Consider the following 55543-nt stretch of genomic DNA (forward strand, 5'->3'; position numbering starts at 1 on the left):
GCACCGCCTACGCTCGGTCGGGCCACCCGTCACAAGGAGCCCGGATGTCCGAACTCGACGCGCTGCTGGAGGAACTCCGCGGCCTGCCGCCGACCCGGCCGTCCGACGCGCGCGACCTCGAAGCGCTGCTGACCAGGGTCAAGAGCGCGGCAGGCCGCTGGGCCGATGTGCTGGACGAGGTGCGGGAGTCCGCACAGAGCATCGCGGGCCCGCGCACCGCCGCCGCGCTGGAGATCGCCTTCCGCAGGGCCGAGGAATCGTACGTCGAGCTGGAATTCGCGCTGAACGACTGCGGCCGAAGCGGCCAAAAGCCCTCCCGTTGACCCTACCGACCGTAATCACCGCTGCGTAGACTCGCGCCGATGTCCGCAGATCAGCCGCTCCCGGATCAGCCGTCCCCGGATCAGCCGCCGCCCCGCCGCGAAACCGTCACCGGCGTTCCCCGCAGCGCCCGGCGTCCCCCCGGACATGCCCCGGCGCGCTCCGAGATCTCCGAGCAGACGACCCTGGGTGCGACGTACGTACGCTCCCTGATGCGCAGCCAGCTGCGAACGGCGCTGATCTCGCTGGGCGCACTCGTGCTGCTCGTCGGCTCGCTGCCGCTGCTGTTCTCGCTCCCGGAAGTCTTCTCCGCCTCCGACCTGCCGTCGCCCGCGCCCTTCGTCTGGGCCGTGCTCGGCGTGGCGGTCTACCCGGTCATGTGGCTGATCGCCCGCTGGTACGTCCGGCGCGCGGAGCGCAACGAGCGCGCGTTCAGCAAGCTCGTCGAAGGGCGCTGACCGCACTGTGAACCAGGCGTACGCCGTAGCCGCCGTCACCGTCGTCGTGCTCGCCACCGTGCTCATCGGCGGGCTCGGCCTGCGCATATCCCGGACCACCTCCGACTTCTACGTCGCCTCCCGCAGCGTCAAGCCGGGCCTGAACGCCGCCGCCATCAGTGGCGAATACCTCTCCGCAGCTTCGTTCCTCGGCGTCGCCGGTCTTGTTCTCCTACAAGGCCCCGAAATGCTCTGGTACCCGGTCGGCTACACCGCCGGGTATCTCGTCCTCCTCGTCCTCGTCGCGGCCCCACTGCGCCGCTCAGGGGCGTACACCCTCTCCGACTTCGCCGAGGCCCGGCTCGAATCGCCGCAGGTCCGCAGGCTCGCCAGCCTCTTCGTCGTCGGCATCGGGTGGCTCTATCTGCTGCCCCAGCTCCAGGGCGCGGGCCTGACTCTGGAGATACTCACCGGCGCTCCCGACTGGGTCGGCGGCCTCGTCGTGGCGCTCGTCGTGACGGGGGCGGTGGCGGCGGGCGGGATGCGCAGCATCACCTTCGTGCAGGCATTCCAGTACTGGCTCAAGCTCACCGCACTGCTCGTTCCCGCCCTGTTCCTCGTCGTCGCGTGGCTGGGGGACGACGCGCCGCGCGCCCGGTTCGCGGAGCCCGCGACCTTCCGCGAGCACACGGTCGTGACGATCGACGACACCGTACGCATCGACCTCGCCCGGCCGCTGCGCGTCACCGTGACCGGGACCGTCGACGACCGCCGCCACGACCGCGAACCGGTCGCCCTCGACGCGGGCCTCCACCGCATCGGCGCGGGAACGGAGCTGGGCTTTCCCGCGCACGCCCAGGTCCCCGAGAAGGCGGGCGCCGAACGGACGGGTGCGTCCAGCTGGTCCCAGCCGCTGGCCAGCAGCCGCGAGGAGCATCCGCTGTACGCGACGTACGGACTGATCCTCGCCACCTTCCTCGGCACCATGGGCCTGCCGCACGTCGCTGTGCGCTTCTACACGAGCCCCAACGGCACCGCCGCCCGCCGCACCACCCTCGTCGTCCTCGGCCTGATCGGTGCCTTCTACCTGCTGCCCCCGGTGTACGGCGCGCTCGGCCGGATCTACGCCCCGGAGTTGTCCCTGACCGGCGAGGCCGACGCCGCCGTTCTCGTTCTCCCCGACCGGATGATCGGCGGCGTCGTCGGCGACCTCCTCGGGGCGCTGCTCGCGGGCGGGGCGTTCGCGGCGTTCCTGTCCACGGCGTCGGGGCTGACCATGTCGGTGGCGGGCGTCCTCACCCAGGACGTCCTCCCGTCCCGGGGCGTACGGCACTTCAGGCTCGCCACCGTCCTCGCGATGGCCGTGCCCCTCGGCTTGAGCATCGTGACGGTCAATGTGCCGGTCGCCGACGCGGTCGGTCTCGCCTTCGCCGTGTCCGCCTCCTCCTTCTGCCCGCTGCTCGTGCTCGGCATCTGGTGGCGGGGGCTCACGCCGCCGGGCGCGGTGGCCGGGCTCGTCATCGGCGGCGGGGCGGCGCTGACCGCGGTGATGGCGACCAGGGCGGGACTGCCGGCGGACGGCTGGGCGCACTCGCTGCTGGCGTGGCCCGCGGTCTGGTCGGTGCCGCTCGGTTTCCTGACGATGGTGCTGGTGTCGCTGGCGACGCGTGAGCGCGTACCTGCCGGGACCGCCGCCACCCTGGCCCGGCTGCACCTGCCGGAGGACCTCATGGGAGTGGAACGATGACCGGGATGGAAATCGCGTCGCTGGCCGCCGCGGGCGCCGTACTCCTTGCCGCCGGCATCGTCCTGGGCCGCGTCACCGCCCGCCACGGCCGCGGCGAGGACCTCGACCTCGGTACGCCCGTCGAGCGCGCCACCTTCCACACCCTGCACACCGCCTCGCTCGCCGCGCCCCCGCTGCGCGCCGGCCTCACCGAGGACACCGCCCGCAAGGCCGCCCGCCGACTGCGCTCCCTGCTCGGCACCGAAGCGCTGTGCCTCACCGACCGCGAGAGCGTGCTCGCGTGGGACGGGCCCGGCGGCGATCACCACAGGGAGCTGGTGATGCGCCGCGTACGCGAAATGCTCGACTCCGGGCGCAGCCAGAGCGTACGCAGCGACTGCGACGACCTTCAGTGCCCCCTGCGGTGGGTCGTGATCGCGCCGCTGACCGGCGAGGAGGGTGTGCTGGGCGCGCTCGTCGCGTACGGATCACGGGAGTCGGCGGTGCTGGTCCGGGCGGCCACCGAGGTGGCCCGCTGGGTGTCCGTACAACTGGAGCTGGCCGAGCTCGACCGCTCGCGCACCCGGATCGTGGAGGCGGAGATCCGCGCCCTGCGCGCCCAGATATCGCCGCACTTCATCTTCAACTCGCTCGCCGCGATCGCGTCGTTCGTCCGTACGGACCCCGAGCGTGCCCGCGAACTGCTCCTGGAATTCGCGGACTTCACCCGCTACTCCTTCCGCCGGCACGGCGACTTCACCAACCTCGCCGACGAGCTGCGCTCCATCGAGCAGTACCTGGCGCTGGCAGGGGCCCGCTTCGGCGACCGCCTCAAGGTAACCCTTCAGGTCGCCCCCGAGGTGCTGCCCGTCGCGCTGCCGTTCCTCTGTCTCCAGCCGCTCGTGGAGAACGCCGTCAAGCACGGCCTCGAGGACTCCAGGGACGAGTTCAAGGTGACCATCGCCGCTCAGGACGCCGGTGCGGAGGCTGTGGTCGTCATCGAGGACAACGGGGTCGGCATGGATCCCGGACGGCTGCGGCAGATCCTGGCGGGAGAGCACACCACATCGTCCGGCATCGGCCTGTCGAACGTCGACGACCGGCTGCGCCAGGTGTACGGGGACGACCACGGCCTCGTGATCGAGACGGGCGTGGGCGCGGGCATGAAGATCACGCTGCGGTTTCCCAAGTACCGCGCGGGAGTGCACCCGTCGGCGCCCGCCGGACGCGACCGGGAACGAGACCGTGATCAGAAGAGGTGGATGGCGAGATGACCGAGCGGCAGGCCCAGCTGCCACGCCGGGGTCCACACCTGCTCGCTCTCGTCCACGCCGAGATCCGCCGCCTGGTGCGAGGGGATCGCGCCGCCGAGGTCGGCGGCGAGGAGTTCCGTCCCGCTGAGCCATCGCCATGAGGCCAGGGCCAGTTCGAGGTCCGGACTGGCTTCTTCCCGGCGGCGGTCGGTGGCGGTGCGGTCGGCGAGCCTTTCCCGTACCCACGTCTCCCACGGGTGACCGTACGTGGTGAGCGAGAGCCACTCGTCGAGGCTGGAGACGACACGGATGCCGGACAGCTCGTCCGAGCTGTCGGACAGATAGATGGTCAGCGCCAGGGTCTCCCGGCCCGCCCGGAACTCGATCGTGCCGGGCGGAATCAGATTGCCCGTGCGGAGCAGCTCGTCGGCGATGTACTCGGCGTACAGCCAAGCCATCGGTACCGCGAGCCTGTCTCCGCTGGTGCCATTCGTACTCTCGGGCAGCACAGCACTCCACCTTCTCCCGGACGGATCTCTTCTGTTTCTTCGGGGCACCGCCGAGCCTTCACTCTCAGAGACGCACAGCGTGCCGTCTTTACTCAACTTGACGCTGAGGTTTCGAAATCGGCCTGCTCTGCACGGGTACGGAGGTGAAGATTTTGTCCTGCGGGGCGGGTGGGACGAGGGTGCCTCAGGCGGCGTCGCGACCGTACCCGGGAAGCACCTTTCGCAGGGCGCGCAGAGCATAGTACGTACGGGACTTGACCGTTCCCGCAGGTATGCCGAGTACCTCGGACGCCTCCGCCACGGACCGGCCGCGGAAGTAGACCTGCGTCAGCACCTCGCGGTGCTCCCCGCGCAGCGCCCTGACGGCCTCCCGTACGTCGAGCGCGGTCACTGAGCGTTCCACGTGGTCGTCGGGGAGCGCGGACTGTTCCAGTACGTCGTCGCCGACCTCGTGCGGCCGGGCGCGGCGGGCACGCGTGGCGTCGATCGCGAGCCTGCGGCCCACCGTGAAGAGCCAGGGGCGCATCGAGTCGTGGTCGCTCGCCAGCGCCTCCGGGTGCTGCCACGCCCGTACCAGAGTCTCCTGGAGGAGATCCTCCGCGCGCTGGCTGTCCCCGTACGTGAGGCCCAGGAGGAAGCCGAACAGTGCCCTGCCGTGCTCGCGCTGGAGGTCGGCGATGGCTCGTTCGTCGGTGTGCTGCTTGAGCGGGGAAGCGGAGGAAGTCACCGTTGACGCCCCTTCGGGAGACCGGGTGGCCGATGGCCGGACGGCGGCGAAGATATCCGCCGCCCGCCCGATGCGCGGCGGTGCGGGAGGCGGCGGCCGAACGGGCGGCAGGGGCCGTGCGGTGAGCGGTCGAACGGTGCGACGAATGGCGCGACGAACGGTCGCGACCGCGCGTCCGTTCCGGTGACGGGAACGGCCGTGTCCCTTGACTTCCCGAAGTCCCCCGTATGGATTCATTTCAGCAAAAGTCATACAAGCTGAAAGTCGGTCTGATGGTGAAACGAAAGCTGCAAGGGGTGTCGGCCATGGCCGCGCTGCTGATCGGGAGCGTCACCGCATGCTCCGGACTGCCGACCGCGACGCCCGTGCCGGACCCGGCGGCTGCGGGCGGCTCGGACGGCGAGCAGCGGGGCTTCACCCTGGTCGCATCGGGCGACGTACTGCCGCACGCGTCGGTCATCCGACAGGCCCAGGCGGACGCCGGCGGCAACGGTTACGACTTCGCGCCGATGCTCGTGGGCGTCAAGTCGGTCGTCTCCGAGGCGGACCTCGCGATCTGTCACATGGAGACGGTGTACGGCGCGGACGGCGGCCCGTACACCGGCTACCCCAACTTCAAGTCACCTCCCGAGGTCGCCAAGGGGCTGAGCAGCACGGGCTACGACTCCTGCTCCACCGCCTCCAACCACAGCCTGGACGCGGGAGTCGACGGGATCGACCGGACGCTCGGCGCGCTCGACAAGGCGGGCGTCAAGCACGTGGGCTCGGCCCGGACGGAGGCCGAGGCGCGGGAACCGGCCTGGCTGAAGGGCGGGACCGCGAAGGTCGCGCAGCTCGCGTACACGTACGGCACGAACGGCTACCCGCTGCCGGAGGGGCGGCCGTGGGCGGTGAACCTCATCGACCAGGAGAAGATCGTCGCCGACGCGCGGGCGGCGCGGAAGGCGGGCGCCGACGTGGTCGTCGTCTCGCTGCACTGGGGCACGGAGTGGCAGGACGCGCCGGACGACCAGCAGTTGCGGCTCGGCAAGGCGCTGACCGCGTCGAAGACGGACGACCGTCCCGACATCGATCTGATCCTCGGTACGCACGCGCACGTCCCGCAGGCGTACGAGAAGGTCAACGGCACCTGGGTCATCTACGGCATGGGCGACCAGATCGCCGGTCCCATGGTCAACCACTCGGGCGCGCACGACCCACGCGGCAACCAGGGCACGATCGGCCGCTTCACCTTCGCTCCGCCGGAGCGGGCGGGGGAGCGGTGGGTGGTGCGCAAGGCGGAGTTCATTCCGCAGTGGTTCGACACGGATGCGGGGCGGGTGGTGAATCTCAACGCGGCGATCGCGGGGGGCGCGGATCACTCGGCCGTACGGGACCGGATCCGGAAGGTGGTGCTGAGCCGCGGCGCGGGCAAGGGGGGCTTGGTCATGGGGCAGTAGCCCCGGCCGACCGTGTCCTGCGGAGCTTTTCCCCTACCCGCCCCTTCCCGAACTGGGGGCAAGCCCCCAGCCCCCAGCCCCCCGGACGCCCTACGGGCTCCTATGGAGCCCCTCCGACGATTGAACAGCCCGCAGGGCAGAGCGCCCGCCTTACTCCTTGCCGCCCGGTTCCACCGCGGGCGGCGGTGACTTCGCCAGCGCCGACTTCCGGTACGAGTAGGCGAAGTAGATGATCAGGCCGAGCGCGAACCACACGGCGAAGCGGAGCCACGTTTCCACCGCCAGGTAGGTGATCAGCCAGATCGAGGACACCACCCCGATCGCCGGTACCACCGGCATCCCGGGGGTGCGGAAGCTGCGCGGCAGGTCCGGCTGCCGGTAGCGCAGCACGATCACGGCGGTGCACACCACGGCGAAGGCCAACAGGATCCCGATGTTGGTCAGTTCGGCCGCCTCGCCGATCGGCAGGAATCCGGCGATCAGCGCCGACGCGACCCCCACGATCCACGTCACCCGGACCGGCACATGCCGGGTCGGGTGGGTCTTGGCGAACCAGTGCGGCAGCAGCCCGTCGCGGCTCATCGAGAACCACACCCGCGTGACACCCAGCATGAAGGTGAACATCACGGTGAGGATGCCGATGATGGCGCCCACCGCGATCACATCCGCGAGCGCGTCGAGCCCCACCGACTGGAAGGCCGTCGAGAAACCGCTCTCCGGGTCGACCTCCTTGTAGTTCTGCATGCCGGTCAGCACCAGGGTGGCCAGCACGTACAGCACCATCGAGATCGCGAGCGAGTACATGATCGCCTTCGGCATGTGCCGCTGCGCGTCCTTGGACTCCTCGGCCGCCGTCGACATGGCGTCGTACCCGAAGACCGCGAAGAACACCGTCGCCGCCCCGGTGAAGGCCCCACCGACCCCGAAGGGGAAGAAGGGGCTGTAGTTGCTGGTGTTGATGTGGAAGAAACCGACCGCGATCACGACGAGCACGACGAGGACCTTCAGCACCACCACGACCGTCTCGAAGCGCGCCGCGCTCTTGATGCCCAGCGTCAGCAGGTACGCGATGAACAGGCACAGCACGGCCGCGAACAGATCGACCTTGTGGCCGCTGCCGGTGCCGGGCGCGCCCAGCATCCAGGTGGGCAGCTCGGCGCCCAGGTCCTCCAGCAGGAAGTTGAAGTAGCCGGAGATGCCGATCGCCACCACCGCGACGATCGCCGTGTACTCCAGCAGCAGGTCCCAGCCGATGAACCAGCCCGCGAGCTCACCGAGGACCACATAGCCGTAGGTGTACGCCGAACCGGCCTTCGGGATCATCCCCGCGAACTCGGCGTACGAGAAGGCGGCGGCCGCGCTCGCCACACCCGCGATGAGGAAGGAGATGAGGACGGCGGGGCCCGCCGTGCCGTTCGCGACCGTACCGGCGAGAGTGAAGATGCCGGCGCCGATGATGCCGCCGACGCCGATCGCGGTGAGCTGCCAGAGGCCGAGAGTTCTGGTCAGTTGCTCGCTCGCGTCGCCCTCTTCAACCTGTTCGATGGGCTTGCGGCGCAGTACGCCCTGTCCCATCCGCAGTCCGGCCATGACTGATACCTCCGCAGACGACTGTCGGCTGATGGCGGCTCATGATGGCTCAGCTGCGGCTGTGACGAAAGGCGCCGTACGCCAAGTGGCGTCTCCGGGCCGGTGGCGATCACCTTCGGGCACGGACCGGCTCGTCCCATCGGGTACTTCGGCCCCCGCCGCCGGTGTGGGTCGGGCTCCGGGGCCTGCGGCCGTGCGAGCTATTAGTCATGAAAAAGGATCAGATGTATCCGGGGCGCCGGGCGATGCTGCGCGTCGCCGCCTGCCTCGGGGCCGCCACCGCCGTACGGTTCCTCGGCCCGGACCCGGCCCAGACGCCGGGACGCTACCCCTCTGGCCCGCCCCCGGCGGCAGGACCGCAGGCCGGGGCGCCGGTCAGGTTCTCGGCGTACCGGCTGCGGCCCATGACGGCGTACACCCCGCCCAGGTTCAGACCCCTCCGGCCGCCCGTGCGCCGCAGGCCCTTCCTGCGCATGGGCGGGATCGGCCGCAGCATGGTGCTGACCTTCGACGACGGGCCCGACCCGCGCTACACCCCGGACATCCTGCGCACGCTGCGGCGCTACGACGTGCGCGCGATGTTCTTCGTCTGCGGGGAGATGGCGGTCGAGAACCGGGACCTGCTGCGCGAGATGGCCGAGGACGGCCATGTCGTCGGCAACCACACCTGGTCCCATCCGCTGATCCCGCGGCTGTCGCCGGCCGGCATCCGCGCCGAGCTGGGGCGTACCAGCGACGTGGTCGAGCGGACCATCGGGCACGCCCCCGACTGGTACCGCGCACCGTACGGAGCCTGGAACCGCCGCTCCTTCGAGATCGGCGCCGAGCTGGGCATGGAGCCGCTCGCCTGGACCCTCGACACCCTGGACTGGCGCGAGCCGGGCACCGGGGCCATCGTCCGCAGGGTGCGCCGCGGCGCGGGCCCCGGGGTGGTGGTGCTCTCGCACGACGCGGGAGGCAACCGGAAGCAGAGCGTCGAGGCCCTGCGGACGTACCTGCCGGAGCTGCTCGACGCGGGGTACCGGATCACGGTGCCGAGCGCCGTGGTGCGGGGGTAAGTGCCGTACCCGAACGCCTCCCTGGGCGCCGCCTGTTCAGCGGGTGGCGACCAGGGAGGCGAAGACGACGACGTTCCCGGTGTAGCCGGCCGTCTTCGAATAGCCGCCGCCACAGGTGATCACGCGCAGCTCCGGCCTCCCGAGGTCGCCGTACACCCTGGGGCCGGGGAATTCCTCCTTCGAGAAGACCTCGACGCCGTAGACCTCGAAGACGGCGGCGCGGCCGTCGTAGCGGGTCACCTGGATGCGGTGGCCCTTCTTGAGCGAACCCAGGTTGTAGAACACGGCCGGCCCGACGGAGTTGTCGACATGGCCGACGATCACCGAGGTGCCGCGCTGGCCGGGCGCGATGCCGTTCTGGTACCAGCCGGCGAGGTTGGGGTCCTCCGGCGGCGGTGCGTCGATCCAGCCCTCCGCGTCGAGTCCCACGTCCACGATGGGCGCGTCGACGTGGATGTCGGGAAGGCGGATCCGGGAGGCCGGGGCGTACGGCAGAGGCCGGAGGGGGGTGCGACGCACCTTCTCGGTGCCGACGACGTCGGAACGGCTGTTCAGGGCGGCGGCCGATGCGGGCTGCGGGGGGCCGAGTGACACGTCGGCGCCGTTTCGCATCAGGGCGAGTCCGGTGAGCATGGCGAGGGCCAGGAGCCCCCAAGGCGAGCGTTTTCTCGGCTCGGAGCCGGTGTACTCCTGGCCCATGGTGCTCCCTTCGACGCGTCTGTACGGACGCTAAGTGCGCGGGGTGGGGGCTGCGAGACGTGAGGAGCGAACGGGTGGCGGGGTGGGGCCCCTGGTACCCCATACGGGTAACTCGTCGTACAAGATATCTGACGGTGTGTGACCTGCGGCTCCGTCAGATCTGGGCGCGCCGCACCGGCGTGTCGCCTCACCGGGGTGGACCAGTCCCGAAATGCGGTAATCACCCCGGTCGGTGAGTGTTCGTCTGGGAGGCGTTCTCGTCGATCTTCCCGGAGCACCGCTCCGGGGCGCCGTCCCGTGGAGGTTTTACGATGCGTGCTTCACGCGGATGCCTGGTGGCCGCTGCGGCCTGCGTGGCGGTCGGTCTCGCCGCCCCGATCGCCGCCGCCACCAACGGTCCCAGCAACGTCAACGTCAACCCGTTCAGGGTCCACCAGGGCGGTGTACTGACGGTCAGCGCCTCCGGGTGCGGCCACGGCGGCACCGTGTCGTCCCACGTCTTCCAGCGGACCGCCCATCTTCCGGCGAGTGACACCACGTCGTACGCCACCGCCAAGATCAGGCACAACGCCACTCCCGGCACCTACCACCTGGCCGTCAAGTGCAACGACAACCCCAAGATCGTCACGCACCAGTTCAGGGTCGTCGCGGGCCGGGGCGCCCAAGGCGGTATCGGCGGATCCGTCGGCCCTTCCGACACGGAGATGCAGGTCGGGGCCGGTCTCGTATCCGTGGCGGCCGTCGGTGGTGGCATCTTCATCGCACGCAGGCGTCGCCTGAACCGCGCCGAGTTCTGAGCGCCTCCTGTTGGTGTGAACGCCCGTCGCCCCGCGTCCTGACCAGGACGCGGGGCGACGGGCGTTCGGGCGGCCGGGGCCGCGATTTCTTGGGGCGTCAGTGCTGGCGGCTGCCGGCGCGCCGGCGGAGAACGAAGATCACGCCGCCGGTGGCCGCGACGACGAGCGCCGCACCGGCGGCGATCTCCCCGGCGTTCATCCCGTCCTGGCTGCCGCCCACGCCACCCCTGGCCGGGCCGGCGGGAGAGCGGGTGGCCGTGGCCGTGGTGGTCACGGTCGGGCGAGGCGTCGGCCGACCGCCGGTGATGGTGAGCTGCGAGGTGGTTTGCCGGCCGTCGTCACAGGTGTACGTCACCGTGTACATGGCCCCACGCTTCGCGTCCCAGTCGACCGTGGCGGTCCCCATGCCGCCCGGAGGGACACGGACGACGTCGAACACGTCCGAAGACGCGTCCCAGCGGCCCTCGCACCCCGAGAGGGACAGCGTGACCTGTCCGCCGGGGGCGATGGTGGACGGCGTGGCGGTACCGACCAACGGGGAGACTTTGCTGCCGACGGCCGAGGCTGCCGGGGCGGTGAGCGAAAGAACGCTGAGGCCGAGCGCGGCGGCCGATGCGAGACGTATCGCGCGCATGGTCAATCCTCCGGGTCCCGAGGGGCAGCGGCGGAATCTTTATCCACACATGGCAGGAAATGCACCTCGATAACCCGAACGCTAGGAGCGGCGACGGCGCCGCGCGATCACAGTCGCGCAAATGGGGTATCGGGGTACGCCGCCCGGCGGCCCAGCCCTGAGCCGTCACACTGGGCCGATGCGCAGTTTCAGCGAAGATCCGGCCCTGCGGCCGCCGCCCTGGCAGCCCCTGGTATTCAAGGGCTACCTGGCCACGGCGACCCTTCACCACGACCGCGTCGAAATCAGGCGGAGCCGCCTGGCCAAGCTGGGCGGGAACACGGACGCCGGCGTCGCCTTCGCCGACGTGGTGCGGATCGTCAGCAAGGAGCCGACGCTCCTCGTGAACGGTTACGTGTTCCTCGCGACGGAATCCGACCCGGGGCCGCTGCGGGGCTTCGCCGCCCGGCCGTCCGGACAGACAGCCGGAAACCCGCACACGATCATGTTCACGCTGGCCCGGGCGAAGGCCTTCGCGGCCTTCCTGGAATCCGCCGACGCGACCTGGCGCGCGAACGGCGCGGGCGCGGTGGGGGCGTAGCCCGTCGCTGGTGCTCGTCTATTTCGATGCGTTCGGGAACATGTCCAGGAACGGGCCGGCGGTGGCTGAGAGGCCGCGGCCGAAGGGGGCGTCGAAGTCCCAGATGAGGAAGAGCAGGAACGCGATCAGGGCGCTGTAGAGCCCGGCCAGGAGCAGCTCGCGTCCGGTGCGGCGGATCTGGAGGGTGAAGATCAGGCCGACCGCGACCAGGGCTCCGGTGATCAGGCCGAACCAGACGACGCCGGGCATGGTGGCCTCCGCGCCCGCGCCGCGCTGCCCGCGGGCGTCGTCCACCGCGGCCACTTGGTCGACCAGCGGCTGGTAGGCCTGGCCTTCGTGGTCGGTCTTCGGTACGTAGTCGGTGACTTCGCGGCGCAGCTGGTCGAGGAGTTCGGTGCCGCGCTCGGTGAGGCTGCCGTGGTCGGCCATGTGGCGCCATTCGGTGTTGACGACGTACGTGACGTACGCGTCGACATCGCTGCGGATACGGGCCCGGACCTCGGCTGGGTAGACCTCCGAGCGGGCGCTGATCTCATGCAGGGCCTGGGCCTCCTGGCGTACGGACTCCTGGGCGGCGCCGCGGCCCTCCCAGACGCCCGCGATGGCGAGGCCGAGGACGATCGCGTAGACCACGCCGATCATCATCGTCATGTACTCGATGACGTCCGGGGTCTCGGACGGGTCGTCGTCCTCGCCGACGCGGCGGTGGTTGATGACCGTGATGGTGAGGACGACCGCGCAGGCGGCCGCCATCGCGATGCTCAGAACGAGCCATTCCGACATTCAAGTCTCCGTCGGCTAGCGGGAACGGGGGCGCAGCACGGCGGCGGCGAATACCGCCGGGGCCGTGATCAGGAGGGTGAGGGAGACCAGGGACGGGCCGTTGTGGGGCTCCTTGCGGGTCGCGTTCCGGTAGACGGGGATGGCGACCGGTGTGGGGGAGGGCGGCTTCGGCCGGGCGGACGGACTGGGCGTGGGCTTGGGGGTGGGAGAGGGCTTGGGGGAGGGAGGCGGCGGCGGTGGCGGTGGTGCGGGCGCCGGCGGCGGAGGGGGCGGAGGGGGCGCCGGTTCAGGTTCGGCGGGCCGTGGCGGCGGCGGTGGTGGCGGAGGAGGAGGGGGCGGGGGCGGCGGTGGTGGTGGCGCCGGGGTGGGCGTTGGCGGGGGCTGCACAGGTTTCGGGTTCGGGCCCGCCGTGCACGTCGCGCTTCCCGCGACGGCGACCGCCGAGCCCGACGACATCTCACCGCTGCGTGAGATGGAGGCGTACGAACAGTCGTCGGCGGCGGCCGGTACGGGGCTCAGCAGCAGCCAGACCAAGGTGGTGGCGGCCAACAGGCGTCCTGGGAACGGAGGGTGCACGTTCGCGATCATCGTCCAGGCGCCCCACCGGCACGCCCCCGTTCGGCCCAATTCCCCTGATAGGTGGGACTTTCGTGACTTTGTGTTTGAGGCAGCCCAGGCCCGCCACGAAGGTCATGGGGAAATTTCTGCGAACGCATTGAACACCGGGACACTCCCCGCCCGTACCTAGGGCCATGAGCGACGCACAACGGCGTCGCAACACACCCTCGGTGCACAGGAGTCCACATGAAGACCTGGCGGAACGTCTCGCTCGCGGTGACGGCGGCGGCTGTGATGGCGCTGACGACGGCGTGCGGTCAGGACACGGCGACCGAGTCCCCCAATGGCCAGGCGGTGGGAAATGCCAACCCCGCGCAGCAGCCCGCCGACACGGGCTACGGCTCCGACAAGGGCGGTTACGGCGACGACGCCGCCGGCGAGGCCGCCGCACCCAAGGCCGCGGGACAACTCGCCGTCTGGGACAGCAAGAAGCTCGGCGAGGTCGTCACCGACAGCGAGGGCTTCACGCTTTACCGGTTCGACAAGGACACCGCCAGCCCGCCGAAGTCGAACTGCGAGGGCGACTGTGCGAAGGCCTGGCCGGTCGTGCCGGCCGGCGACGCCACGGCCGCCCCCGGTACCGATGCCTCGATGCTCGGCGAGGTGGCGAGGGCCGACGGCACCAAGCAGCTCACCATCGGCGGCTGGCCCATGTACCGCTTCGCCAAGGACACCAAGCCCGGCGACGCCAAGGGCCAGGGCGTCGGCGGCACGTGGTTCGCCTCGGCCCCCGACGGCAAGAAGGCCGCACCGGGCGCGGCGGGCGGCGGCGCAGGTGACGCGGGCGAGGCCGGTGAGGCGGGCGAGGCCGAGAACCCCGCCGACCTCGCGGGCATGTCCGTACGCAAGGACGCCAAGCTCGGCGACGTCGTCGTCGACTCCAACGGCATGACCGTCTACCGGTTCAAGAAGGACTCCGCCTGGCCGATGAAGACCGCCTGCACGGGCGCCTGCCTCGACAAGTGGCCGGTCGTCCCGCCGGTCGAGAAGAACGACACCGAGGGCATCCTCAAGAAGGGCTTCGTCACCTTCGACCGCCCCGACGGAATCAAGCAGCAGACGATCGACTGCTGGCCCCTCTACACCTTCTCGGGCGACGCGAAGCCGGGTGACACCAACGGCCAGGGCGTCGGTGGTACTTGGTACGCGGTCTCGCCCGAGGGCAAGCTGGTCGGCGCGCCCAAGTAGCTCCGACAGCGTCCCCACGCTGTGGCGCCCGGCCCGGCCGGCCCGTCTCTCCGCCCCGCCGCGGAAGGGACGGGCCGGTCATTTGTGCCGCACATGCCTGCGGCGTGTGACCGAGAACGGACCGCGAATTTCCGTTTTTGCTCGCTCTGATGCCTGCCGATCAGTAGCCTCGGCTCGAACACCGGTCTTGCTCATGACCGGATGTCCCGTGGCGATGAGTTGGAGACATGATGGAGCGACCCGCCTGGGCACCACAGGGCATCGACCTCACGGTGCCGAGCGTGTCCCGGATTTACGACTTCTACCTGGGCGGTTCGCACAACTTCGAGGTCGACAGGCAAGCAGCCCGCAAGGCAATGGAGTTCATGCCGGGCCTCCCGAAGATCATGCAGGCGAACCGGGCGTTCATGCGCCGCGCGGTGCGCTTCGCGGCCGACGAGGGAATCACCCAGTTCCTCGACATCGGATCGGGCATACCGACCTTCGGCAACGTCCACGAGGTCGCCCAGGCGGCCAACCCCGAGGCCCGGGTGGCGTACATCGACCACGACCCGGTCGCCGTCGCGCACAGCCAGGCCGTGCTCGCGGGCAACGACCGGGCCGGTGTGGCGGCGGCCGACCTGCGCAAGCCGCAGGACATCCTGGGCAGCCCCGTCGTCGGCGAACTCATCGACCTGAACCGGCCGGTGGCGCTGCTGCTCGTCGCCGTACTCCACTTCGTCGAGGACGCCGACGATCCGCAGGCCGCCGTCGACACCCTGCGCGACGCCCTCGCGCCCGGCAGCGTCCTGATCCTCACCCACGCCTCCTACGAAGGGATCCCGCTCTCCGAGGAGCAGGCGGGCGGCACGGTCGGGGTCTACAAGAACATCAAGAACCCGCTGATCATGCGCTCGCGCGAGCAGGTCACGCGGTTCTTCGAGGGATACGAGATGGTCGAGCCGGGACTGGTCGCGATGCCCGAGTGGCGGCCCGAGACCCCGCTCGCGCAGGAGGATCCATTCGCCTTCTCGGGCTTCGCAGGAGTGGGACGCAAGGCGTGAGCGTGCCATCGCCGGCACCGGTGGACGACAGACTCGGGCGGTTCGCCACCATCTGGAGCCGGGCGATCTTCCCCGTCACCGCCACCTCCATGACCCGGCCCGAGGTGGAACGGCACCTGCTGCCGCTCGCACGGCAGTTGAGCGCCGCGCTGCGCCGTCGGCCCTTCGACACGGCGCCCGCGCACGAAGTCGGCGCCGCCCTGGTCGCCGCCCACTGCACCGACCCGGAAGCCCTCGTCCGTACGCTCGGCGTCGTCGACTCCTACCTGGTGCTGTACTGCGCCGAGGAGGAGGACTCGACCGCCGATCCCGCCGCGATGGAAGAGCACCGAGCTCGCTGCGCCCGGCTCCAGCACGCCATCGCCGCCGGCTTCGCGCGGGCCCTGCGTGAGCGGACACTCGCCGAGCAGGAAGCGGTCGCACGGTCGTCCCTGCTGGCGAGCAGCGAGGCGCAGAAGGCGCTGCACGACACCGAGACGCGCTTCCGTGCCGTCTTCGAGGGCGCGGCGGTCGGCATCGGCATCGCGGATCTCGAAGGCAACATCCTGGAGGTCAACGAAGCGCTCATGCGCATGTTCGGCGGCCTCGACCACTACATGCGCGGCCGGAAGGTCAGCGAGTGGGTCCACCCCGAGGACACGCCGCACGTCTGGAAGCTGTACGGCGAGCTGGTGCGCGGCGAGCGCGAGAACTACCGCGTCGAGAAGCCGTACTACCGCACCGACGGCACCGTCCTGTGGACCAACCTCACGGTCTCGCTGCTGCGCGACGCCGACGGCCGGCCGCAGTACCAGCTGGCGCTCATGGAGGACACCACCGAGCGGCGGCTGCTCAACCTGAGGCTCCGCTACGAGGCGACTCACGACGCCCTGACCGGTCTGCCGAACCGCACGCTCTTCTTCGAGCGCCTGGAGAAGGCCCTCTCCGCGGGCGACGGCATGCGCTTCGGCCTGTGCTACCTCGATCTCGACGGCTTCAAGGCGGTCAACGACAGCCTCGGCCACTCGGCCGGCGACCGGCTGCTCGTCGAGGTCGCCGACCGCCTCCAGAGCTGCGCGACAGCGCCCGGCGAGATGGTGGCCAGGCTCGGCGGCGACGAGTTCGTGGCGCTCACCACCGGCCCCGACACCCGCCAGGAGGTCGACGAGCTCGCCGCCCGCATCCTCAACGCACTCTCGTCCCCGATCCGCATCGAGGGCCGGGACCTGACCGTACGCGGCAGCATCGGCATCGTCGAAGGCCCGGCGGGCGAGCGCGGGCCGGCGGAGGTGCTGCGCAGCGCGGACATCACCATGTACCGCGCCAAGTCGGCGGGCGGCAACCGCTTCGAGACCGCCGACGCGGAGGCGGACGCCCGCGCCATCACCCGGCACGGGCTCACCAACGCGTTGCCCGCCGCGCTGGAGCGGAACGAGTTCTTCATCGAGTACCAGCCGCTCGTGCATCTCGGCGACGGCAGCGTGCACGGCGCGGAGGCGCTGGTGCGCTGGTGCCATCCGCAGCACGGCGTTCTCGGCCCCGACCGGTTCATCCCGCTGGCCGAGCACACCGGCCTGATCGTCCCGCTCGGCCGCTGGGTGCTCGAAGAGTCCGTACGCCAGGCCAGATTCTGGCAGGAGCGGCACACCGACGGCGGTCCGCTGCGCATCAACGTGAACCTCTCACCGATGCAGCTCCACCACCCCCGTCTGGTCGCCGACACGGTGGAGGTGCTGGAGCGGGCAGGCCTCGAACCGGGCGCGCTGTGTCTGGAGGTCACCGAGTCGGCGCTGATCGGCGCCGACGACGACCTGCTCAAGCCGCTGCGCCAGCTCGCCGAGATGGGCGTCGACATCGCGCTCGACGACTTCGGCACCGGCTACTCCAACCTCGCCAATCTGCGCAGGCTGCCGGTCAGCGTGCTGAAGCTGGACCGTTCGTTCACCCAGTCCATGCAGCAGCACCCGGCCGACGACGTCGATCTTAAGATCGTCGAGGGCATCGTGTCCCTGGCGCACAGCCTGAAGCTGGCCGTGACGGTGGAGGGTGTGGAGACCGGCGCGCAGGCCGCGCAGCTGCGCGAGCTGGGCTGCGACACCGCGCAGGGCTGGTACTACGCCAGGCCCGGTGCACCGGACCGCATTCACACCTTGCTGCTGGCCGACGCCGTCTGACGGACCCGGGAAGCGAGGAGTACGTATCGGAGCTCGCGCGCCGCGCGCGGCGGAGCCACGTCGCTGCGGTGCGCGAGTGCGATCGTACGGTGCAGGCCCGGCCGCGCGAGCGGCGTGACCCGCAGGTCGCGCCCGGCCCGCGCGGCCACCATGCGTGGTACGACGGCGAGCCCGAGCCCGGCCCGTACGAAGCCGAGCACCGCGTCCATCTCGCCGCCCTCCACCGTGAACGACGGCTCAAAGCCTTCGGCGCGGCAGGCGGCGACGGTCAGCTCGCGGAGGTCGTAGCCGTGCCGGAACATCACCAGCGGTTCACCCTCCAGATCCGCGACGCGTACGGACCTGCCGCCTTTCCCGGGACGGGGCAGTGAGGCGGCGGAAACCACGACCAGGTCCTCGTGCAGCAGCTCGACGGTGGTCAGGGCGGGCGACGGCGTCGGCAGCGGCAGCACGACGAGGGCGAGGTCGAGTGCGCCGCGCGCCAGCTCCCGTACGAGATCGTGCGAGCCGCTTTCCTCGATCAGCAGCTGGATGCCGGGATGCAGATCGTGGAAGGTCCGCAGTACGTCCGGGAGCAGCCCGGTGCACAGGCTCGGCGTCGCACCGAGCCGCACCCGGCCGCGGCGCAGCTGCGCCAGCTCCTGGACCTCGTGCCGGGCGGTGTCGGCGTCCGCGAGGATGCGGCGGGCGAGCGGCAGCAGGGCCTCGCCGGCGTCGGTGAGGGCGATGTTGCCCCGGGCGCGGGTGAACAGGTCGGCGCCCAGCTCCTTCTCCAGCGCGCGGATCTGCTGGGAGAGGGACGGCTGCGAGACGTGCACCTGCTCGGCGGCGTGGGTGAAGTGGAGGGTCTCGGCGACGGTCACGAAGTAGAGGAGCTGCTGGAACTGCATAGGCACAGTCTATGGACATGAGCCGAACCATGTCTTGGACCTCTGAGGTACTCCGGCCCTAGCGTCAGCCCCATGGCACTGGCTACGCGGACGGAAGACCGGCAACCGTCACTCACGCGATCGTTCTGGGGATCGACCGTCGGCAAGAAGACGGTGATGGCCGTGAGCGGCCTGATCATGCTGATGTACCTGGTCGCCCACATGCTCGGCAACCTCAAGATCTTCTTCGGGTCCGGGGAGTTCAACGCGTACGCGCACTGGCTGCGGACCATGGGGGAGCCCCTCCTGCACTACGAGTGGGCGCTGTGGATTGTGCGCGTGGTGCTGCTCGCGGCGGTGGTGATGCACGGCGTCGCGGCGTACCAGCTCAGCAGGCGGGACATCAAGGCGCGGCCGAGCAAGTACGTGCACAAGCGGCGGCGGGCGAGCTACGCGACGCGGACCATGCGGTGGGGCGGGATCATCCTCGCGCTGTTCATCGTGTGGCACCTGCTGGACCTGACGACGCTCACGGTGAACGAGAACGCCCAGCCGGGCCGCCCGTACGAGAACGTCGTCGCGACCTTCAGCACCTGGTACGGGAACGTCATCTACCTCGTGGCCATGCTGGCCGTGGGGCTGCACATCCGGCACGGCTTCTGGAGCGCCGCGCAGACGCTGGGCGTGGGGAACGCGCGGCGCGACCGGACCCTCAAGGCGGCGGCCAACGGCCTCGCGCTGGTGCTGACCGCCGGATTCATCTCCGTACCCGTGGCTGTCATGACTGGAGTGGTGAGCTGACATGAGCGCGTACACCGACTACACCGCGTACGAGACCGGCGCTCCGGTCGTCGACACCAAGGCACCCTCCGGCCCCATCGCCGAGCGCTGGGACACCCGCCGCTTCGAGGCCAAGCTGGTCAACCCGGCCAACCGCCGCAAGCACACCGTCATCGTCGTCGGCACCGGCCTCGCGGGCGGCGCGGCAGGCGCCACGCTCGCCGAACAGGGCTACCACGTCGTCCAGTTCTGCTACCAGGACTCGCCGCGCCGCGCCCACTCCATCGCCGCGCAGGGCGGCATCAACGCCGCCAAGAACTACCGCAACGACGGCGACTCCATCCACCGCCTCTTCTACGACACCGTCAAGGGCGGCGACTTCCGCGCCCGCGAGTCCAACGTCCACCGGCTCGCGCAGATCTCCGTCGAGATCATCGACCAGTGCGTCGCGCAGGGCGTGCCCTTCGCGCGCGAGTACGGCGGCCTGCTCGACACCCGCTCCTTCGGCGGCGTACAGGTCTCGCGCACCTTCTACGCCCGAGGCCAGACGGGACAGCAGCTCCTGCTCGGCGCCTACCAGGCGCTGTCCCGGCAGATCGCGGCGGGGAATGTGGAAATGCATCCGCGCACCGAGATGCTCGACCTGATCGTCGTCGACGGGCGGGCGCGCGGCATCGTCGCCCGCGACCTGATCACCGGCCGCGTCGACACGTACTTCGCCGACGCCGTCGTGCTCGCGAGCGGCGGCTACGGCAACGTCTTCTACCTCTCCACCAACGCCAAGAACTCCAACGCGACAGCGATCTGGCGGGCCCACCGGCGCGGCGCGTACTTCGCCAACCCCTGCTTCACCCAGATCCACCCCACCTGCATCCCGCGCTCCGGCGACCACCAGTCCAAGCTCACCCTGATGAGCGAGTCGCTGCGCAACGACGGCCGCATCTGGGTGCCCAAGGCGCAGGGCGACACCCGCCCGCCGGCCGCCATCCCCGAGGACGAGCGCGACTACTACCTGGAGCGCATCTACCCGTCCTTCGGCAACCTCGTGCCGCGCGACATCGCCTCGCGCGCCGCGAAGAACGTCTGCGACGAGGGGCGCGGCGTCGGCCCCGGCGGGCAGGGCGTCTACCTCGACTTCGCCGACGCGATCCGGCGCCTCGGCCGCAAGGCCGTCGAGGAGAAGTACGGCAACCTCTTCGAGATGTACGAGCGGATCACAGCCGAGAACCCGTACGAGGTGCCCATGCGCATCTACCCGGCGATCCACTACACGATGGGCGGCCTGTGGGTCGACTACGACCTCCAGACCACCGTCCCCGGCCTGTTCGCGATCGGCGAGGCCAACTTCTCCGACCACGGCGCCAACCGCCTCGGCGCCTCCGCCCTCATGCAGGGCCTGGCCGACGGCTACTTCGTCCTGCCGTCCACCATCAACGACTACCTCGCTCGCAACCCCCACCACGCCGACATCGACGCGAGCCACCCGGAGGCGGTCCGCGCGGTGGCGGAGACCAACGACCGCCTGGAGCGGCTGCTCGCCGTCGACGGCGACCGTACGCCCGACTCCTTCCACAAGGAGATCGGCGAACTCCTCTGGGAGTACTGCGGAATGGCGCGTACGGAGGAGGGCCTGCGCAAGGCGCTCGGCCGCATCCCGGAGATCCGCGAGGAGTTCTGGCGACGAATCAAGGTGCCGGGTACGGGCGAGGAGCTCAACCAGTCGCTGGAGAAGGCGAACCGCGTCGTCGACTACCTGGAGCTCGCCGAACTGCTCTGCCTCGACGCACTGCACCGCACCGAGTCCTGCGGCGGCCACTTCCGCGAGGAGAGCCAGAGCGAGGGCGGTGAGGCGGAGCGCAGGGACGAGGAGTTCTCGTACGTCGCTGCCTGGGAATTCCGGGGGTCCGGGGGTCGCCCCCCGGGTGAGCACAGTACGGGAACGGGCGCGGCGCCCGTCCTCCACAAAGAAGCCCTCGAATTCGCCTACGTCCACCCCACCCAGCGGAGTTACGCATGAGGCTCACCCTGCGCGTCTGGCGCCAGCGCAATGCCGACGCCCCCGGCGAGATGGTCACGTACGACATCGACGACATCTCCGAGGACATGTCGTTCCTGGAGATGCTCGACACGCTCAACGAGACCCTGATCCTGCGCGGCGACGAGCCGGTCGCCTTCGACCACGACTGCCGCGAGGGCATCTGCGGCGCGTGCGGTGTCGTCATCAACGGCGACGCGCACGGACCGGAGCGCACCACCACCTGCCAGCTGCACATGCGGCACTTCAACGACGGCGACACGGTGGATGTCGAGCCGTGGCGGGCCGGAGCCTTCCCGGTGGTCAAGGACCTGGTCGTCGACCGGTCGGCCTTCGACCGGATCATCGGCGCCGGCGGCTACATCAGCGTTCCGACGGGCGCCGCCCCCGAGGCGCACGCCACGCCCGTTCCGAAGGCGGACGCCGACTTCGCGTTCGAGCACGCCGAGTGCATCGGCTGCGGCGCGTGCGTCGCGGCCTGCCCGAACGGCTCGGCGATGCTTTTCACCTCCGCGAAGATCAACCACCTCAATGTTCTGCCGCAGGGCGCACCGGAGCGCGAGACGCGCGTCCTGGACATGGTCGCGACCATGGACGAAGAGGGCTTCGGCGGCTGCACCCTGGCGGGCGAGTGCGCCACGGCCTGCCCCAAGGGCATCCCGCTGCCGTCCATCGCGGCGATGAACAAGGAGTGGCTGCGGGCGACGCGGAAGGCGCCGCGCCGCTGACCCACCATCGTGGTTGTGGGCATGTCACCCCCTGCTGCTAATCTTTCGCCCCAAGATCGGGATCGGCTGGCAAGCGGGGGAAGATGGCCGGGCAGGTACAACAGGGTGGCTATCGCGTCCAGAAGAGCGGGATGGCCACCGAGGCGGACAAGCTCGACCGGGCGGGCGACGACGTCGGTGACATCGGCGCGGCTCTCCAGGAGCAGCTCTGCTACACGCCGGACGCCCTGGGCGGCTCGGACTCCGGGCCGGCGTTCAACAACTTCTCCGAAGCGTGGCAGGCCGAGGCCAAAGTCCTGGAGAGCGCGCTGCACGAACTGGCGGACAAGGTCCGTATATCGAAGGCGAATTACCAAGGCGCCGACGTCAGCACCATGAACGACCTCCAGGCGAGCGGGGGCGGCGGCCTGACGACCATGCCGGCCCCCGCGCCCGCCGGATCCGCGCCCGGCATGCGCACCATGCCGGCTGCCGGCCCGCCGCCGCCCGGTTCGCCCCCCGTCGGCCTTGCCGACTTCGGCTGAGCGCTGCCTTCTCCCTCCCCCTATTGACCTCTCCGAACCGAAATGCCGGAGGCCGCGAAGCCATGCCCGACGCAGGCGAATCCACCACAGACCGCCGGGAGAAGCTGGCCGGATACCACCGGTCCATCGCCGATGCCGGTGACAAGAACACCCTCATCGAGGCCATCCAGAATGCCCTGAACGTCTCGGCGCCCGTCGGCTCGCCGAGCACCCTCGACGACATCGCGAAGCGGTACGCCAAGCAGGCCGATGCGGCGAGGGACGTCCAGGGCCGGGTCGAGCAGGTCGCCCGCACGGGCCTGCCCGACGCCTGGGTGGGCAGCACCGGCGCCAAGGCGCAGGAGGTGGTCATGGCGGCGGCGCGAGCGGCCGCGCAGATGGACGAGGCGATCCTCGGCGCGCGAAGGGCCCTGATCGGCCTCTCCGACCAGCTGACCACCGCGCAGTCAGAGGACAAGGGCGGCCGCGAGCAGCTGCGCGAGGCGCTCGGCCTGCTCGGCGGCGAGGACGGGTTCTTCGACGACATGGTCGAGAAGGACGCCGAGGAGGCGGAGCGGCTGCGCGCCCGCAACATCGCCTCCGCCGGAGCGAAGACCATGCACGCGGCGGCGGAGAGGGCCGACAACGCCGCCCGCGCGGCCGCCCGCGACCTGAACAAGTTCGCTGCCGAAGCCCGCGCGGGCAAGATGAAGACGGACAACATCTCCGCGGCCGACCGTCTCGTCCTGGCCGACATCGCGGGAACCGGCGGGCCGGCCGAGATGAACGAGCTGCTCACCGCCAACGACCTGGAGCGCTCGGGCAAGGCCATGGAGCGCATGAACGCCGAGGACCAGGCGAAGTTCGAGCGGATGCTCGCCGAATCCAAGAGCCCCCAGGAGCGCGCGTACCTGGTGAAGGCCCTGGCCGCCGGACACGACCTGAACGAGGTCTCCGAGTTCCGCGACAAGATCCACGGCAAGGACCCGGCCTGGCTGCAGCGGCACCTGACGCCGGTGACCACCGCGGGCGACAGCATGAAGAACGAGGGCCTCAACGCCGACGGTTCGAACAAGAACACGGACCAGCAGGCCTTCAACGGGGAACGCTGGTCCCAGGACGGCAACACCTGTGTGCCGTCCACCGTCGTCAGCGGCCGTGCCATGGTCGACCCCGTGTATGCCCTCGAGCTCACCGGCGGCCCGTCGGGCCAGGAGGACGACCCCGCCGCCTTCCGGGAGCGCCTGGGGAACGAACAGCTCCGCGTGCACGAAGAGGGCGACGGCAACAACAAGTACGACTTCCCGTTCGGCAGCACACCGAACGGCATGGACAACGACGGCAAGACCACCGTCGCCAACAAGGAGATCAGCCCCCACACCGGTAGCGCATACGAGTTCCAGGAAACCAGGAGCGCCGACGCGCGCCGCGATGTACTGCCGGACATCGAGAAGGCCGTCGCGGAGGGCAAACCGGTCCCCATCGGCGTCGAGGGCAAGGGCGCCGACGGCGAGCGCGTCGGTCACTCGATGATGATCGTCGGCCAGGAGGGCAACATGCTGCAGGTTTACAACCCCTGGGGTACGACCACCTGGGTCAGCGAGGACGACTTCATCAACGGCCGCATGGGCCTGGCCTCCGACAAGGATCTGCCCGACGCCTACGCCGTTCACCTTCCGGCAGAATGAGGAACTCCGCCATGCGTAATCGACTCGCAGCGGCCCTCGCCCTGCCGCTGTCCGCCTTGGCCCTGTCCGGCTGCGGGCTCTTCGGACCCGCGACGTATGGACCCGAGGAAAGGTCCATAGAGGTTGACGCGGGCGACGAGTTCACCCTGTCCCTCCCGGCGAGTCCCTCGATGGGGCAGGACTGGCATCTGGTCAGCCCCCACCCCGACTCGGCTGTTGTTAAGCGCACGGGGCAGCACAAAGAGACGGAAGAGGGCGACCCTGACCTGGTAGGTGGCGGCAGCGGCGAGCGGTTCTTCGACTTCGAGGCGGTCAAGTCGGGCACGACGGAGATCAAACTCATCCACTGCCCGTATTCCAGCAGCTGCTCCACCACCGAGGACAACCCCGAGCCGTCGCCGACGTCCTCCAGCGACATCCCCGTCCCCACCGCGACCGGGAAGCCGGGCACCAATCCCGAGTACTTCATCTACACGGTCACCGTCCGATGACCGGATCCGAGGCCCCCATGCCCCCCACGCCCCGCCCCACCAAGACCGACGACGACTGCGCCCGCCTCGACACCATCAGGATGCTCCGCTACGGCATCCCCGCCGAAGGCCCGCACCGCACCGCCCTGTTCGGCGACGGCGCCATCGGAGCGGCGGTGGTCCTGGACCGGCTCGGTGTGCTGCCGCGGTCGGTCTCGTTCCTCGCCAAGGTGGTGCGCAGTGGTGGTGTACGGTACGCGGCCCAGCTTCCCGAACTGCTCCCGACCCCGGCCGCCACGGACACCGTCCGCCCCTGGCTGGAGGCGGCCGGCACCGTCGCCCGCCCGGTCCAGGGCGACGAAACCACCGCCCGCTGGCTGGAGTCCGTGGCCGAGCTGATCGGCCTGCGCCGTAACTCCCGCGCCAGGGGCCGGTGACTCCGGCCCGATGTCCGCCACGCGCACTCGACTCGTTCCCGCACTCGCCCTGCCGCTGACCCTGTTGTCAGCCCTGGTGCTGTCCGGCTGTGGCCTGTTCGGCCCCCCGACCTACGCGTACGACGAGAGGTCCATCGAGGTCGACGCGGGCGAGGAGTTCACGCTGTCCGTACCGGCCAGTCCCTCGCTCGGCGAGAATTGGTACGTGGCCGACCCCCGTCCCGACCGTGACGTCGCCCGGCTCAGGGGCCAGGACGAGGACTGGGAGGACGACGGCGGGGTTGACGGCGGGGGCGGCGGAACGCAGTCCTTCACCTTCCGGGCGGTCGAGCCGGGCACCACGAAGATCAAACTGCTGTACTGCAAGCTCGGCACCTGTGCGGCCAAGTTCGGCGACCCGGCGCCGTCGCCCTCGCCCTCCGAGTCGCCGTTCCCCGTCGCGAGCGGATCCCCCGGCGAGAACGACCGCGAGTACTTCATCTACACGCTCACCGTCCGATAACGAACTCCCGCGCCAAGTAGGGCGCCGTACGGCTGCCGGCCGCCCGTGCCACCTCGGCGGGGGGACCCGCCGCCACGATGCTGCCGCCCTCGTCGCCGCCGCCGGGCCCCAGGTCGATCACCCAGTCGGCGCCCGCCACCACGGCCATGTCGTGCTCGACCACCACCACCGAGTGCCCCTGATCCACCAGCCCGTGCAACTGCCGCATCAGCACCTCGACATCGGCGGGATGCAGCCCGGTCGTCGGCTCGTCCAGTACGTACAGGGTGTGGCCGCGGCGCGTGCGCTGAAGCTCGCTCGCCAGCTTGATGCGCTGCGCCTCGCCGCCCGACAGCTCGGTCGCCGGCTGCCCCAGCCGCAGATAGCCGAGCCCGACATCGAGCAGCGCCCGCAGGCTCCGTACGGCGGCGGGGGTGCCCGCGAAGAACTCGGCCGCCGCCTCGACGGTCAGGTCGAGCACCTCGGCGATGCTCAGGCCCTGGAACGTGACGTCCAGCGTCTCGGGGTTGTAGCGCGCGCCGTGGCAGTCGGGGCACGGGGTGTACGTACTCGGCAGGAAGAGCAGCTCCACCGAGACGAACCCCTCGCCCTGGCAGGTCTCGCACCGCCCACCGGCCACATTGAAGGAGAACCGGCCCGCCTTGTACCCGCGCGCCCGCGCCTCGTCCGTGCCGGTGAACAGCTTGCGTACGACGTCGAAGAGACCGGTGTACGTCGCCAGATTCGAGCGGGGCGTACGCCCGATGGGACGCTGGTCCACCTGCACCAGCCGGTCCACGGTCTCCAGCCCTTCGGCCGAGGCGCAGCCCGTCCCGTCGCCGGTGGTCCCGTCCGCGAGGACGCCCGCGAGCACCTGCCCCACCAGAGTGGACTTCCCGGAACCCGAAACACCCGTCACCGCTGTGAACACCCCGAGCGGGAATTCGGCGTCCACGCCGCGCACATTGTGCCGCTCGACGCCGTTCAGCCTCAGCAGGCCCGACGGCTTGCGGACTTCGCGCGGCGCAGCGGGTTCGCGGTCGAAGAGGAAGCGGCGCGTAGCCGATTCCGCGACCTCCGCCAGCGCGGCGGGCGGCCCGCTGTGCAGTACCCGGCCGCCGTGCTCTCCCGCGTGCGGCCCGACATCGACGAGCCAGTCCGCACTGCGCACCACGTCCAGATGGTGCTCCACGACGAAGACCGAGTTGCCCGCCGCCTTCAGCCGGCCGAGGACGACCAGCAGGGCTTCGGTGTCGGCCGGGTGGAGCCCCGCCGAGGGCTCGTCCAGTACGTACACGACACCGAACAGCCCCGAGCGCAGCTGTGTCGCCAGCCGCAGGCGCTGCAACTCGCCGGAGGAGAGGGTCGGCGTCGTACGGTCGAGACTCAGATAGCCGAGTCCCAGCTCGGTGACGACCGCGATCCGCGCCAGCAGGTCACCCGTCAGGACTCGCGACGTTTCACTGGTGTCCGCCGCCGGGCCCAGCAAGCGGGCGAGCGCGGACAGCGGAAGCCCCGCCAGCTCGGCGATCGTACGGCCGCCGAACGTGACCGCGAGCGCCTCGGGACGCAGCCTGCTGCCGCCGCACACCGGGCACGGCTCGGCGGCCAGGAAGCGCTCGGCCCTCGCCCGCAGGGTCTGGCTCTTGGAGTCGGCGAAGGTGTGCATGACGTAGCGGCGGGCGCTCATGTAGGTGCCCTGGTACGGGCGTTGAATGCGACCCGCGTCGCGCACCGGGTGCACGGTGACGACCGGCTGCTCGTCAGTGAAGAGGATCCAGTCGCGGTCCCGCTGCTCCAGCTCGCGCCAGGGCCGGTCCACGTCGTAGCCGAGCGCGTCCAGCACGTCGCGCAGGTTCTTGCCCTGCCAGGCGCCCGGCCACGCCTCGATCGCGCCCTCACGGATGGAGAGTGAGGGGTCCGGTACGAGCAACTCCTCGCTGGTGCGGTGGATGCGGCCGAGGCCGTGGCATTCGGGGCAGGCGCCGGCGGCCGTGTTCGGCGAGAACGCGTCCGAGTCGAGCCGCAGGGCGCCGGGCGGGTAAGTGCCCGCACGCGAGAACAGCATCCGGAGCGAGTTCGACAGCGTGGTGACGGTCCCGACCGAGGACCGTGAGGTGGGCGCCGACCTGCGCTGTTCCAGCGACACCGCCGGCGGCAGGCCGCTGATCTCACCGACCTTGGGCGCGCCGACCTGGTGGATCAGGCGGCGGGCGTACGGGGCGACCGACTCGAAGTAACGGCGCTGGGCCTCGGCGTAGATCGTCCCGAACGCCAGCGAGGACTTTCCGGAGCCCGAGACGCCGGTGAAGACGACGAGCGCGTCACGCGGGATGTCGACGTCGACATGCCGGAGGTTGTGCTCGTCGGCGCCGCGCACCCGCACATACGGGTCGTGGGCAGGGTGCATCGGGACTCCGTACGCGGGGATTGTTGCGACAAACGGTTCGATTCTAGGCGGCCGTCGCAGCGTCCGTGCCCGCGAGCCCCACCAGGCCGGCCAGCCGCCGGTACGAGTCCAGCAGTGCCCCGCGGTCGTACGTACTCGTCACGACCAGGTACTCGTCGGCGCCGCTGCGGCCCAGCACCTTCTCCAGGCCGTCCGCGACCTCGTCCTCGGTGCCGTGGATGTGCCCGCGCCGGGCGTCGTCGAAGAGCCCCCGCTCGCGGTCGCCCATCGGCCGGGCGAGGATCTCGTCGACGGGTGCGAGCGGCGGGAACGATCCGTGGGTGCGGGAGTACGCCGATGCCCAGGCCTCCGGCACCAGCAGCCGCCCGGCCTCCTCGGAGGTGCCGGCCACGGCGACCGTGCCCGAGAGCACGACGTACGGCCGCTCACCCCAGGGGGAGGGCCGGAACGCGTCCCGGTAGCCGTCGATCGCCCGCAGCATCTCGTCCTCGCCGCGCGCCGCCGCGATCACCAGCGGCAGCCCGGCCGCCGCCGCGACCTGCGCCCCGGCGCCGGTGGCCAGCACGAACGCGGGCACCCGCAGCCCCTCCGCGGGGTGGGCGTGGACCTGCGGATGCGCGCTCTGGTCGCCGGTGAAGTAGCCCAGCAGCTCACTGAGCTGCGTGGCGAACGCCCCGGCGTCCTGCTTGTCCCGGCCCAGCGCCCTGCGTATCCCGTCGGTGAATCCGACGGAGCGGCCGAGGCCCATGTCGATGCGGCCGGGGAAGAGCGACTCCAGTACGCCGAACTGCTCGGCGACGACCAGTGGCTGATGGTTCGGCAGCATGACGCCGCCCGTGCCCACGCGGATCGTGGACGTCGCGGCCGCGACAGCGGCGGCGAGCACAGTCGGCGCGGAGCCGGCGACGCCGGGCACGCTGTGGTGCTCCGACACCCAGAAGCGGTGATACCCCAGCGCCTCGATCCGCCGGGCGAGGTCCACGGTGTCCCGCAGCGCCTGCGGGGCGGCGTGTGCTTCGCGCGTACGGGAACGGTCGAGTACGGAGAACCGGGTCTGCGCGATCACTGAGCTCACACCCACTTCAACGCCTGCCTCGCGCGAGGATTCCCGGTCGGGGCGGAAAGATCCGCCCCGGACGTCCTATGGTGCCGGAATGACGCACAACAGCAGGCCACTGGCCGTATTCGACCTCGACGGAACCCTCGCGGACACGGCGCACCGCCAGCGCTTCCTGGAGCGCAAGCCACGGGACTGGGACGGTTTCTTCGGCGCGGCGCCCGACGATCCGCCGCTGCCGGAGGGTGTGCGGATGGTCCAGGAGAGCGCGGGGGAGTGCGAGGTCGTCTACCTCACGGGCCGCCCCGAGCGGTGCCGGCGCGACACGCTCGACTGGCTCGCGGCGCAGGGCCTGCCCGAGGGGCGGGTCTGGATGCGGCGCGACAACGACCGGCGGCCCGCGCGCCACACCAAGCTGGAGATTCTGAAGCGGCTGGCGGCCCAGGGTGCGGAGGTCCGCATGCTGGTCGACGACGACGAATTGGTCTGCGTGGCGGCCGAGCAGGCGGGCTTCACGGTGGTGCGCGCGGGGTGGGCGGTGACGTCGGCGGCGCTCAAGGACGCGCAGGAGCGGGAGGGCCGCACCTGATGCGTCATCCGGGTATCACTGGGTGTCTTCGAGGCGGAAGCCGACCTTGAGGCCTACCTGGAAGTGCTCGATCCGGCCTTCGACGATGTGGCCGCGCACCTGTGTCATCTCGAACCAGTCGAGGCCGCGCAGCGTCTGGGAGGCGCGGTCGATGCCGTTGCGGATGGCCTGGTCGAGGCCCTCGGTGGAGGTGCCGACGATCTCGGTGACGCGGTAGGTGTGGTCGGACATGCGGCGCTCCCTCTTGGTGCTGCGGCGCGGGTTGTCCCGGCGCGCTCCTACCCACCGTGCCCCACTGCCCGGCGGGGCGCATGTCCGGCCGCTGGAGCTTGGAGCGCCTGCGGCGGGCCCTTCCCCCACCCGCCCCTTCCCGAACTGGGGCGCTGCCCCAGACCCCGCTCCTCAAGCGCCGGAGGGGCTGAAAGTTGCCCGGGGCAATATCCAGCCCGTCCGGCGTTTGAGGACACGCCCGAAGGGCGTCCGGGGCCTGGGGCTTGCCCCAGTCGGGAAGGGGCGGGTAGGGGAAAGCCCGCCGCAGGCGCCTACGCGCCCACCAGCCGCCGCCCCCTACACCGCCACCGCGAGCGACAGCGCGAACCGCTCACCCCCATCGGTCCACCACTCCCGCAGATCCAGCCCCGCCCCGGCGAGTTCCCGGCGTACCCCTTCCCTCCGGAACTTCGCCGAGATCTCGGTGCGTATCTCCTCGCCCGCCTCGAACGAGACCGCGATGTCCAGCTCCCGGATCTTCACCGTCAGCGCGACCCGCGCCCGCAGCCGCATCTCGATCCACTCGTGCCCGCGGTCCCACACCGCGACATGGTCGAAGTCGTCGGGATCGAAGTCCGCGCCCAGCGCGCCGTCGATGACGGACAGGACGTTCTTGTTGAACGCGGCGGTGACCCCCTGCGCGTCGTCGTACGCCGCCACCAGCGTCGCCTCGTCCTTCACCAGGTCCGTGCCGAGCAGCAGCGCGTCACCGGGGGCGAGGATCGACCGTACAGACTTCAAGAAGACCGCGCGCTCGTCCGGCAGCAGATTCCCGATCGTGCCGCCCAGGAACGCGACAAGGCGAGGACCCGGCGTTCCCGGCAGGGCCAGGCCGCGCGTGAAGTCCGCGATCAGTGCGTGTACGGACAGGGCGGGCCGCTCGCGCAGGAGCGACGACGCGGCCGCGGTCAGCGCGCTCTCGCTGACGTCCACCGGGACGTAACTGCCCAGGTCGGGCAGCAGCGCGTCCAGCAGGTGGCGGGTCTTCTCCGAGGAGCCCGAGCCGAGCTCCACCAGCGTGCGCGCCCGCGTCGCGGCCGCGATCTCGGGCGCGCGGGCGATCAGGATCTCGCGCTCCGCCCGGGTGGGGTAGTACTCGGGCAGGCGGGTGATCTCCTCGAAGAGTTCGCTGCCGCGCGCGTCGTAGAACCACTTCGGCGGCAGCACTTTCGGTGTGCGGGTCAGTCCGTGCAGTACGTCGGCACGCAGATCGGCGTCCGTCGCGTCCTCGGGCAGGGTGCGGGTCAGCAGAAACGGGCTCACGCAGTGGGCTCCTTGAGCGGGGTCAGCAGGACATCGGTGCGGGTGGCGGCGAGGAGGGTGTGGTCCGGGACCTCGCGCCAGTGGGGATCGTCGTCGTACGGCTCGGAGGCCACGATCGTGCGGCGGCCCGGCTCCGCGTGGTACCAGAGGGTGTCGCCCCAGGCGGTCGCGGCGACCGTCTCGCCGTCCGTGAGGAGGAGGTTCAGCCGCGAACCCGGCGCCGCCTCGGCGAGCTCCAGGACCGTGTCGGCGAGCGCCTGCCCCAGCTCGTCGCCGTCGCGCAACCGGTGCAGTACGAGCGCCCAGACCAGCGCCGAGTCGCATCGCGCCTCCAGGGCGAGCAGTTCGGCGGCGGGCAGCGCGCCGGCGAGCAGCGCGGCCGACCCGGGCCAGCCCTTGAGCGCGCCGTTGTGGCTGAACAGCCACGGCCCGGCGGCGAACGGCGCCGCCGCCGCCTCCCCGTCCGCGCCCGCCTCCGTGGCGTCGCGGACCGCCGCGAGCACGGCTGTGGAGCGTACGACCCGGGCCAGGTCGGCGAAGGAGGCGTCGGCCCACATCGGGCCCGAGCGGCGGTAGCGGGCCGGCACCGGGTCGCCCTCGGCGTACCAGCCGACCCCGAAGCCGTCGGCGTTGACGGTCCCGTACCGCTGGAGCCGCGGCGCCCACGCCTGGCGGTACAGGCCGTGGGCCGGCTTCACCAGGAGGTCACCGAGGGGCACAGCAGGCCCGAGGCAGGCGAAGTGGCGGCACATCAGCTGCCACCCCCACCGCGTACGTCCCGCGTGTCCGGCGCGTCGCGCGCCGTACGGAATCCCGAGAAGATCTGACGGCGTACGGGCAGGTCCCAATTGCGGAACGTGCCACGGCAGGCCACCGCGTCGACAGCGAACGAACCGCCGCGCAGCACCTTGTGCGCACTGCCGAAGAAGACCTCGGAGTACTCGCGGTACGGGAAGGCGGCGAAGCCCGGATAGGGCAGGAAGTCGCTGGACGTCCACTCCCACACGTCGCCGATCAACTGCCGTACGCCCAAAGGTGATGCACCGGCGGCGTACGCCCCCACCGGCGCCGGCCGCAGATGCCGCTGGCCCAGGTTGGCGTGGACCGGGGTGGGGTCGGCGTCGCCCCACGGGTAGCGCAGGGAGCGCCCGGACGCCGGATCGTGCCGGGCCGCCTTCTCCCACTCGGCCTCCGTGGGCAGCCGCCGGCCCGCCCACCGTGCGTAGGCGTCCGCCTCGTACCAGCTCACATGCAGGACCGGCTCGTCCTCGGGTACGGGCTCGACGACCCCGAAGTGCCGCCGCAGCCACTGGCCGCCCTCGCGGCGCCAGAACAACGGGGCGCTGAGGTCGTGCTTGCGTATCTGCGCCCAGCCCTCGGCCGCCCACCAACGCTCGTCTGTGTAGCCGCCGTCCTCCATGAAGCGCAGATACGCGCCGTTGCTCACCGGCACCGTGTCGATGAAGAACGCCGGGACGAAGCGGTGGTGCGCGGGCCGCTCGTTGTCGAGCGCCCACGGTTCGGTGGAGGTGCCCATGGTGAACGGGCCGCCGGGGACGAGGACTTCCCGCGGCAGCTCCGCCGTCGCGGCCGTGGGACGCGGCGGCAGGGGAGCGGTGAGAGCCGCCGGCCCGCGCCGCAGCTGATGGGTGATCAGCATGGTCTCGTCGTGCTGCTGCTCGTGCTGCGCGACCATCCCGAAGGCGAAGGCCGCGTCCAGCAGCGGGGTGCCGCGCAGCGGGCTGCGTTCGAGTACGTCGAGGGCCCGGCCGCGTACATCGGCGGCGTACACCCGTGCCTCGGCGGGGGCGAGCAGCGGCAGGGTGGGGCGCTCGGAGCGCGGGTGCTCGAAGGCGTCGTACACCGAGTCGATCTCGGGGCGCATCGCGTCACGCCCGGCGACCGTCCGCAGCAGCCACAGCTCCTCCTGGTTGCCGATGTGCGCCAGGTCCCAGACCAGCGGTGACATCAACGGGGAGTGCTGGGCGGTCAGTTCGCCGTCGTCCACGCAGTCGGTGAGCGCGGCGGTGCGCTCGCGCGCCCGGAGCAGCGCGTCGACGGCGAGGGCGCGCAGCGATTCGGGGTCCGTGGTGCCCGTGGGGTCGCTCATGTGCGGAGGTCCTTCCCGTGTCCGGGGTCGAGCAGATCGTCGGCGGGGCATCGCCCGTGTATGACGTACCGCTCGGTGAACGCGGCGACGGCGCACTGCACGGCAGTGGACGCGCCGAGCCGGGGCAGCGCGTCCAGCGCCGCTTCGAAGCAGATCTCGGCGGCCGCCCGCAGTTCGGCATCGGCCAGCCCGTACCGCGCGGCATTGATCCACAGCGGATTGCGGGGCGCGGGCAGAGAACCCGCGGTGTCGGCAAGGGGCTTGACGGCCCGGTACGCGATTTCCGACGCCGCCGGGTCGTCGAAGAGCGCGGTGGTCACGGCGAGCGGAACGATCCAGCCGTCGTCGCCCGGCTGCGCGTCGATCATGCGCAGTTCGAGGTGACCGCGCGGCCGTACCGGCGGAAACAGCGTGGTCAGGTGGTAGTCGAGGTCCGCGCGGGTCGGCGGCCGCGGCGCCCCGGAGCGTATCCAGGATCGGAAGGACAGCGCGTCCGGTACGTCCCACGGCTGGTCGGCCGCACCTCTCACGCACATCACGGGAGCGTCCAGCACGCGGTCCGTCCACGCGCCGCGCGGCTCGGCGTCGAGGGGCGGGGCGCAGGAGCGGCCGGGGTCGATCTCCGTCCAGATGGCCTGGCGCGTGGAACGCCAGCCGGTACGACGCCGGTGGTGGAAGGGGGAGTTGGCGAACGCCGCCGACAGTACGGCGCCGAGGAGGTGGGCGAGCAGCCAGCGACGCCCGTAGCCGAGTGGGCCCGGCTCCTCGTTGCCCGCGTCCAGACAGACCTGGACGGACGCCGACGAGCACATCATGGCCCGGCCCGCCGGGCCGGATCGGTCGAGATACGCCTCCATCGCGTCGTAACGCGGCTCGTGCAGGAGGCGCTTCGGGGGGTGCCAGGGGTCCGTGCCGATGCCGGTGAGGCCGAGGTCACGGGAGCGCAGAGCGGCGCGTACGGCGTCCAGGTCCGCGGAGACGGAGTCGATGCACTCCGTCAGGGAGGGGGCCGGGAGGGAGCTGAGTTCGAGCTGGCCGCCTGGCTCGACGGTGAGCGCCGAGAGCAGTGGCAGGGCCCGCAGAGCGGTCATGGCCGCTTCGAGGCGGGCGGGTTCGACGGGGAGTTCGGGGAGGTGGAGCTCGTGGACGAACCATTCGAGTTCGACGCCGACGGTGCTCGGTGGACCTGTCTTGAAACAGATGCCGCGCAGTAATGCTTCCGCGCCGGCCTCGGTGACCGGCGCGCCTTCCTGTACGAAGTCGCCTGGGGGCATGGCCTGTTCCTCCTGCTGCGGATCGTGCCTGAGCCCGCCCCGGGACCGGGACGGGCATCGCCCTCCAGCTAAGCCACTGGGAGCGAATCGCACAAGAGTGTCCTTGGAGGCGCGAAAACTCCGTTGCGCCGGTGGCCGCCGGTCGCCGACGATCTCACCTGTGAGTGCACGACTGCGCGGAATCGCGAAAGAGACCGAAGAGATCGTCCGGGCGGGCCGGTACGCCGTCCCGGGTGGCCGTGTCGTGCCGATCGGCGACGAACTGGCCGCCGCCCTGGCGGGGACCAGGGTGTACGGCCCCGACCCGGTCGCCGTCACGCCGGACACGGACCGTACGACGGCCTTCGAGGTCACGGGGGAGAGCAGCCTGGAGGCCGCGCGCAGGCTGACCGCCGGGGGCCGTGCGGAATCCGGCCGGGTCGCCGTGCTCAACTTCGCCTCCGCGCGCAATCCGGGCGGCGGCTACCTGAACGGCGCACAGGCGCAGGAGGAGGCCCTGTGCCGAGGCTCGGCGCTGTACGCGACCCTGCTGCGCGCCCCGGAGTTCTACGCCCACCACCGGACGGACCGCAGCCCCTTCTACACCGACCGGGTGATTCACTCGCCCGGCGTTCCCGTCTTCCGCGACGACCGCGGCGCGCTGCTCCCCACGCCGTACACCGTGGGTTTCCTGACCTCGCCCGCGCCCAACGCGGGAGTGATCCGCAGCCGCGAGCCGGCCGAGGCGCACCGCATCCCCGCCGCGCTCGCGTCCCGGGCCGGGCGCGTCCTGGAGACCGCAGCGGCGTGCGGCTACCGGCGGCTGGTGCTGGGCGCCTGGGGCTGCGGCGTCTTCATGAACGAACCGGCAGTCGTGGCGGGCGCGTTCCACGCGCACCTCACCGGGGAAGGCCGCTTCTCGGGCCACTTCGACGAGGTGGTCTTCGGCGTGCTGGACCGCACGCGCGAGGCACCGGTTCTGGCGGCTTTCCACACGACGTTCGCAGCGGAGCCGGTGGCCAAGCTGCAGCCGCAGCCCAAGTCGGAGCCGGAGCCGGAGCCCGGTCTGGAGCCGTAGCCCGAGCCGGGGCCCGGGCCGGAGCCGGGGCCCGAGTCGGAGTCCGGGCCTGAGTCGGAGCCGTAGCCCGGGCCCGAGCCGGAGTCCGGGCCCCGGCCCGAGCCGGAGCCGTAGCCCGGGCCGGAGTCCGAGCCCGAGCCCGGGGCCGGAGTCCGAGTCCGGGGCCGGAGTCCGAGTCCGGGGCCGGAGTCCGAGTCCGGGGCCGGAGTCCGAGTCCGGGGCCGGAGTCCGAGTCCGGGCCCGGGCCGTCAGCTCCAGCCGTAGCGTTCCCGTAGGCGTCGTACTACGCGGTCGAAGCGTGGGCGGTCCAGGGCGCATGCCTCGCGTCGCATTCCGGCCTCGTGCACCCGCAGGACCCGGTCGAGGTCGACCCAGGACTCGCGCCCCGCCCTGTCCCACGGACCCGAACCGATCGCCGCCCACTCGCGGTCGCGGTCGTGCCGCTTGCTGGACAGGCGTACGGCGAGCAGCGTGCCCGCCGCCTCGCGGGCTACCACGAGCACCGGCCGGTCCTTGCCCCGCCCGTCGTTCTCCTCGAAGGGCACCCACGTCCAGACGATCTCGCCCGGGTCGGGATCGCCGTCGCGGTCCGGCGCGTACGAGGTCCGTACCGGACCAATCACACGCGGGTCGGCTTCCGCGGTCGCGGCGGGGCCGCCCTGACCGGGCAGCAGTTCGGTGAGGTCGGCGGAATCGGAAGAAGTCGTCACCCGGGTGAGGTTAGGGCCTGGACGGCCCAGTCCGCAGCGCGGGCCCGGCGACCGGGCCACAGGCTCGGTCCATGGCCAGCAGAATCCTGAGCGCCCTCGTCGCAGCCGGACTCATAGGCACGGCGGCCGCGTCACCGCCACCGGCGCCACCGGCGCCACCGCACCCCGCCGGACCACCGAGCTCCGGCTCCGGCTCCGTCCCCGCGCCGGCCCCGCCCCGCAACGTCTCCGCCTGGCTCCCCTACTGGGACCAGAAAGCCGCCTACCGCGACGCCCTGCGCCACGCCGCGCAACTGCACACCGTCAGCCCCTTCTGGTACCAGGCCGTTTCGGCCGGACAGGTCGACGGACACCCGGGCGCCGGCGAGCGCGGCGTCATCGACGGGCTGCGCGCGGCCGGCATCAGCGTCGTACCGACCGTGATGGAGACGATGAAGCCCGGGGCGCTCGGCGAGATCCTCACCAGCCCCACAAGCCGCGCCACTCACATCAGCACCCTCATCGGCATCACCAAGAGCCGCCCGTACGACGGCCTCGACATCGACTACGAGACCATCGCCGCGACCGGCGACGCCTCGTACCAAGAAGTGCGCGCCGGATACGCGGCCTTCGTCACCGACCTGTGCCGCGCCCTGCACGACGCCCGGAAGAAGTGCGTCATCACGGTGTCCCCGCAGACCGCGAACACCGGGCGTATCTGGGACTACGCCGCGATCGGCCGGGCGGCCGACCGGGTGCGGATCATGGGGTACGACCTCCACTGGAGGGGCGGGCAGCCCGGACCGCTCTCCACACCGAGCTGGTACGACGAAATCCTGCGCCACGCCACCGGCCTGATCCCGCGCACGAAGATCGAGATGGCACTTCCGGCGTACGGCTGGGACTGGGTGCCCGGCGGCGAGACGAAACACGTCACCTGGAAGGAGGCGGAGGCGCTGCGCGTCAAGAAGGGCGCGCCGTACCGGCTCGACGCGGAGTCGGGCTCGCCGACGTTCACCTACCAGGAGGGGGAGCAGACGCGGACGGTCTGGTATCAGGACGCGCGCGGGGTCGCCGCGCATCTGCCGACGGTGCGGAAGTACAACATCGCGGGCACCGGGCTGTGGGCGCTGAACTTCGAGGACCCGGGGGTGTGGCCAGTGCTGGCGGGCGACTGAACCGGCGTACGGGCCGAACCGGCGACCCGGTGCCCCGGTCCGGTCAGCCCGTACGCGCTGGATGCGATGTCAGATCCAGCCGTCCAGCGACGTCATGAACGCGTCGAAGTCGTCACGGTGGATGGTGTGGCCCGCGCCCTTGACCGTACGGACCTCGAAACCGCGCTCCGCCAGCACCGCCGCCTTGGCCGCGTCGATGAGGAAGCTCGGGTCGGCGAGCTGCACCAGCGACGGCACGACGGGTCCGGCGGGCAGCAGGTCGACGCCGGACAGCGCGGCCAGTCCGAGCGCCGACGCCTCGTCCCAGACCCGGAGCGTCTCCAGCTCGATGTCGATGTCCGCCGCGTCCCAGCGCGGATTCATCGCCGCTATCCGCTCCCGCGGCGCCGCCTTGAACTGCGCGAACATCTCGGGACCGAAGCCGTGCTCCGCCGTGGCGAGGTGCCACGCCGGGTCGGAGAAGACCGCACGCTCCGGCCGCAGCCGGTCCACGGCGAGCGAGAGGGTGAGGCCGCCGAGGGAGTGACCGATGGCCAGTTCGGCGCCTGCCGGGAGAGTTTCGACCACATCGTCGGCGAAGATCTCGGGCGTGTATTCGCCCCGCTCGCTGGCGCCGTGGCCGCGCAGGTCGACGGCGATGACCTTGTAACCCTTGTCGGCGAGAGCGGGACCGACCCGCCGCCAGGTGCGGTGGTCGGCCATGATGCCGTGGATCAGGAGCGCGAGGCGGTCGCCCTCGCCCCAGGTCCGGGTGTGGAGCTGCACAGTGCTGCCTTTCTCAGGGTGATCGTCAGCGGACGGAGCGGATCGGGCGTACCGCGAGCGCGCCCAGCACAGCGAGCGCCGCCGCGAAGAGGAAGAGGGTGGTGTAGCCACCGACGCCGACGATCAGCGAGGCGATGAAGGGGGCGACGATCTGCGGTCCCGCGTTGGCGATGTTCAGTACGCCCATGTCGCGGGCGGCGTCCTCCGCCTTCGGCAGCACCATCGTCACGAGCGCGGTGTCCACGGCCATGTAGCAGCCGAAGGCAAGGCCGTTGATGGTGGCGAAGGCCAGCATCGCGACCCAGCTCGTCGACACCGCCGGGATGACGAGGGCGACGGCCGACAGCGCGGCCGAGGCGCCGACGAACAGTTTGCGCCGGTCGAAGCGGTCCGACAGGTATCCGCCGAGGACGGTCGAGACGATCATGGCCACGCTGGTGACCGGCATCAGGACCGCCACCGCGTCCTCGGGCTTCAGCCCGGCGGGCAGGACGGTGTGGTCCTTGATGATGTAGAGGAGGAAGCCGTTCACCGCGAAGTATCCGAGGATCAGCAGTGCGCGGCCGATGAAGGCCCAGCGGAAGTCGTGCGACTTCAAGGCCCCCGCGAATGCGGCCAGTTGTTCCCGTACGGGCAGCGGCTGACGGGCCGGCATCCGCTGCTCACGGGCGCAGGAGGTGAAGAGGACCGCAGAGGCGGCGACCAGCACGCCGAAGATGAGGTAGCCGGTGCGGTAGTCGTCCGAGAACGCGGCTCCGATCAGCGCGCCGAGGGTGCTGCCGAAGGGCAGGCCGAGGCCCACGGCGGCGGAGGCCTTGCCGCGCGCGGTCATCGGGACGCGGTCGGGGACGACGGAGGTGATGGCGGCCTGGTAGACGTTCATCACGGCCTGGCCGAGACACCAGGCGATGGTGATCATCAGGACCGTGTGCACGCTGCCGAGCAGGAACATCGCGGGGACGGCGAGCAGACCGCCGCCGAGTATCCACGGGTTCCGGCGTCCGGAGCGGTCGGAGAGAGCGCCGGCCACCGGGTTGAAGACGGTCGCGAAGATCGCGGCGACACCGGCCACGAGGCCGAGGTTGGCCACCTTGTTCGCCGGGTCGACGTCCTCGACCTGAAGGGCGAGGAGTACGCCGCCGACGCCGATGTACAGCGCGTACATGGTGGTGTTGCCGACAAGCAGCAGAGGCAGCAGCCCGCGTCTTGCCGCGGACGGGGCGGACGGGGCGGACGGACCGGCACCGGTCACGTCGGCGCCGGTCCCGGGGGAGGATGTGGCCACGGTTGCCCTCCTGGGGCAGGGGTGAGCGGACGAGGGGACGCACCAGGTGAGACGTGTTGACACGTGTCAGTTACTTGCGTGCCCACTGTTTAGCTCACCTCCTCGGCTCTCCGCTAGACCTCTGCCGGGACCGTTATAACGGCGGCATGATCCCACTGCGCCGCCGCGACGCCGGGAATGGGGCAGTGCCCGCCGGGAAGGAGACCGATCGGCGGGCACTGCTGTCCGGAGGCGGACGGTTACCAGGTGACGGGCAGGCGCTCGGGAATTCGCTTCATGAACCGGGTGCGCCATACGAGTTGGTCGACCGGCACGGCGAGCTGGAGGCCGGGCAGCTTGTCGAGCAGTACCTCCAGCGCGATCTCGGTGTGCCGCTTCCCGAGGGCGGTGGCGGGGCAGTAGTGGGCGCCGCCGCCGAACGACAGGTGCGTGGCCGCGTTCGGTCGGTCGATGTCGACCGTGTGCGGATCGGTGAACACCTCCGGGTCGGTGTTCGCCGCCTCGACCAGGACGAGAAGCAGTTCGCCCTTCTTCACCTCGACGTCGCCGAGAGTGACGTCTTCGAGCGCGAGGCGGGGCAGGCCGTCCGCAATGGACAGGTTGACGCGCAGCAGCTCGTCCACGGCCGCCGGGATCTTGTCCGGCTCCGCCCGCAGCTGGTCCCACACGTCAGGGTTCTGGAGCAGGGAGAAGGCCGCCATGGTGAAGAAGCCCATGGTGGAGATGACCCCGGCGCCGAACATGGTGACGCCGACGGTCGCCAGCATCTCGTCGGTGAGGTGCGCGTACTCGGGGTTGCCCCGCAGGGCGGCGAGTTCGCGCATGAGGCCGCCCGTCGCCGGGTCGTCGAGCCGTTCCACCATGTACGCCATGTCACGGTCCCAGTTGAGCCGGGCCCCGGTGACCGGGCACGCGGAGTTCATGAACGCGATGTCGAGGCTGGCGGCGAGGCGGGGCGCGTCGGCCTGCGGTATGCCGAGGATGCGGCAGTGGAGGTTTTCGGCGTAGGGGTTGGCGAACCGGCCGCGCAGGTCGGCCGGCGGGCCGTAGTCCAGGAGGTCGTCGACCAGGGCGGTGGCGTGGTCGCGCATCCATTCCGTGAGGCCGTCGGTCTTGGGATTGATGGCTTTGAGGACGGCTTTGCGCAGGCCCGCACCGGTGATGTTGCCCATGTTGTTGACGACTTCGGGCGGGATGGTGAGCGCGTACTGGCGGGGCACACCGGGGGCGGAGGTGTCCTTCAGGCTGAACCGGGGATCTTCGAGGACCTGCTTGCACAGGGCGTACGAGGAGACGAGCCAGGCCGGGTCACCCGCGATGGTGCGCACCCGCTTGACCGGCTCGCCGCGCAGGCGCTCCACCTCTGGGGGGAGCTGGTCGCCGCGAGGGGAGAACGGGAAGTCGAGGAGAGTGTCAGTGCTCATGGTGGTGTCCTTCGGCGGGGGTGACGATGGCGTGTCCCTGGTTGCGGGACGCGCGCAGCCCTGAGCCGCGCGAATACAGCAGTTCGGCCATCGGGAGAAGCTGGTGGTAGCAGTTCAGCGACGACGGCACGCCGAGGATGGCCGGGGTGTCGAGGAACAACGGTGCTTCCGCGCAGATGTACTTGAGACAGACGTCGCGTTGCCGCTCGGTCGCGGTCTTGCCGTTGAGCACCTTCGAGGACAGGAAGCTGTCGACGAGGGCGGTGCAGGTGGTGTGGAACTCGGCGTCAGTGGCCAGCAGGTCGTTCAGGCTCTTGTGGATCTGCTGGTACATGGGGATGTCCAGGAGTGCGGACATCGGCCGGCCGCGGAGCCGGTCGCCGTGGGGGTCGATCTCGGCGGCGGCGTTGGTGACCTTGGCCCGTACGCCGCGGAGATTCTTGACGGCTTTGCGACGGGCTTCGTCGGCGGGGTAGCCGAGGGCCTCGTACATGTCTGCTATGTGGAGGTCTGTGTATATGAGGTCAACCTGTCGGAAATTGTCCAGTCCCCAGCGGGCCAGGTCGGTGACGCGCCTGGCTGAGAAGTAGCTGTTTCCCGGAGATATGCCTATGACGGCATGGTCGCCCTCGTCACAGATGACTTGGCAGTGCGGTGTATAGGGCTGGGCGGTGAATGCAACAGTCGGTGTGGTCACGTAGGTGATGCACCCTTTGGCGCCGCGAGTCCCGGTGGGGCCCTGTGCCCCTGGTGTGGCGGCGCGACATGAAGTTACCGGCGATCTTCACAGAGTCATCATGGCGGTCACTACATGGCTGAAAATAGTCGATCAGAGGCGCAAAACCTACTGTTACTCCCTCGTAATGGTTGAACTCGTGACAAGTTGCGGTGTGATACTCGCTCCCCCCGTCCCGGACTCGTGATCAATTCCGGCCATCCGGCAGACCCTGCTCCATTCCGATCTGGAAAGATGCCGAACGCGATGAGCCAGACACCGAAGCAGTCCGCCGATAGCCCCGTCCCGACCAGCACCGACGTCGCGCGCCTGGCCGGAGTCTCGCGCGCCACGGTCTCGTACGTCCTCAACAACACCTCGGCGGTGCGGATCAGTGAACCGACCCGCCGCCGGGTGCGTGAGGCCGCCGAGGAGCTGGGTTACGTCCCGCACGCGGCCGCGCGAAGCCTGCGGGCCGGGCACAGCCGCATCGTGCTGCTGCCGACGGCGCACATCCCCGTCGGCCCGCTCTACGGCCGGTTTCTGAACGAGGTCCAGTGGGCCCTGCGGGCGCTGGACTACACGGTCGTGCAGTACGGCAGCCTGGGTCTCGGCGCCGACGAAGCGGCCCGGGCGTGGGCGGAAATGCGACCGGTCGCGGTCCTCTCCCTCGGTGAGATCGCGCTCAGTCCGGACGGTGTGCAGGTACTGAAGCGCTCCGGCGCCAGGGCCGTGATCACGCTCGGCCCGCAGCGGGTGGAGGGCGCGCACGCCCTGGTCATGGACCAGCGGGCGATCGGCACCGCGGCGGCGGCGCACCTGCTGGAGCGGGGGCGGCGCGCGATCGGGGTGGTGGTTCCCGCCGAGCAGGGGCTGGACATGTTCTCCCGGCCGCGACTGGCGGGTGTGCGCAAGGCGGTGGCGGCTGCCGGTGCCCGGGTCGAACCGCTGACGATGGCGTACGACGAGGAATCCGCGGCGGCGCTTGCCGGGCGCTGGCGCGAGCTCGGTCTCGACGCGGTCTACGCTTACAACGACGAGTACGCGCAGCTGTTGATGCGGGCGCTTCAGGATGCGGGGATCGACGTACCGGGGGAGTGTGCGGTGGTCGGCGCGGACGACCTGCTGATGGGGAAGCTGCTGCGGCCGCGGCTGAGTACGGTGCACATCGAGCTGCCGACGGGGCAGGAGATAGCGGAGCTGGTGGACCGGGTGGTGCGCGATCCGGACGGCGAGGTCGAGCGCCATGACCTGATGGCGGCGCGCACGGTGCCCCGGGAGTCCAGTTGAGCGCCGCGGGCTGAGTCCCTGCGGGGGCTTTCCCGCCCCTTCCCCGAACTGGGGCGCTGCCCCAGACCCCGCTCCTCAAACGCCGGAGGGGCTGGATGGTGCCGCGTTGCGGCAGCCTTCAGCCCGTCCGGCGTTTGAGGACACGCCCGAAGGGCGTCCGCCGGGTCAGAGCGGCAGCCCTACTCGCCCCGCCGTGCCCAGCGCCCGCAGGTCCGCCTCGATCAGCGCCGCCGTCTCCCGCAGCGCCGGCAGCAGCGCCTGCCGCATCTCAGCCGGCGTGCCGTCCCCCGCATGCCGGGCCACATTCACCGCCGCCACCACGCGACCGTGGGCGCCCCGCACCGGAACCGCCAACGAGCGCAGTCCCTCCTCCAACTCCTCGTCCACCAGCGCGTATTCATCCGAATCGGCTCGCTCGATGATCTCCTGGAGCTCGACTGGCGAGGTCACCGTACGCCGCGTCAGCGCCGGCAGTACCTCCGGCAGCGGCGGCCGCTCCTCGCACGCCAGGCCTGCCAGCAGCACCCGGCCCATCGACGTGGCGTACGCCGGAAAACGCGTACCCACCGTGATGTTGACGCTCATGATGCGCACCGTGGGAACACGCGCCACGTACCGGATGTCGGCGCCGTCGAGCACGGCCAGCGACGCCGACTCGTGCACGCGCCGTACCAGCGCCGCCAGATGAGGCCGGGCGATCTCCGCGAGCCCCAGCTCGGACAGCCGCGCGCAGCCCAGTTCGAGCACGCGCGGAAGCAGCCGCCACACGCGCCCCTCCGCCGCGACGTACCCCAACTGCTCCAGCGTCAGCAGCGAGCGCCGCGCCGTAGCCCTGGCCAGCCCGGTCGCGTCGGCGACAGCCGTCAGCGCCATCCCGTCACCCCGGTCGGCGCCGAGCGAGGCGAGGACGGTGAGCCCCCGCGCCAGGGACTGCAGAAAGCCCGGCCCGAGTTCGCGCTTGGCCTCCAGTGAGGTGTCCCGTACGGGCGCGGCCCGCGGCCCGGAGCGTGGCGCCGCCAGCGCCGCCTCCAACTCCCCCCGCACCGCGCACAGTCTGGGCAGCACGGTCTCCCGCAGCGACTCCAGGGTGTGCCGGCTGGTGTGACTGACCACGCTCACCGCACACACCACCCGCCCCGCCCCGTCGCGCACCGGCACGGCGACCGCCACCAGCCCCGGCTCGATCAGCTGGTCGTCGCCCGCCCAGCCGTCCGCGCCCGCCCGCGCCGCCCGCCGCTCGAAGCCGTCCGCATCCAGCGGCCTGCCCCGCGGCGGCACCGCCGCGAACCCCGCGTCCAGCGGATCGGCGTCCCGCCGCTCACGCCACGCCTGCCATGCCTGCCCGTCCCACTCCGCCGCGAACAGCGCCCCGGGCGCGCACCGCTCGGCGGGCAGCAGATCGCCGATGCGGAAGGCCAGCGACATCGTGCGCTGCCGCGTCGTCTGGAGTACGAACCGCACCCCGGCCACCCCGTCGTCCGGCACCGCCACCGACACCGATTCGTCGAACTCGTCCGCGAGCCGCTCCGCCGCCGGCCCGAGCGCCGCCGGAATCCCGCACGCCGTCAGGTACGCGCCGGGCAGCTCCATCAGCCGGGGCGCGAGCGCCACCTCCCGCCCGTCGCTGCGCGCGAGGCCGAGCCGGTCGAGGGTGGACACCACCCGGTCGACCGTGGAGCGGGCGAGGCCTGTCGACCGTACGAGATCACTGTGCCGAACCCGGTCCTGGGCGCCGGGAGCGGATAGGGCCCGAAGCACGGTGAGCCCGCGCTCCAGAGGTCCGACCGGGTCAACGGATTCGGCGCTCGACATGGGATTCCTCCTGGCAGGCCGTTGACACCGGACGGCGCTCGGCAGAGACTCGGGGCGAAGTCGTTTATGAACGATAGTTCATTCTGCGAACACTGAAAACTCTACGACAGCGGGAGAGACCCGATGAGCATCCGCGACGTCTACATCGTCGACGCCGTCCGCACCCCGATCGGCAAGTTCGGGGGTGCCCTCTCCTCCGTACGCCCCGACGACCTCGCCGCCCACGTCGTCAAGTCGCTCGTCGCCCGTACGCCCGACCTCGATCCCGCCAGGATCGACGACGTCTACTTCGGCGACGCCAACGGCGCCGGCGAGGACAACAGGGACGTCGCCCGGATGGCCGTGCTGCTCGCCGGACTGCCCGTCTCCGTTCCCGGTGTCACCGTCAACCGCCTCTGCGGCTCCGGCCTGGAGGCCGTCATCCAGGCGGCCCGCGCCGTAGCCGTCGGCGACGCGTCCGTCGCCATCGCCGGCGGCGTGGAGTCGATGTCCCGCGCCCCCTGGGTGCTCCAGAAGCCCGAGCGCGCCTTCCCCGCCGGCCACCAGCAGCTGCACTCGACCACGCTCGGCTGGCGCATGACCAACCCGCGCATGCCCGACGAGTGGACCGTCCCGCTCGGCGAGGGCGCGGAGCTCATCGCCGACAAGCACGGCATCACCCGCGAACAGCAGGACGCCTTCGCGCTCGCGAGCCACCAAAAGGCAGCGAAGGCCTGGTCGGACGGCCTGTATGCCGATGAGGTCGTCCCGTACGACGGCGTGGACCTCACCCGCGACGAGTGCATCCGCGAGGGCTCGACCATGGCGGCCCTGGCCAAGCTGAAGCCCGTCTTCCGCGAGAGCGGCAGCGTTACGGCCGGCAACGCCTCGCCGCTCAACGACGGCGCCGCCGCGCTCCTGATCGTCGACGAGGAAGGCCTGCGCGCCACCGGCCGCGAGCCGCTCGCCCGTATCCGGACCTCCGCCGTCACCGGCATCGAGCCGCAGCTCTTCGGCCTCGGCCCGGTCGAGGCGGTCCAGCGCGCGCTTGCCAAGTCGGGCAAGTCCTTCGCCGACCTCACCACCTTCGAGCTCAACGAGGCCTTCGCCGCCCAGTCGCTCGGCTGCCTCGCCGAATGGCCGGACCTGGACCCCGCCGTCGTGAACCCGCGCGGGGGCGCCATCGCCATCGGCCACCCGCTCGGTGCCTCGGGCGCCCGCCTCGCCGGATCCGTGGCCCACCAGCTCGCCGCCGCGGGCTCGGGCACGGGCCTCGCCGCCCTGTGCATCGGCGTCGGCCAGGGCCTCGCGCTCGTACTGGAGCGCTGACCACATGCGTACAACCATCGCGATCATCGGCGCAGGCCCCGCCGGCCTGCTCCTCGCCCGCCTCCTCCACAACGCCGGCATCGACTGCGTCGTCCTGGAGAACAGGACCCGCGCGTACGTCGAACAGCGCCAGCGCGCCGGAATCCTCGAGCAGGGCACAGTCGACGCACTGCGCGCCTGCGGGGCGGGCGCCCGCATGGACGCCGAAGGACTCGTGCACCACGGCATCGAGCTGCGCTTCGACCGCCAGAGCCACCGCATCGACTTCCCGGAGCTCACCGGCGGCCGGTCGGTCATGGTCTACGCGCAGACGGAGGTGGTAAAGGACCTGGTCGCGCTCCAACTCGCCGAAGGCCCGCCCCTCTTCTTCGAGGCCGAGGCCCTCGCCGTCGAGAAGCCCGCATCAGACCACCCGGTCGTCCGCTTCACCCACGAAGGCCGCGAGCAGACCCTCGACTGCGACTACGTCGTCGGCTGCGACGGCTTCCACGGCATCGCGCGCGCCGCGATCCCCACCGGCATCCGCCGCACGTACGAGCGCACGTACCCCTACTCCTGGCTGGGCATTCTCGCCGATGTCCCCCCGTCCTGCGACGAGTTGATCTACGCACGCGGCGAGGAAGGCTTCGCCCTCCACAGCATGCGCTCGCCCACCGTCTCCCGCCTCTACCTCCAGGTCCCGAACGGCACCGACCCCGCCGACTGGTCGGACGACCGGATCTGGGACGAACTGGACCGCCGCTTCGCGATCGACGACGGCGACTGGAGCCTGGCCCGCGGCCCGATCACCTCCAAGTCCGTCACTCCGATGCGCAGTTACGTCACCGAGCCGATGCGGTACGGACGGGTCTTCCTGGCCGGGGACGCCGCGCACATCGTCCCTCCCACCGGAGCCAAGGGCCTCAACCTGGCGGTCTCCGACGTACGGATCCTGGCCCGCGCCTTCGAGCACCACCACCGCACCGGATCGGACGAACTCCTCACCTCCTACTCGGACTTGTGCCTGCGGCGCGTGTGGCAAGCCACCCGTTTCTCGTACGACATGACTACGATGTTGCACAGTCAACCAAGCGAAAGCGCGTTCGACAGCCGAGTGCATCTCGCAAGGCTGCACCGTCTCGCGTCCTCCCGGCCCGCCGCCGCCGAACTGGCCGGGAACTACACAGGACTTCCTCTCTGACTGGAGATCCCACATGCCACTGCTCGACCCCAAGACCTGGCAGCCCGTCCGGCTCTCGGGCGGTGAGTCGGACGTCGTCGAGCCCGCCACGGGCGAATCGCTCGGCCGCGTCACGCTCGCCACCGCCGACGACGTCGCCACGGCCGCGCAGACCTCCGGGGCCGTGCAGTCGGCATGGGCCCGTACGCCGCACTTCGTACGGGCCGCCGTGCTCCGCCGCGCCGGCGACCTCTTCGCCGCGCACGCCGACGAGCTGCGGGAATGGCTCGTACGGGAATCCGGCTCCATTCCCGGCAAGGCCGACTTCGAGCTCCATGTCGCCGCCCAGGAGTGCTACGAGGCCGCCGCCCTGGCCTCCCGCCCCGCCGGACAGGTGCTGCCCAGCGAGGCGCCCCGCCTTTCGTACACCCGGCGGGTACCGGCCGGAGTGGTCGGCGTCATCGCCCCGTTCAACGCCCCACTGATCCTCTCCATACGCTCGGTCGCCCCCGCCCTCGCGCTCGGCAACGGCGTACTCCTCAAGCCCGATCCCCGTACCGCGATCTGCGGCGGCCTGGCCCTCCTCGCCGTATTCGCCGAGGCGGGCCTGCCGGAGGGCCTGCTGCACGTCCTGCCGGGCGGCGCCGAGACCGGCCAGGCGCTCGTCGCCGACCCGGACGTCCCGGTGGTCTCCTTCACCGGCTCAACAGCCGCGGGCCGCGCGGTGGGCGAGGCCGCGGGTCGCGCACTCAAGCGCGTACACCTGGAGCTGGGCGGCAACTCGGCCCTGGTCGTACTGGAGGACGCCGACCTCGAAGGCGCTGTCGCGCAGGCGTCCTGGGGTTCCTTCTTCCACCAGGGCCAGATCTGCATGACGACGGGCCGCCACCTCGTACACGCCTCGCTCTACGACGAGTACGTCGAACGGCTCGCAGCCAAGGCCGAATCCCTCACCGTCGGCGACCCGCACCGCGATCAGGTACACCTGGGCCCGATCATCGACACACACCAACTGGCCAAAATCCACGGCCTGGTGGAGGCCAGCACGGCGAGCGGCGCGAAACTGGCGGCGGGCGGCAGCCACCGAGAACTGTTCTACCGGCCGACTGTGCTCGCGGGCGTGGACGACGACACTCCCGCGTACGCCGAGGAGGTGTTCGGCCCGGTGGCCCCGGTCCGCTCCTTCACCACGCTCGAGGAGGCGGCAGCTCTCGCGTCATCGAGCCCGTACGGCCTCTCCCTGGGCATCGTCACCCGCGACACCGCTGTCGGCCTGGATCTCGCGGACCGCATCCCCACCGGCATCGTCCACATCAACGACCAGACGGTGAACGACGAGGCGGTCGCACCCTTCGGCGGCGTAGCGGCCTCCGGCACCGGTGCGCGCTTCGGCGGCGAGGCGAACCTGGAGGCGTTCACCGAGCTGCGCTGGACGACGGTACGCCGCGAACCGGCGGACCACCCCTTCTAGAGCGCACGCGAAAGGGGCCCGGCCACACCAGCCGGGCCCTCCTCCCGCACTCCGCTCTCAGCCCGCTTCCTGCGTGTCCGTGGAGGAGGCCTTGGCCTCCTCCACGGACTTTCGGACCTCGTCCATGTCGAGCTTGCGGGCCTGCCCGATGACATCCTCCAGCGCCGCCTCGGGCAGCGCGCCGGGCTGGGCGAACACCGCCACGTTCTCGCGCACGATCATCAGCGTCGGAATCGAGCGGATCTCGAAGGCCGCGGCCAGCTCCTGCTGGGCCTCGGTGTCGACCTTGGCGAACACAAGGTCGTCGTGACGCTCGGACGCGCTCTCGAAGACCGGCGCGAACTGCCGGCAAGGACCGCACCAGGAAGCCCAAAAGTCGATCAGGATGAAGTCGTTGTCCGACACAACCTGATCGAAGTTTTCCTTGGTGAGCTCGACGGTGGACATGGTGTGCTCCTCTTCCTGGCATAACGGGCGAAGCCGTCCCGCACAACGGCATGCGGGCTCGCGCTATTCCGCCTGCCCGGCTGGCCACGGCGCACACCCCCGACCAAACTGCCCGTATGACGAATGCGGCGAAGACGGCGACCTACGACGTCGTAGTAGTGGGAGCCGGGCCTGTAGGCGAGAACGTGGCGGACCGCACCCGAGCGGCAGGCCTGACCACAGCAGTCGTGGAGAACGAGCTGATCGGCGGCGAGTGCTCCTACTGGGCGTGCATGCCCAGTAAGGCACTGCTGCGCCCGGTGACCGCACGCGCCGACGCGCGCCGCGTCCCGGGCCTGCGTGAGTCGGTGCGGGGCCCCCTGGACGTCGCGGAGGTCTTCGCGCACCGCGACTACTACGCGTCGAACTGGAAGGACGACGGCCAGGTGCGCTGGCTGGATTCGATCGGAGTGGACATCCACCGGGGCAGGGGCCGGCTCGCGGGCCCCAGGCAGGTCACCGTGGAAACCCCGTCGGCCGAGCGCTACACCCTCACCGCTCGGCACGCGGTTGTGGTGTCCACCGGCAGCCGCGCCGTCGTGCCGGACCTGCCGGGAGCGGCCGGGGCGAACGCCTGGACCAGCCGTGAGGCGACCAGCGCGGGCAAGGTACCGGACCGGCTCGTGGTGGTCGGCGGGGGAGTGGTCGCCGTGGAGATGGCCACGGCGTGGCAGGCGCTCGGCTCCCGGGTCACCGTGCTCGTACGCGGAAAGGGCCTGCTCGCGAGGATGGAGCCCTTCGCGGGCGAGCTGATCGCCGAAGCACTCACCGAAGCGGGCGCCACGGTACGCACCGGAACCTCCGTCGCGGCCGTGGAGCGACGCGAGGGCGGCAGCGGCCCGGTGACTGTCGTCCTCGACGACGGAGGTGAACGGATCGAGGCCGACGAGATCCTCTTCGCCACCGGCCGCGCCCCGCGTACCGACGACATCGGTCTGGACACGGTCGGCCTGAAGCCGGGCTCGTGGCTGACCGTCGACGAAAGCTGCCGCGTAGAGGGCAACGACTGGCTCTACGCCGTGGGCGACGTCAACCACAGGGCGCTGATGACGCACGAGGGCAAGTACCAGGCGCGTATCGCGGGCGCGGCCATCGCCGCCAGGGCCCACGGTGACCCCCTGAACACCGCCCGCTGGGGCGCCCACTCCGCCACCGCCGACCACGCCGCCGTACCGCAGGTGGTCTTCACCGCCCCGGAGGCGGCGGCGGTCGGGCTCACCCTCGCGGAGGCCGAGGAAGCGGGCCACCGCGTACGAGCCGTCGACTACGACATGGCATCGGTCTCGGGCGCCGGCCTCTACGCCGACGGCTACCGGGGCCGCGCCCGCATGGTCGTCGACCTGGATCGCGAGACCGTGCTGGGCGCCACGTTCGTGGGCCCGGGCGTCGCCGAACTGCTGCACTCGGCCACGGTGGCGGTAGCGGGCGAGGTCCCGATACCGCGCCTGTGGCACGCGGTCCCGGCGTACCCGACGATCAGCGAGGTATGGCTGCGCCTGCTGGAGACATACCGCGGCTGAGCGGCCCGGCACGTCCGCGCAATGCGACGAACCCAGCACTCGGCGAATCCCAACGCCCCTCCAGTCCCACCGGGACCAGCCGTAGCACTCCCCGTCATCAGGCGAGCGTTTCGGCCCACACCACCGCCCGCACGTCCACACGGATGGCCGGAGGGTGTGGCCGTGCCGGCAGACCCGGCGGTCCGCAGACCGACCCACCACCCGGCCGCCTGCCGGCGTGAGCGGTCGTGTGCGTTTGAATGGGAATGCCGCACCAACGGCCGTTCCCGCAGCCGCTGAGACTGGGGCCGCACCGCCCCATAGACCTCATGCGCCTACCCACTCACCCGCCGCCCGGCAGCGGTGATGAGCCACTCCCCGAGCCTTCCCCGTGGGCTCCCCCCCGGGGGCCGCCCCCCTTAAGCATTGCGGCGGAGGTTCGGCGGTCAAGGGCTAAGCGAAGCGCAGTCGCCGCAGGCGACGCGACGCAGGAGCGCCCTTGAGGGCCGGGCCTCCGCCGCCACACTTACCCAAGGCGGCCCCCACACCAGAGGGGACCAACGCCCCGGGCCCGCCAACGCCCCGCCCTGCCCCTGGACGTCCCCACCAGCGGAGGCTACGCACCACCACCACGCACCCGCAGCCGCGTCCCAGCCGCAGCGCCAAGCGTCGCTGCCGCTGCCGCTGCCGCTGCTGCCAGGGAAGTCGCGGCCAGTACGGCGAAGAGAGCAGGGTAGCCGCCGAGGGGCGGGGCGAGGGCTGCGCCGGCCCAGGGGGCCAGGGCTCCCGCCACCGTGGCGGGAGCGGCCAGCAGTGCGGAAAGGCGGGCGTAGTCGCCGGTGCCCCAGCGTTCGGCGACGGTGGTGGCCTGGAGCAGGGTGAGGTTGCCGCGTACGACTCCGGCCGCCACGGCGAGCAGGATCAGCAGCGGGACCGGGCCGGGGACGAGGGAGAGCGCGGCCGTGGTGGCTCCGCCCGCGGCGATCAGGACCGTGGTGCGGGTGGTGACGCCGGTTCTGCGGGCGAGGGTGGCGTAGAGCGTACGCCCGAGAGTCTGGCCGGCGCCGCCAAGTCCCAGCGCCCAGGCGGCGGTTGTCGCGGCAGCTCCACGTTCGGTGAGGAGGGGGACGAGGCCGATGACGACCGCGTGCATGGCGAAGCCGGACAGGGCGAAGGCCAGGGTCAGGACGAGAAACGGGCGGCTGCGGGCGACCGGCGTACGTCGGCCGGCCGTTGGCTTGTTCGCCGACATGTTCGCCGGCATGTTCGTCGGCTCGTTCGTCGGCTCGTCCGGCGGCGGTGCGGCGGGCCAGGGGGCGCGCAGGGCGAAGGCGTGGGCCGGGATGGTGACGGCGGCGAGGATGACAGCGAGTACGACGTAGGTCGTACGCCAGCCCAAGTGGTCCGCGAGGACCGCCGTCAGCGGTGCGAACACCGTACTGGCGAGGCCGCCGGCGAGCGTGACGATCGTCAGGGCGCGGACGCGCCCGGCGCCCCACCAGCGGGTTACGGCGGCGAAGGCCGGCTGATAGAAGGTGGCGGCCATGCCGACGCCGGCCACCACCCACGCGGCGACGAACACGTACACATTCGGGGCTGCCGCGATCATCAGGACAGACGCGACGGCGATCAGCGACCCGGTGGTCATCACGGCGCGCGGACCCCGGCGGTCGAGGATGCGCCCGACGGGGATTCCGGCGAGGGCCGAGACCAGCAGGGCGCCAGAGAACGCGGCGGTGGCGGCACTCGTCGACCACCCCGTGTCAGCCGTCAGATGGGGGAGGAGAACGGGGAAGGCGTAATAGACGACGCCCCAGCCGGTGATCTGGGTGGCACACAGGGCGGGCAGCGCGGCACGGGGCGGCAGTGGGGGGCGTTTCGCCGCGTCGGTGGTGGCTCCACCGCTGGGAAGGACTGTCATCGTCGATCGCCGACCCCTCTTGGTTCGACATCCGTCGATGGCTGGTGCGCCCACCCTCCCACCTGTTTCGATGAGCGTCAACATAGATGATCGTCAAAATTAGAACGGCGGGCGGAGTTGCGCCGACACGGAAATCAGGACGATTCGGAAGCCGGGTCGGGATGGCAAGGTGCAGGAGCCGCAGTTGCGACATGGCTGCGGCCGGCGCGGCGATGGTCGGGCCGTGGCACGGAACGAAGGAACGAACTGATGGCAACAGGCACTGTGAAGTGGTTCAACGCGGACAAGGGCTTCGGGTTCATTGAGCAGGACAGCGGTGGCCCGGACGTGTTCGTCCACTTCTCCGCCATCCAGTCCCAGGGCTACAAGGAGCTCCAGGAGGGTGACAAGGTCGAATTCGAGGTCACCCAGGGTCCCAAGGGGCCGCAGGCGGAACAGGTCACTCTTCGCAGCTAGCTCTCAAGTGGCTCTCAAGTGGTTCGCACGTAGCGCCGTCCGGTAGCGCACTTCAGGGGTGCCCGGTCCCCGCCCCGCGGCCTGACCGCGGGGACCGGGCACCCGCGCAGCCCGAGGCGTCAAGCCTGAGGCGCGGGCTTGAGTACGGCGAACGTTGCGCCGAAGGGGTCGGCGAGCCAGGCGATCCGGCCGACGTCCGGGATGTCCGCGGCGGGCATGACGACCGATCCGCCGTTCCCCTGAGTCTTGGCGACCATCTCGTCAGCGTTCTCCACGGCGAAGTACGGAACCCAGCGCGATTCCTCGGACGGGCTCTGAAGCGGGGAGATACCGCCGAACGAGGCCTCCTGCTGGTCGCCTTCGGCGGTGGACAGCACCGTGTACGTCACGCCCGGCGCCGCCTCCATCTCCTGCGCGCGCCAGCCGAACAGCGAGCCGTAGAAGCCGAGTGCGGCCGCCGGATCGCCGATGTGCAGCTCGGCCCAGCACAGGGTGTTGTTGTCCGACGTCTTCTCCAGTCCCTTGACGGCGGTCGGCTGCCATACGGCGAACTCCGCGCCACCCGGGTCGGTGAGGCAGGCCATTCGCCCGGCGTCCATGACATCGAAGGCCTCGACGCGGACGGCCCCGCCACCTTGCTCGGTCGCCTTGACCGTGGCATCCGCGTCGGGCGTCTGGAAGTACACCGTCCATGCGGAACTGGCCCCCTCTTCCGTCAGCGGCCCGAGGGCGGCGACCGTCTTGCCGTCCAGTTGGAAGAAGCCGTATCCGCCCGCCTCGGGGCCCGCCGACAGGAAGTCCCAGCCGAAGACGCTGCCGTAGAACGCGGCGGCGGCCGAGGTGTTGGGGCTGCCGAGGTCGAGCCAATTGGGGGATCCGGTGACGAAATCGGTGCTGAGCATGGTGGTACGCCCTGCCTCTCTGGAGGTTTCCCGCGGGGTGGTCGACGCAGCACCTGCCACCCTTGCCGATCGCCTCCATGCGGGCGTCAGCCATCGCAGTGGCAGGGGCCCGGTTTCATCCTCATGGACCAGCGGCCACTCACCGCCCGCCGCCCCCGGTGCGGGCCTGACTGGCTCGGTGGGCCGGGGGCGAGGGCAAGGTTGGGGGATCGAATCAGTGGAAGATCACCGAGCGCACCTTCAGACGCTCGGAGCCGTAGCCGGTGTGTGCCCGGAGGGTGAACTGGGGACCCGTGCAGTTGACACCGGCGTAGACGGTGGCGGGCCTGTCGGTGGCGTTCCTCGGCGTGTGCGCGGGCGGCACGAAGTCGTCGGCCACTTCGGGGAGGGTGATGCAGGGTCCGCTCGGAGGATCGATCAGTTCGACGGTGATCCGCTCGCCGGACATGTCGTCGTACTGGTAACTGAACGCGCCGACGGCCGCTCCGGCCGAGGTGGGCATGGTCAGGACAAGCGTGAGGGCACCGAGAGTGGCGGCGACGGTGTGACGAAAGCGCATGAGTGCTTCCTTCTGCGGTAGGCGATACCGGACGCCGTGTCCTTCCCGATGCGGCACCCCGGAATGCGCCGGGTCATTCGTAAGAGGGCCGCAAAAACGATCCATCACCCGCTGTTCGGGCGGTGTTCCACCCCTGACCAGGACGGCGGGCAGCCGGTCAGTGCTGGTGCCCGGAAGACTCCTCCGCCTCCGCCTCCGCCTCCGCCTTCGTCTTCCCCTCCGCCTCCGCCTTCCCGGCTTCGACGGTGAAGGCGGCGGTGCGGACCTTGCCGTTGTGCTGGAAGTCGAGGAACAGGCGGTACGTCCCGGGGCTGGGGGCAGTGGCGCTGAAGGAGATGTCGGGGCCGGGCTTGGTGGTGCCGTCGTCGGGTTCGCCGTTGGGGTGGACGTGGAGGTAGGCGAGGTCGCCGGAACGCAGCGCGACGAGGTGGCCGTAGGCCCCGAGGTAGGGCTGGAGGTCGGTGACGGGCTTGCCGTTCTTCGCGACGTTGAGTCGAAGCTCGCTGCTCTTCCCCGGGCGGAGCCCGCCGGTGAGGGTGACGTCGTATCCGTCGACGTCGGTGGTGGTGGCGGGAGCGGGCAGCTCGGCCGGGGCGTAGTCGCCTGAGACGGCCAGGTCGGCGCCGAGGGTCAGCGCACTGGCGTCCTTCTTCGCGGGCTTGAAGTCCGCGAAGGCGCGGTAGGCGCCGGCGGTGGGGAGGTCGGCGGTGGTGCTCCACGTGCCGTCGGCGGCGCGGGTGGGGTGGAGGTGGCGGTAGACGGTCAGGTCGCGCGAGGCGACGATGAAGTGCAGTTCCTTGCCGTGTTCGCGCTCGTACGCGGTTATCTTGCGGCCGTTGTCATCCTGGATGGAGAAGCGGAGCTGGGTACGGTCGCCGGTGGTGACGCGGGGGGTTTCGAGGGCGAGGGTGTAGCCGCCTTCCGAGATCTGCAGCCCCCCGGCGGCCGGTGCGGCCTTGTCGTCGCCGTGCCCGCCGTGCCCGCCGTGCCCGCCGCCCGCGGCGGCTTCCGTCTCCTTCGCCTCCCCGTGCGCGGCGTGTTCCGCCGA

At 71.0% G+C, this 55543-nt stretch carries 53 protein-coding genes (1 of these 53 running past the window's edge); 28 read left to right on the forward strand and 25 right to left on the reverse strand.

Annotated features, from left to right (window positions below; translation table 11 throughout):
- The first annotated feature begins 44 nt into the window (after positions 1-44).
- Genes ABZX79_RS05815 through ABZX79_RS05830 form a run of 4 tightly spaced genes read left to right on the forward strand, consistent with a single transcriptional unit; the run spans position 45 to position 3758 of the window.
- On the forward strand, positions 45-323 hold the full coding sequence (locus tag ABZX79_RS05815; RefSeq protein WP_214975742.1) for a hypothetical protein: 279 nt from the start codon (positions 45-47) through the stop codon (positions 321-323).
- Between the two features lie 39 nt (positions 324-362).
- Positions 363-779, forward strand: coding sequence for a hypothetical protein (locus ABZX79_RS05820; protein ID WP_355252191.1), 417 nt, complete (start codon positions 363-365; stop codon positions 777-779).
- 7 nt (positions 780-786) lie between these two features.
- Positions 787-2505, forward strand: a complete 1719-nt coding sequence (locus ABZX79_RS05825) for a cation acetate symporter (protein WP_355252194.1) — start codon at positions 787-789, stop codon at positions 2503-2505.
- Positions 2502-3758, forward strand: coding sequence for a histidine kinase (locus ABZX79_RS05830; RefSeq protein WP_355252197.1), 1257 nt, complete (start codon positions 2502-2504; stop codon positions 3756-3758). The genes ABZX79_RS05825 and ABZX79_RS05830 overlap by 4 nt, the downstream gene beginning before the upstream one ends.
- Here ABZX79_RS05830 and ABZX79_RS05835 read toward each other — a convergent pair.
- Both ABZX79_RS05835 and ABZX79_RS05840 read right to left on the reverse strand, forming a co-directional pair.
- The gene (locus ABZX79_RS05835) at positions 3734-4195 is read right to left on the reverse strand and encodes a hypothetical protein (protein WP_355252914.1); all 462 of its coding nucleotides are present in this window, start codon (positions 4193-4195) and stop codon (positions 3734-3736) included. The genes ABZX79_RS05830 and ABZX79_RS05835 overlap by 25 nt on opposite strands.
- Positions 4196-4430: 235 nt before the next feature.
- Positions 4431-4973, reverse strand: a complete 543-nt coding sequence (locus ABZX79_RS05840) for a sigma-70 family RNA polymerase sigma factor (protein WP_355252200.1) — start codon at positions 4971-4973, stop codon at positions 4431-4433.
- A 272-nt stretch (positions 4974-5245) separates the two neighbouring features.
- Here ABZX79_RS05840 and ABZX79_RS05845 point away from each other — a divergent pair, with 272 nt between their 5' ends.
- Positions 5246-6412, forward strand: coding sequence for a CapA family protein (locus tag ABZX79_RS05845; RefSeq protein ID WP_355252203.1), 1167 nt, complete (start codon positions 5246-5248; stop codon positions 6410-6412).
- Positions 6413-6562: 150 nt separating this feature from the next.
- On the opposite strand, the gene ABZX79_RS05850 is transcribed toward ABZX79_RS05845, so the two are convergent.
- A complete protein-coding gene (locus ABZX79_RS05850) occupies positions 6563-8002 on the reverse strand; it encodes an amino acid permease (protein ID WP_355252206.1) in 1440 nt (479 codons plus the stop codon).
- 209 nt (positions 8003-8211) lie between these two features.
- Between ABZX79_RS05850 and ABZX79_RS05855 the strand changes: the two genes are divergently transcribed.
- The gene (locus tag ABZX79_RS05855) at positions 8212-9060 is read left to right on the forward strand and encodes a polysaccharide deacetylase family protein (RefSeq protein ID WP_355252209.1); all 849 of its coding nucleotides are present in this window, start codon (positions 8212-8214) and stop codon (positions 9058-9060) included.
- A gap of 36 nt (positions 9061-9096) precedes the next feature.
- Here ABZX79_RS05855 and ABZX79_RS05860 read toward each other — a convergent pair whose 3' ends face one another.
- Complete coding sequence (locus tag ABZX79_RS05860) at positions 9097-9759, reverse strand: class F sortase (RefSeq protein ID WP_355252211.1); 663 nt, start codon at positions 9757-9759, stop codon at positions 9097-9099.
- A 311-nt stretch (positions 9760-10070) separates the two neighbouring features.
- On the opposite strand from ABZX79_RS05860, the gene ABZX79_RS05865 reads away from it, so the two are divergent.
- Entirely contained in the window at positions 10071-10556 is a 486-nt protein-coding gene (locus ABZX79_RS05865) for a hypothetical protein (RefSeq protein ID WP_355252214.1), read from the forward strand.
- Positions 10557-10653: 97 nt separating this feature from the next.
- Here the strand turns inward: ABZX79_RS05865 and ABZX79_RS05870 are convergent, their stop codons facing one another.
- Positions 10654-11190 carry a hypothetical protein gene (locus tag ABZX79_RS05870; RefSeq protein ID WP_355252217.1) on the reverse strand — a complete coding sequence of 179 codons (537 nt, stop codon included), beginning with the start codon at positions 11188-11190 and terminating at the stop codon, positions 10654-10656.
- A gap of 178 nt (positions 11191-11368) precedes the next feature.
- Between ABZX79_RS05870 and ABZX79_RS05875 the strand changes: the two genes are divergently transcribed.
- Positions 11369-11770 carry a hypothetical protein gene (locus tag ABZX79_RS05875; RefSeq protein WP_355252220.1) on the forward strand — a complete coding sequence of 134 codons (402 nt, stop codon included), beginning with the start codon at positions 11369-11371 and terminating at the stop codon, positions 11768-11770.
- An 18-nt stretch (positions 11771-11788) separates the two neighbouring features.
- On the opposite strand, the gene ABZX79_RS05880 is transcribed toward ABZX79_RS05875, so the two are convergent.
- The gene (locus ABZX79_RS05880; RefSeq protein WP_355252223.1) at positions 11789-12553 is read right to left on the reverse strand and encodes a hypothetical protein; all 765 of its coding nucleotides are present in this window, start codon (positions 12551-12553) and stop codon (positions 11789-11791) included.
- Between the two features lie 804 nt (positions 12554-13357).
- On the opposite strand from ABZX79_RS05880, the gene ABZX79_RS05885 reads away from it, so the two are divergent.
- The 3 genes from ABZX79_RS05885 (at position 13358) to ABZX79_RS05895 (ending at position 17555) form a co-directional block, all read left to right on the forward strand.
- Positions 13358-14359, forward strand: a complete 1002-nt coding sequence (locus ABZX79_RS05885) for an SCO0930 family lipoprotein (protein ID WP_355252226.1) — start codon at positions 13358-13360, stop codon at positions 14357-14359.
- 230 nt (positions 14360-14589) lie between these two features.
- Positions 14590-15402, forward strand: a complete 813-nt coding sequence (locus ABZX79_RS05890; RefSeq protein WP_355252916.1) for an SAM-dependent methyltransferase — start codon at positions 14590-14592, stop codon at positions 15400-15402.
- Entirely contained in the window at positions 15399-17555 is a 2157-nt protein-coding gene (locus ABZX79_RS05895; protein ID WP_355252229.1) for an EAL domain-containing protein, read from the forward strand. Before ABZX79_RS05890 ends, ABZX79_RS05895 begins: the two co-directional genes overlap by 4 nt.
- Here ABZX79_RS05895 and ABZX79_RS05900 read toward each other — a convergent pair.
- Positions 17525-18445: a LysR family transcriptional regulator gene (locus tag ABZX79_RS05900; protein ID WP_355252231.1), complete on the reverse strand. Its 921-nt coding sequence runs from the start codon at positions 18443-18445 to the stop codon at positions 17525-17527. The genes ABZX79_RS05895 and ABZX79_RS05900 overlap by 31 nt on opposite strands.
- A gap of 72 nt (positions 18446-18517) precedes the next feature.
- Here ABZX79_RS05900 and ABZX79_RS05905 point away from each other — a divergent pair, with 72 nt between their 5' ends.
- The 8 genes from ABZX79_RS05905 (at position 18518) to ABZX79_RS05940 (ending at position 25567) form a co-directional block, all read left to right on the forward strand.
- Positions 18518-19225 carry a succinate dehydrogenase cytochrome b subunit gene (locus tag ABZX79_RS05905; protein WP_355252234.1) on the forward strand — a complete coding sequence of 236 codons (708 nt, stop codon included), beginning with the start codon at positions 18518-18520 and terminating at the stop codon, positions 19223-19225.
- A 1-nt stretch (position 19226) separates the two neighbouring features.
- Complete coding sequence (locus tag ABZX79_RS05910; protein ID WP_355252236.1) at positions 19227-21221, forward strand: fumarate reductase/succinate dehydrogenase flavoprotein subunit; 1995 nt, start codon at positions 19227-19229, stop codon at positions 21219-21221.
- Positions 21218-21967, forward strand: a complete 750-nt coding sequence (locus ABZX79_RS05915; RefSeq protein ID WP_355252239.1) for a succinate dehydrogenase/fumarate reductase iron-sulfur subunit — start codon at positions 21218-21220, stop codon at positions 21965-21967. Before ABZX79_RS05910 ends, ABZX79_RS05915 begins: the two co-directional genes overlap by 4 nt.
- Before the next feature lie 83 nt (positions 21968-22050).
- Positions 22051-22491 carry a type VII secretion target gene (locus ABZX79_RS05920; RefSeq protein ID WP_355252242.1) on the forward strand — a complete coding sequence of 147 codons (441 nt, stop codon included), beginning with the start codon at positions 22051-22053 and terminating at the stop codon, positions 22489-22491.
- Positions 22492-22553: 62 nt separating this feature from the next.
- The gene (locus tag ABZX79_RS05925) at positions 22554-24158 is read left to right on the forward strand and encodes a peptidoglycan-binding protein (protein ID WP_355252245.1); all 1605 of its coding nucleotides are present in this window, start codon (positions 22554-22556) and stop codon (positions 24156-24158) included.
- A gap of 11 nt (positions 24159-24169) precedes the next feature.
- Positions 24170-24649, forward strand: coding sequence for a protease inhibitor I42 family protein (locus ABZX79_RS05930; RefSeq protein ID WP_355252248.1), 480 nt, complete (start codon positions 24170-24172; stop codon positions 24647-24649).
- Between the two features lie 17 nt (positions 24650-24666).
- A complete protein-coding gene (locus tag ABZX79_RS05935) occupies positions 24667-25065 on the forward strand; it encodes a hypothetical protein (protein WP_355252251.1) in 399 nt (132 codons plus the stop codon).
- Between the two features lie 10 nt (positions 25066-25075).
- A complete protein-coding gene (locus ABZX79_RS05940) occupies positions 25076-25567 on the forward strand; it encodes a protease inhibitor I42 family protein (RefSeq protein ID WP_355252254.1) in 492 nt (163 codons plus the stop codon).
- Here ABZX79_RS05940 and uvrA read toward each other — a convergent pair.
- Together uvrA and ABZX79_RS05950 are read right to left on the reverse strand one after the other, a co-directional pair.
- The gene (gene uvrA / locus ABZX79_RS05945; RefSeq protein WP_355252257.1) at positions 25554-27956 is read right to left on the reverse strand and encodes an excinuclease ABC subunit UvrA; all 2403 of its coding nucleotides are present in this window, start codon (positions 27954-27956) and stop codon (positions 25554-25556) included. The two genes, ABZX79_RS05940 and uvrA, sit on opposite strands and share 14 nt — an antisense overlap.
- Positions 27957-27999: 43 nt before the next feature.
- A complete protein-coding gene (locus tag ABZX79_RS05950) occupies positions 28000-29031 on the reverse strand; it encodes an MsnO8 family LLM class oxidoreductase (protein ID WP_355252260.1) in 1032 nt (343 codons plus the stop codon).
- A gap of 79 nt (positions 29032-29110) precedes the next feature.
- On the opposite strand from ABZX79_RS05950, the gene ABZX79_RS05955 reads away from it, so the two are divergent.
- Entirely contained in the window at positions 29111-29602 is a 492-nt protein-coding gene (locus ABZX79_RS05955; RefSeq protein WP_355252264.1) for an HAD family acid phosphatase, read from the forward strand.
- Positions 29603-29617: 15 nt separating this feature from the next.
- Here the strand turns inward: ABZX79_RS05955 and ABZX79_RS05960 are convergent, their stop codons facing one another.
- The 5 genes from ABZX79_RS05960 to egtA form a co-directional block, all read right to left on the reverse strand.
- Positions 29618-29833: a dodecin gene (locus tag ABZX79_RS05960; RefSeq protein ID WP_215131899.1), complete on the reverse strand. Its 216-nt coding sequence runs from the start codon at positions 29831-29833 to the stop codon at positions 29618-29620.
- A gap of 336 nt (positions 29834-30169) precedes the next feature.
- Entirely contained in the window at positions 30170-31135 is a 966-nt protein-coding gene (gene egtD / locus ABZX79_RS05965) for an L-histidine N(alpha)-methyltransferase (protein WP_355252268.1), read from the reverse strand.
- Positions 31132-31887 (reverse strand): ergothioneine biosynthesis protein EgtC, encoded by a 756-nt coding sequence (gene egtC, locus ABZX79_RS05970; RefSeq protein WP_355252271.1) that lies wholly within the window; start codon positions 31885-31887, stop codon positions 31132-31134. The genes egtD and egtC overlap by 4 nt, the downstream gene beginning before the upstream one ends.
- A complete protein-coding gene (gene egtB, locus ABZX79_RS05975; protein WP_355252274.1) occupies positions 31887-33245 on the reverse strand; it encodes an ergothioneine biosynthesis protein EgtB in 1359 nt (452 codons plus the stop codon). The genes egtC and egtB overlap by 1 nt, the downstream gene beginning before the upstream one ends.
- Entirely contained in the window at positions 33242-34519 is a 1278-nt protein-coding gene (gene egtA, locus ABZX79_RS05980; protein WP_355252277.1) for an ergothioneine biosynthesis glutamate--cysteine ligase EgtA, read from the reverse strand. Before egtA ends, egtB begins: the two co-directional genes overlap by 4 nt.
- A gap of 160 nt (positions 34520-34679) precedes the next feature.
- Between egtA and ABZX79_RS05985 the strand changes: the two genes are divergently transcribed.
- Positions 34680-35576 carry a TIGR02452 family protein gene (locus ABZX79_RS05985; protein ID WP_355252280.1) on the forward strand — a complete coding sequence of 299 codons (897 nt, stop codon included), beginning with the start codon at positions 34680-34682 and terminating at the stop codon, positions 35574-35576.
- Between the two features lie 248 nt (positions 35577-35824).
- Here the strand turns inward: ABZX79_RS05985 and ABZX79_RS05990 are convergent, their stop codons facing one another.
- Positions 35825-36286, reverse strand: a complete 462-nt coding sequence (locus ABZX79_RS05990; protein WP_355252283.1) for a type II toxin-antitoxin system PemK/MazF family toxin — start codon at positions 36284-36286, stop codon at positions 35825-35827.
- 71 nt (positions 36287-36357) lie between these two features.
- Here ABZX79_RS05990 and ABZX79_RS05995 point away from each other — a divergent pair, with 71 nt between their 5' ends.
- Complete coding sequence (locus ABZX79_RS05995) at positions 36358-37443, forward strand: glycosyl hydrolase family 18 protein (protein WP_355252286.1); 1086 nt, start codon at positions 36358-36360, stop codon at positions 37441-37443.
- Between the two features lie 69 nt (positions 37444-37512).
- Here the strand turns inward: ABZX79_RS05995 and ABZX79_RS06000 are convergent, their stop codons facing one another.
- The 4 genes from ABZX79_RS06000 to ABZX79_RS06015 all read right to left on the reverse strand — a co-directional run bounded on the left by ABZX79_RS06000 (position 37513) and on the right by ABZX79_RS06015 (position 41614).
- Positions 37513-38208 carry an alpha/beta hydrolase gene (locus ABZX79_RS06000; protein ID WP_355252289.1) on the reverse strand — a complete coding sequence of 232 codons (696 nt, stop codon included), beginning with the start codon at positions 38206-38208 and terminating at the stop codon, positions 37513-37515.
- A 25-nt stretch (positions 38209-38233) separates the two neighbouring features.
- The gene (locus tag ABZX79_RS06005) at positions 38234-39493 is read right to left on the reverse strand and encodes an MFS transporter (protein WP_355252292.1); all 1260 of its coding nucleotides are present in this window, start codon (positions 39491-39493) and stop codon (positions 38234-38236) included.
- A gap of 239 nt (positions 39494-39732) precedes the next feature.
- Complete coding sequence (locus ABZX79_RS06010; RefSeq protein ID WP_355252295.1) at positions 39733-40917, reverse strand: cytochrome P450; 1185 nt, start codon at positions 40915-40917, stop codon at positions 39733-39735.
- Positions 40907-41614 (reverse strand): tRNA-dependent cyclodipeptide synthase, encoded by a 708-nt coding sequence (locus tag ABZX79_RS06015; protein ID WP_355252298.1) that lies wholly within the window; start codon positions 41612-41614, stop codon positions 40907-40909. Before ABZX79_RS06015 ends, ABZX79_RS06010 begins: the two co-directional genes overlap by 11 nt.
- Positions 41615-41899: 285 nt before the next feature.
- On the opposite strand from ABZX79_RS06015, the gene ABZX79_RS06020 reads away from it, so the two are divergent.
- A complete protein-coding gene (locus tag ABZX79_RS06020; RefSeq protein WP_355252301.1) occupies positions 41900-42922 on the forward strand; it encodes a LacI family DNA-binding transcriptional regulator in 1023 nt (340 codons plus the stop codon).
- Between the two features lie 165 nt (positions 42923-43087).
- Here the strand turns inward: ABZX79_RS06020 and ABZX79_RS06025 are convergent, their stop codons facing one another.
- Positions 43088-44734, reverse strand: a complete 1647-nt coding sequence (locus ABZX79_RS06025) for an IclR family transcriptional regulator C-terminal domain-containing protein (RefSeq protein ID WP_355252304.1) — start codon at positions 44732-44734, stop codon at positions 43088-43090.
- 123 nt (positions 44735-44857) lie between these two features.
- Between ABZX79_RS06025 and ABZX79_RS06030 the strand changes: the two genes are divergently transcribed.
- The 3 genes from ABZX79_RS06030 to ABZX79_RS06040 are packed head-to-tail and all read left to right on the forward strand — an operon-like array spanning position 44858 to position 48672.
- A complete protein-coding gene (locus ABZX79_RS06030) occupies positions 44858-46042 on the forward strand; it encodes a thiolase family protein (RefSeq protein WP_355252307.1) in 1185 nt (394 codons plus the stop codon).
- Positions 46043-46046: 4 nt separating this feature from the next.
- Complete coding sequence (locus ABZX79_RS06035) at positions 46047-47222, forward strand: 4-hydroxybenzoate 3-monooxygenase (protein ID WP_355252310.1); 1176 nt, start codon at positions 46047-46049, stop codon at positions 47220-47222.
- Between the two features lie 13 nt (positions 47223-47235).
- Positions 47236-48672, forward strand: coding sequence for a benzaldehyde dehydrogenase (locus ABZX79_RS06040; protein ID WP_355252313.1), 1437 nt, complete (start codon positions 47236-47238; stop codon positions 48670-48672).
- Between the two features lie 57 nt (positions 48673-48729).
- Here ABZX79_RS06040 and trxA read toward each other — a convergent pair whose 3' ends face one another.
- Positions 48730-49119, reverse strand: a complete 390-nt coding sequence (gene trxA, locus ABZX79_RS06045; RefSeq protein ID WP_355252316.1) for a thioredoxin — start codon at positions 49117-49119, stop codon at positions 48730-48732.
- Between the two features lie 116 nt (positions 49120-49235).
- Between trxA and ABZX79_RS06050 the strand changes: the two genes are divergently transcribed.
- Positions 49236-50678, forward strand: a complete 1443-nt coding sequence (locus ABZX79_RS06050) for an NAD(P)/FAD-dependent oxidoreductase (RefSeq protein ID WP_355252319.1) — start codon at positions 49236-49238, stop codon at positions 50676-50678.
- Positions 50679-51273: 595 nt separating this feature from the next.
- Here the strand turns inward: ABZX79_RS06050 and ABZX79_RS06055 are convergent.
- A complete protein-coding gene (locus tag ABZX79_RS06055) occupies positions 51274-52578 on the reverse strand; it encodes an MFS transporter (protein ID WP_355252322.1) in 1305 nt (434 codons plus the stop codon).
- 249 nt (positions 52579-52827) lie between these two features.
- Between ABZX79_RS06055 and ABZX79_RS06060 the strand changes: the two genes are divergently transcribed.
- Positions 52828-53034, forward strand: coding sequence for a cold-shock protein (locus ABZX79_RS06060; protein WP_355252325.1), 207 nt, complete (start codon positions 52828-52830; stop codon positions 53032-53034).
- A 119-nt stretch (positions 53035-53153) separates the two neighbouring features.
- Here the strand turns inward: ABZX79_RS06060 and ABZX79_RS06065 are convergent, their stop codons facing one another.
- From ABZX79_RS06065 to ABZX79_RS06075, 3 genes are all read right to left on the reverse strand, one after another.
- Positions 53154-53936 carry a VOC family protein gene (locus tag ABZX79_RS06065; protein ID WP_355252328.1) on the reverse strand — a complete coding sequence of 261 codons (783 nt, stop codon included), beginning with the start codon at positions 53934-53936 and terminating at the stop codon, positions 53154-53156.
- A 214-nt stretch (positions 53937-54150) separates the two neighbouring features.
- A complete protein-coding gene (locus tag ABZX79_RS06070) occupies positions 54151-54495 on the reverse strand; it encodes a hypothetical protein (RefSeq protein WP_355252331.1) in 345 nt (114 codons plus the stop codon).
- A 157-nt stretch (positions 54496-54652) separates the two neighbouring features.
- Positions 54653-55543, reverse strand: partial view of a hypothetical protein gene (locus ABZX79_RS06075; RefSeq protein WP_355252334.1) — the 3' portion only. The gene runs 108 nt beyond the window's last position; the window shows 891 of its 999 coding nt (coding positions 109-999); the start codon falls outside the window, past its right edge; the stop codon is at positions 54653-54655.

The sequence above is a fragment of the Streptomyces sp. NPDC002994 genome, from assembly GCF_040611155.1.
GTDB lineage: Bacteria > Actinomycetota > Actinomycetes > Streptomycetales > Streptomycetaceae > Streptomyces.

What these genes read in the sequence shown, in the direction of transcription:
- ABZX79_RS05860 (WP_355252211.1), bottom strand. Translation starts at nt 9,759, where the DNA reads ATGGGCCAGGAGTACACCGGCTCCGAGCCGAGAAAACGCTCGCCTTGG.
- ABZX79_RS06030 (WP_355252307.1), top strand. Translation starts at nt 44,858, where the DNA reads ATGAGCATCCGCGACGTCTACATCGTCGACGCCGTCCGCACCCCGATC.
- ABZX79_RS06020 (WP_355252301.1), top strand. Translation starts at nt 41,900, where the DNA reads ATGAGCCAGACACCGAAGCAGTCCGCCGATAGCCCCGTCCCGACCAGC.
- ABZX79_RS05920 (WP_355252242.1), top strand. Translation starts at nt 22,051, where the DNA reads ATGGCCGGGCAGGTACAACAGGGTGGCTATCGCGTCCAGAAGAGCGGG.
- trxA (WP_355252316.1), bottom strand. Translation starts at nt 49,119, where the DNA reads ATGTCCACCGTCGAGCTCACCAAGGAAAACTTCGATCAGGTTGTGTCG.
- ABZX79_RS05820 (WP_355252191.1), top strand. Translation starts at nt 363, where the DNA reads ATGTCCGCAGATCAGCCGCTCCCGGATCAGCCGTCCCCGGATCAGCCG.
- egtA (WP_355252277.1), bottom strand. Translation starts at nt 34,519, where the DNA reads ATGCCCCCAGGCGACTTCGTACAGGAAGGCGCGCCGGTCACCGAGGCC.
- ABZX79_RS05875 (WP_355252220.1), top strand. Translation starts at nt 11,369, where the DNA reads ATGCGCAGTTTCAGCGAAGATCCGGCCCTGCGGCCGCCGCCCTGGCAG.
- ABZX79_RS05900 (WP_355252231.1), bottom strand. Translation starts at nt 18,445, where the DNA reads ATGCAGTTCCAGCAGCTCCTCTACTTCGTGACCGTCGCCGAGACCCTC.
- ABZX79_RS05940 (WP_355252254.1), top strand. Translation starts at nt 25,076, where the DNA reads ATGTCCGCCACGCGCACTCGACTCGTTCCCGCACTCGCCCTGCCGCTG.
- ABZX79_RS06040 (WP_355252313.1), top strand. Translation starts at nt 47,236, where the DNA reads ATGCCACTGCTCGACCCCAAGACCTGGCAGCCCGTCCGGCTCTCGGGC.
- ABZX79_RS05855 (WP_355252209.1), top strand. Translation starts at nt 8,212, where the DNA reads ATGAAAAAGGATCAGATGTATCCGGGGCGCCGGGCGATGCTGCGCGTC.
- ABZX79_RS05880 (WP_355252223.1), bottom strand. Translation starts at nt 12,553, where the DNA reads ATGTCGGAATGGCTCGTTCTGAGCATCGCGATGGCGGCCGCCTGCGCG.
- ABZX79_RS05935 (WP_355252251.1), top strand. Translation starts at nt 24,667, where the DNA reads ATGCCCCCCACGCCCCGCCCCACCAAGACCGACGACGACTGCGCCCGC.
- ABZX79_RS05845 (WP_355252203.1), top strand. Translation starts at nt 5,246, where the DNA reads ATGGTGAAACGAAAGCTGCAAGGGGTGTCGGCCATGGCCGCGCTGCTG.
- ABZX79_RS05995 (WP_355252286.1), top strand. Translation starts at nt 36,358, where the DNA reads ATGGCCAGCAGAATCCTGAGCGCCCTCGTCGCAGCCGGACTCATAGGC.
- ABZX79_RS05850 (WP_355252206.1), bottom strand. Translation starts at nt 8,002, where the DNA reads ATGGCCGGACTGCGGATGGGACAGGGCGTACTGCGCCGCAAGCCCATC.
- ABZX79_RS06025 (WP_355252304.1), bottom strand. Translation starts at nt 44,734, where the DNA reads ATGTCGAGCGCCGAATCCGTTGACCCGGTCGGACCTCTGGAGCGCGGG.
- uvrA (WP_355252257.1), bottom strand. Translation starts at nt 27,956, where the DNA reads ATGCACCCTGCCCACGACCCGTATGTGCGGGTGCGCGGCGCCGACGAG.
- ABZX79_RS06055 (WP_355252322.1), bottom strand. Translation starts at nt 52,578, where the DNA reads ATGACAGTCCTTCCCAGCGGTGGAGCCACCACCGACGCGGCGAAACGC.
- ABZX79_RS05830 (WP_355252197.1), top strand. Translation starts at nt 2,502, where the DNA reads ATGACCGGGATGGAAATCGCGTCGCTGGCCGCCGCGGGCGCCGTACTC.
- ABZX79_RS05890 (WP_355252916.1), top strand. Translation starts at nt 14,590, where the DNA reads ATGGAGCGACCCGCCTGGGCACCACAGGGCATCGACCTCACGGTGCCG.
- ABZX79_RS05960 (WP_215131899.1), bottom strand. Translation starts at nt 29,833, where the DNA reads ATGTCCGACCACACCTACCGCGTCACCGAGATCGTCGGCACCTCCACC.
- ABZX79_RS05955 (WP_355252264.1), top strand. Translation starts at nt 29,111, where the DNA reads ATGACGCACAACAGCAGGCCACTGGCCGTATTCGACCTCGACGGAACC.
- egtB (WP_355252274.1), bottom strand. Translation starts at nt 33,245, where the DNA reads ATGAGCGACCCCACGGGCACCACGGACCCCGAATCGCTGCGCGCCCTC.
- ABZX79_RS05835 (WP_355252914.1), bottom strand. Translation starts at nt 4,195, where the DNA reads ATGGCTTGGCTGTACGCCGAGTACATCGCCGACGAGCTGCTCCGCACG.
- egtC (WP_355252271.1), bottom strand. Translation starts at nt 31,887, where the DNA reads ATGTGCCGCCACTTCGCCTGCCTCGGGCCTGCTGTGCCCCTCGGTGAC.
- ABZX79_RS06070 (WP_355252331.1), bottom strand. Translation starts at nt 54,495, where the DNA reads ATGCGCTTTCGTCACACCGTCGCCGCCACTCTCGGTGCCCTCACGCTT.
- ABZX79_RS06065 (WP_355252328.1), bottom strand. Translation starts at nt 53,936, where the DNA reads ATGCTCAGCACCGATTTCGTCACCGGATCCCCCAATTGGCTCGACCTC.
- ABZX79_RS05905 (WP_355252234.1), top strand. Translation starts at nt 18,518, where the DNA reads ATGGCACTGGCTACGCGGACGGAAGACCGGCAACCGTCACTCACGCGA.
- ABZX79_RS05910 (WP_355252236.1), top strand. Translation starts at nt 19,227, where the DNA reads ATGAGCGCGTACACCGACTACACCGCGTACGAGACCGGCGCTCCGGTC.
- ABZX79_RS05865 (WP_355252214.1), top strand. Translation starts at nt 10,071, where the DNA reads ATGCGTGCTTCACGCGGATGCCTGGTGGCCGCTGCGGCCTGCGTGGCG.
- ABZX79_RS05930 (WP_355252248.1), top strand. Translation starts at nt 24,170, where the DNA reads ATGCGTAATCGACTCGCAGCGGCCCTCGCCCTGCCGCTGTCCGCCTTG.
- ABZX79_RS06050 (WP_355252319.1), top strand. Translation starts at nt 49,236, where the DNA reads ATGACGAATGCGGCGAAGACGGCGACCTACGACGTCGTAGTAGTGGGA.
- ABZX79_RS05815 (WP_214975742.1), top strand. Translation starts at nt 45, where the DNA reads ATGTCCGAACTCGACGCGCTGCTGGAGGAACTCCGCGGCCTGCCGCCG.
- ABZX79_RS05870 (WP_355252217.1), bottom strand. Translation starts at nt 11,190, where the DNA reads ATGCGCGCGATACGTCTCGCATCGGCCGCCGCGCTCGGCCTCAGCGTT.
- ABZX79_RS06010 (WP_355252295.1), bottom strand. Translation starts at nt 40,917, where the DNA reads ATGAGCACTGACACTCTCCTCGACTTCCCGTTCTCCCCTCGCGGCGAC.
- ABZX79_RS05885 (WP_355252226.1), top strand. Translation starts at nt 13,358, where the DNA reads ATGAAGACCTGGCGGAACGTCTCGCTCGCGGTGACGGCGGCGGCTGTG.
- ABZX79_RS05925 (WP_355252245.1), top strand. Translation starts at nt 22,554, where the DNA reads ATGCCCGACGCAGGCGAATCCACCACAGACCGCCGGGAGAAGCTGGCC.
- ABZX79_RS05915 (WP_355252239.1), top strand. Translation starts at nt 21,218, where the DNA reads ATGAGGCTCACCCTGCGCGTCTGGCGCCAGCGCAATGCCGACGCCCCC.
- ABZX79_RS06060 (WP_355252325.1), top strand. Translation starts at nt 52,828, where the DNA reads ATGGCAACAGGCACTGTGAAGTGGTTCAACGCGGACAAGGGCTTCGGG.
- ABZX79_RS06035 (WP_355252310.1), top strand. Translation starts at nt 46,047, where the DNA reads ATGCGTACAACCATCGCGATCATCGGCGCAGGCCCCGCCGGCCTGCTC.